The sequence below is a fragment of the Streptomyces antioxidans genome, from assembly GCF_000968685.2.
Lineage (GTDB): Bacteria > Actinomycetota > Actinomycetes > Streptomycetales > Streptomycetaceae > Streptomyces > Streptomyces antioxidans.
Map to the genome: position 1 here is coordinate 1 of NZ_LAKD02000032.1, position 57,147 is coordinate 57,147.

A 57,147-nucleotide genomic window follows, 5' to 3' on the forward strand; every position below is an offset into this window, starting at 1 on the left:
CCCTCGCCCTCCCCCGGCCAACGCCGCTTGACGGCGTAACGAACCCCCAGCCCGCGGACCCCGGCCCGCGGGCGGAACCCCCAGCCGGGCGACCGTTCCCCTCGTGTCGCCGCCCCGACGGCCGGAGCCCTCGGGATGATCTCGCGTACTCCCCGTGTTGACCATCGGCACGGGGAGACACAAGGCGAGTTTCCGCACACGAGACAAGGGGACGGACATCATGCCGTTGCAGGGTAAGTACGAGCCGAGCCCGACGAAGTTCGTACGCGATCAGGTCGAGCTGATCGAGAGCTCCGGTGGCACCGAGGGCACGACCTTGCGGGGCTTTCCCGTGGTCGTCCTGACCACGCTGGGCGCGAAGAGCGGAAGGATCCGCAAGACCCCGCTGATGCGGGTGGAGCACAATGGCACCTATGCCGTCGTCGCCTCGCTCGGCGGCTCCCCCAAGCATCCGGTCTGGTACCACAACATCCTGGCCGACCCGCGGGTCGAGCTGCAGGACGGCCCGCTGCGGCAGGACATGACCGCGCGCGAGGTCACCGGCGAGGAGAAGGCCCGGTGGTGGCAGCGCGCCGTCGAGGCGTACCCGGACTACGCCGACTACCAGACGAAGACCGACCGCCAGATCCCGGTCTTCGTACTGGAGCCGGCGCCCACCGCGCACTGACCCGCGGGTCCCGGTGCGTCGCGGCGCGTCCCCACGCGTTGCGGCGCGCCGGGGACTTGTGGATCATGGGAAGCCCCCGTGTGATCAACGTCAAAGCATGGCTGTTTGATAGATCGGGTAGCCGGGCGCCGACCCGGAATCCGTACCCAAGGAAGTGCACCGCATGACCACGACAAACCCCTCAGACTTCGTACCGATCTACGACAGTCTCGTGGCCGAGCACGGCGACGTCCCCGCGGAGGCCCGGGAGGCGGCCGAGGAGATCCAGCGCGAGGCCGCCGAGGCCCTGGACTGGAGCAGGGTGCGCGGCGGCGGCTGACGCCCTGCGGCCCCGTCGCCGGGGGCCACCGCGACCGACTCCGGGAGCGGCCGTCCGTCATCTGGCCGGAAGGCCGCTCAACACCCCTCACCTTCGATAAGCTGCCGATGACGCACGGTGCTTGATGGCGTCGACACATATCTCACGAGGGGAAACAGTTGACTACAGGGGTCGAGACTTTCGAGTTTCAGGTCGAGGCACGACAGCTTCTGCAGTTGATGATCCATTCGATCTACTCGAACAAGGACGTCTTTCTGCGCGAGCTCATCTCCAACGCGTCCGACGCGCTGGACCGGCTGCGCCTCGAATCACTCCGCGACGAAAACCTCCAGGCGGACACCTCTGATCTCCATATCGCCATCGAGATCGACCAGGAGTCGCGCACGCTGACCGTCCGTGACAATGGCATCGGCATGTCGCATGAGGGGGTCGTGGAGCTCATCGGCACCATCGCGAACTCCGGCACCGCGAAATTCCTCAAGGAACTGCGGGAGTCGAAGGACGCGGCGGCTTCCGCGGATCTCATCGGGCAGTTCGGGGTGGGCTTCTACTCCAGCTTCATGGTGGCCGACGAGGTGACCCTGGAGACCCGTCACGCCGGGGAGAGCCAGGGCACCCGCTGGGTCTCCAGCGGCGCGGGCACCTACACGATCGAGCCGGTCGACGAGGCCCCGCAGGGTACCTCCGTGACGCTGAAGCTCAAGGCGGAGGACACCGAGGACCACCTCTACGACTACGCCTCGCCCTGGAAGATCCGGGAAATCGTCAAGCAGCACTCGGACTTCATCACCTGGCCGATCAGGATGGCCCCCGCCCAGGCCCCGGCCACCGCGGACGAGGCGGAGCAGGCGGAGGAGGGCGAGGAGAAGGCGCCCGAGCTCGAGACCGTCAACTCGATGAAGGCGCTGTGGGCCCGTCCCAAGGACGAGGTCACCGACGAGGAATACCACGAGTTCTACAAGCACATCAGCCACGACTGGGCCGATCCGCTCGAGACCATCCGCATGCAGGCGGAGGGCACCTTCGAATACCAGTCGTTGCTGTTCATTCCGGCCCGGGCACCGCAGGACCTGTATATGCAGGACCGCAAGCGGGGTGTGCAGCTCTATGTGAAGCGCGTCTTCATCATGGACGACTGCGAAGCGCTGATGCCGGAATACCTCCGCTTCGTCAAGGGTGTGGTGGACGCCGCGGACCTCTCGCTGAACGTCTCGCGGGAAACCCTTCAGCAGGACCGCCAGATTCAGCTGATGCGGCGCCGTCTGGTGAAGAAGGTGCTCTCGACGGTGAAGGACATCATGTCCTCCGACGCGGAGCGCTACGCGACCTTCTGGAAGGAATTCGGCCGCGTCCTCAAGGAAGGTCTCCTGGGCGATCTGGAGAACCGCGAGGCGATCCTCGAGGTGTGTTCCTTCGCCTCGACCCATGACGCCGAGCAGCCGACCACGCTGCGCGGTTATGCCGAGCGCATGAAGGACGGGCAGGAGCACATCTACTACATGACCGGCGAGTCCCGGTCGATCGTGGAGAGCTCGCCCCATATGGAGGCGTTCCGGGACAAGGGCTTCGAGGTGCTTCTCCTCACCGACCCCATCGACGAGCTGTGGGTCGACGCCGTGCCGGAGTTCGACGGCAAGCAGCTCCGTTCCATCGCCAAGGGGCAGGTCGACCTCGACTCCCAGGACGAGAAGGACGAGGAGGCGGAGGCCGAGCGGGAGCAGCGGCAGAAGGACTTCGCCGACCTGCTCTCCTGGATGACGTCGACGCTGAGCGAGCAGGTCAAGGAGGTGCGGCTGTCCTCGCGGCTGACCACCTCCCCGGCCTGCATCGTCGGGGACACCTTCGATGTCACCCCGGCCTTGGAGAACATCTACCGCTCGATGGGCCAGAGCCTGCCCCAGATCAAGCGCATCCTGGAGCTGAACCCCACCCATCCGCTGGTCAGCGGGTTGCGCAAGGCCCATGCCGAGCGCCAGGACGACAGCGGTCTCGGCGAGACGGCCGAGCTGCTGTACAGCATGGCGCTGCTCGCCGAGGGCGGTGAGCTGAGCGATCCGTCGCGCTTCATCAAGCTGGTGGCCGAGCGGGTGCAGCAGACGCTGTAGCCACGCCGCGGCGTGAGGGGGCGGGCCCGCTCGGGCCCGCCCCCTTCGCGTCGGTCACCGTCCGGGGCAGGCCGCCGCTGAGGCGTCGATCAGCTGCCGCAGCGCGCCGTGGTAGACCTCGTGGTCGGTCAGCGCGGGCAGGACGGCACCCAGGTTTCCGGTGAGGGCCGGGAAGTCCTCGGGGTCCAGCGCGGCGAGCGCGGTGCGCGCGGCGGTGCGCACCTGTTTGGCGCTGCGGTGGTCGACGAAGGCCACGGCGCCGAGGGTGAGCAGATACAGCCGCCGGTAGACCCGGATCGCCGCCTCGGGGGTCATTCCGGCGGCGATGCTGTGCGCCAACTGCGGCTCCACGAGGCGGCTCAGCAGATGCGGCCCCCACCAGGCGCGGCCCGACCGCAGCGCGACCAGCCCGGGGTGCTCGATCAGCGCCTCGTAGAACGCGGCGAAGCGGGCCTCGGTGGCGGCGGCCCAGTCCTGGTCCTGCCCCACCAGCGGCATCCGCGCGGCCAGTCGGTCCGCGCACGCGTTCACCAGACCGTCGAAGTCGCCGCAGCGACGGAAGACCGTGGCGTGGGAGACCCCCAGCAGTTGCGCCACCCTGCGGAAGCTCAGCGCCTCTGGCCCCTCGTCGTCGACGACGGTCAGGGCGGCCTCGGCGATGGCCTCCAAGGTGGGCTGGTCGACTCGGCCCCGGTTGGTTCGCACGGTCAGAGCGTACCAGTGGTTGTTACACTGTTTCAGTGACTATTTCCCTTGCGGACGTAACTGCCGCGGCCCAGCGGGTCGCGGGACATATCCGGCCCGTGGCGCTCGCGCCGGTGGAGCAGGGGGCGTGGGGTGCGGCCGAGGGGTGGCTGGCCCTGGAATTCCTCCAGTACACGGGCACCTTCAAGGCGCGGGGCGCGTTCAACTTCATCCGGGCCCACCGGGAGGCGGGCACCCTGCCGGACGCGGGCGCCGTCATCGCCTCGGGCGGAAACGCGGGGCTGGCGTGTGCCTGGGCGGCCGCCCAGCACTCCGTGCCCGCCACCGTGTTCGTGCCCGAGACCGCGCCCGCGGTGAAGGTGGACCGGCTGCGGGCGCTCGGCGCCGAGGTCCATCAGATCGGCACCGAGTACGCCGACGCGCGGGACGCCGCCCAGAAGCACGCCGCCGAGACCGGTGCCCTGCTCTCCCACGCGTACGACCACCCGCTGATCGCCGCCGGGGCGGGCACCGTGATGGAGGAGATCCTCCGGGCCCGGCCCGACCTGGACACCGTGGTGGTGGCGGTCGGGGGCGGCGGCCTGTTCACGGGTGTCGCGGTGTCCGCCCTCGAGCACGGCGTGGGGGTCGTCGCGGTGGAGCCGTACGGATGCCGGGCCCTGAACGCCGCGCTGGAGGCCGGGGCGGTGGTCGACGTCGCGGTGGACTCGGTGGCGGCGGACTCGCTCGGGGCCCGCCATGTGTCCTCGGCCGCGCTGGAGTGGGCCCGCAAGGACGGGGTGCGGTCCGTCCTGGTGTCCGACGAGGCGATCGTCTCGGCGCGCCGGGTGCTGTGGGACGACCGCAGGATCGCGGTCGAACACGCGGCGGCCACCGCGCTGTCGGCCCTGACCTCCGGCGGGTACCGGCCGCGGCCCGGGGAGAAGGTCGCCGTACTCCTCTGCGGCGCCAACACCGACCCCGCGGACCTCACCCACGGCCGTTAGCGGTACGACGGGCCGGTACGGCAGCCTGACCGGATGCCGTACGGGCCCGCCGCCCCGGACCGGCTACGCGCCGTCGTGCGCCGCCCGCAGCGCGGCGATGTCGAGCTTGCCCATCGTCATCATCGCCTCGGTGGCCCGCCTGGCCTTCTGCGGATCCGGGTCCGCGACCATGTCGAGCAGGGCGGTCGGGACGATCTGCCAGGACACCCCGAACTTGTCCTTCACCCAGCCGCAGGGGCCTTCCTCGCCGCCCTCGGAGAGCTTGCTCCAGTAGTAGTCCACCTCGTCCTGGTCGGCGCAGTGCACCTGGAAGGAGATGGCCTCGCTGAAGGTGAACTCCGGCCCGCCGTTGAGCCCCACGAACTTCTGTCCGTTGGCTTCGAACTCGACGGTCAGCACGCTCCCCGCCGGGCCGCCGGGCTCGACCCCGGTGTAGTGGGTGATCCGGCCGAGCCGGGAGTTCTTGAAGATCGAGATGTAGTGCTGTGCCGCCTCTTCGGCCCGGCCGTCGAACCACAGACACGTGGTGAATCCGTCGCTGGCCATCGGTACCTCCTGCGCTCGGGAGCGTTTACCCCTACAGACCGCTCCCCCGCCGGGAACTCATCGGTCCTCGGCCGACCCGTTTTCCGTGAGGTAGTGGTGCAGTCGGCAGGAGCCTTCGAGCATGGCCGCGGCGCGCCGGGCGATCCCCTCCTGACGCCGGGCGATGACCGCGCGCAGGGCCTCGCTGCTCCCCGTGCGGCGCAGTCCCTCGAGAACGGGCCGGATCTGGGGCAGCGGATAGCGGACCTGGCGCAGCAGGTCGACCATCCGGGCGTCCCGGACGTCGTGCGGCCCGTAGACCCGGTAGCCGGTGCTCCGGTCGCGCCGGGGGCGCAGCAGCCCGGCCGACTCCCACACCCGCAGGGCCGAGGTGCGCAGCCCCAGACGGGCGGCCACCTCGCCGATGCGCAGCGGCCCGGAGCGGGACGGCGCCGAGGTGTCCGGGGTCTGCTCGGCGACCGCTTCGAGCGCCTTCGCCGCCGCCTCGAGGGAGAGCCGCTGGTCATGGAGCGCGGCGTGTTCGGCGTTGACCAGGGTGAGGGCCAGGGCGACGTCCTCGTCGTGGACGGCCCGCATGACCGCGCGGGCGGTCTCCGCGCCGTAGCCCGGCATCATGGCCCGGTAGGTCACCAGGGCCCTGCGGTGCCGGTCGTCGAGCCGGCGGTATCCGGCGGAGGTGCGGGTGGCCGGGGGCAGGACACCCGCGTCGACGTAATTGCGGATCTGCTGGGTGGAGACACCCGCCATCCTGGCCAGGTCGACGGGGCGCAGCGTGCCGTCCGTACGGCTCACGGTTCGTCACCTTCACGTTGAGGGTTCACCGGGGAGTTGAAGGTTAGCGTCGGCTCCATCACGGCGCATCCGGCAGGGGTTTGGCGGAATGCCGGGAAAAGTCTCAACATGCACTTCAATGAAACACTTGAAGGCATGGATGTCAGTGAAATCAAGGTCCGTGGCGCCAGGGAGAACAACCTCCAGGGCGTGAGTGTGAACATTCCCAAGCAGCGGCTCACGGTCTTCACCGGTGTCTCCGGATCCGGTAAGTCCTCGCTCGTCTTCGACACCATCGCCGCGGAGTCGAGGCGGCTGATCAATGAGACCTATGCGGCGTTCGTCCAGAACTTCATGCCGACGCTCGGCCGTCCTGACGTCGACTCGCTGCGGAATCTGAGCGCGGCGATCATCGTGGACCAGGAGCCGATGGGCGCCAACTCCCGTTCCACCGTGGGCACCGCGACCGATGCCCACACCCTGCTGCGGATCCTGTTCAGCCGGATCGGCAGCCCGTACGTCGGCCCTCCCCTCGCCTTCAGCTTCAACACCGCCGAGGGCATGTGTCCGCGGTGCGAGGGGCTGGGCCGGGTCACCGACATCGACATCGGCCAACTCATCGACAGGGAGAAGTCGTTGAAGGAAGGGGCGATCACCGTCCCCGGATTCGAGGTGGACAGCTGGCACTGGCAGGTTATGGCGGCCTCCGGCCTTTTCGACCCCGATACCAGGCTCCGGGACTACACCCCGGCCCAGTGGGAGGACTTCCTCCACAAACCGGCCACCAAGGTCAAGGTGGGGAAGAACAACCTCACATACGAGGGTCTGGTGACCAAGGTCCGCCGGCAGTACCTGGCGAAGGACCGGGAGACGATGCAGCCGCGCATGCGCGCGTTCGCCGACCGGGCCATGACCCTGGCCGAATGCCCCGAGTGTGAGGGCGCCAGGCTGTGCGAGGCCGTACGGTCCTGCCGGATCGACGGCCGTTCCATCGCGGACTGCTCGGCCCTGCAGATCAGCGATCTGGCGGAGTTCACGCGCGGGATCCGGAACGATTCGGTCGGCCCCGTGCTGGAGAACCTGCGCGCGCTCCTCGACTCACTGGTCGAGATCGGCCTGGGGTATCTGAGCCTGGACCGGGAGTCCGGCACCCTGTCCGGCGGCGAGGCCCAGCGGGTGCGGATGGTCCGGCACCTGGGCTCCAGCCTGACCGATGTCACCTATGTCTTCGACGAGCCCACGGTGGGCCTGCACCCGCATGACATCGAGCGCATGAACCGGCTGCTGCTCCAACTGCGGGACAAGGGCAATACGGTGCTGGTCGTGGAGCACAAACCGGAGACCATCCGGATCGCCGACCATGTGGTGGACCTGGGGCCCGGCGCCGGGGTGGCGGGCGGGCGCGTCTGCTACCAGGGCGATCTGGCGGGCCTGCGCGGGTCCGACACCCTCACCGGGCGCTATCTGGACCACCGGGTGCGGCTGCGGGAGAAGGTACGGCAGCCCACCGGGCAACTGCCGGTCCGGGGCGCCCGGTTGCACAATCTGCGGGATGTGAGCGTGGACATCCCGCTCGGTGTGCTCACCGTCGTCACCGGTGTCGCCGGATCGGGCAAGAGCTCCCTGATCCACGGATCGCTGTCCGGGCGGGAGGAGGTGATCGTCGCGGACCAGTCGGCGATCCGCGGCTCCCGCCGCAGCAACCCGGCCACCTATACGGGGCTCCTCGATCCGATCCGGACGGCCTTCGCCAAGGCCAACCGCGTCAAACCGGGGCTGTTCAGCGCCAATTCGGAGGGCGCCTGCCCGCGGTGCAAGGGCATCGGGCTGATCTACACCGATCTCGCCATGATGGCCGAGGTGGCCTCCGTGTGCGAGGACTGCGAGGGGAAGCGGTTCCGGCCCGAGGTGCTGACGTACCGGCTGCGCGGACGGAACATCAGCGATGTCCTGGGGATGTCGGTGGCCGAGGCCCTGGAGTTCTTCGCCACCGGTCAGGCCCGGGTGATCCTGGACCGGCTGGCCGCGGTGGGGCTGGGCTATCTGGCGCTGGGCCAGCCGCTCACCACGCTCTCCGGGGGTGAGCGCCAGCGGCTGAAGCTGGCCATCAACATGGCGCGCAGCGGTACGACATACGTCCTGGACGAGCCGACCACCGGGCTGCACCTCGCCGATGTGGACCAGTTGCTCGCCCTGCTCGACCGGCTTGTCGACACGGGCAACACGGTCGTCGTCATCGAACACCACCAGGCCGTGATGGCCCATGCGGACTGGATCGTCGACATGGGTCCGGGGGCGGGCCACGACGGCGGTCAAGTGGTGTTCACCGGCACCCCAGCCGACCTCGTGGACGGCGGGGGCTCCCTCACCGCCGTCCATCTGCGCGACTACGTCAAGCGGACATGAGCCCGCGCCCTGGTGGTCCCGTCGGCGGGACCACCAGGGCGGCACGGCGCGGCGGGCGCGTCAGGGCGTGGCGGGCGCGTCGGGCTTGGCGGGCGCGGGCGGGGGTGCCGGGGCGCCCGCGGGCGGCGGGATCTTGGCGTAGGCGGCCGTGGTGGTGCCCGTCCCGTTGGGCGCCGCGGCGCGCTCGCGCGGCATCAGGGCGTCACGGGCCGCGCCCGGGTCCCACCCGGTGTCGACCACCCGCTTCTGCACCAGGATCGCGGCCCCGAGGACCGCGAGGCCGAGCAGCACGATGACCACGAGCCCGGCGGCGCCACCGGCCTTGCCCGCGTTGCCGATGAGCGCGCCGAACCAGCCGAAGTCGGCGTCGCCGAAGGTGGTGTTCTGGTCGCCGAACGCGCCGAGCACCTTGAGCAGCAGGGCGGGGAGGAAGGTGATGAGCAGCCCGTTGAGGAACGCCCCCACCACCGCGCCGCGCCGGCCGCCGGTCGCGTTGCCGTAGACCCCGGCCGCGCCGCCGGTGAAGAAGTGCGGCACCAGACCGGGCAGCACCAGGGCGAGGCCGAAGGCCGGGTTGAAGACCCAGGTGAGCAGGGCCAGGCCGATCAGCCCGCCGGTGAAGCTGGAGATGAAGCCGATCAGCACCGCGTTCTGCGCGTACGGGAAGACGATGGGCGCGTCCAGCGCGGGCAGGGCGCCGGGGACGACTTTCTGCGCGATCCCCTGGAAGGCGGGGACCAGCTCGCCGAGGATCGTACGGACGCCGAAGAGGATCACGGCGACCGCGATGCCGAACTGCAGTCCCTGCATCACGGACTGCATCAGATAGTTGCCGGTGTCGGTGGCCACGGCGCCGCCGGTGCCCGTGGCGAACGCCTTGAAGGCGGCCTTCTGCCCCTCCTTGACGAGCAGGAGGACCGCCATGACCAGGTAGATCAGCAGCATCGACAGGGCGGTGGCCACCATCGAGTCGCGCAGGAAGCGCAGTCCCTCGGGGAGCTTCATCTCCTCGGTGGAGCGGCTGCGCTTGCCGACCGCCCTTCCGGCCGCGCCCGCCACGATGTACCCGGCCGTGCCGAAGTGGCCGATGGCGACGGTGTCGCTGCCGGTCACGCGCTTGGTCCAGGGGTGCGCGAACGCGGGCATCGCGACCAGCATGATGCCCAGCAGCACACCGCCGACGGCCACCACGACGATGGTCGAGCGGCCACCGCTGGCCAGGACCACGGTCAGCAGCGTGGCCATGAAGAGCATGTGGTGCCCGGTCAGGAAGACATAGCGGAGCGGGGTGAACCGGGCCAGCAACAGGCTGACCACGAAACCCAGGATCATCAGCCAGGCGACCCGGGAGCCGAACTGGTCCTGGGCGATGCCGACGATGGCCTCGTTGGTGGGGATGACGCCGTGGGCGCCGGTGACGCCCTGGATCATGGTGCCCAGTGGGGCGAGGGAGTCGGTGACCAGCCCCGCTCCCGCGCCGATCAGCAGAAAGCCGAGGGTCGCCTTGATGGCGCCGCCGATGATCTGCCCGGTGCTCTTCTTCATCGCGATGAGTCCGACGGCGGTGATGATGCCGATCAGATACGCGGGCTCGCTCAGAATCTCATTGACGAGAAACGTGGCGAGCGTGACAAACCAGCCCATGGTGCTTCCTCTGTCCCCGTCGTTCAGACGTCGTACGTGTCCCGTAGCACCGCGTCCACCTCGGCGGTGCTGGTGAAGTCCTGGATGACCTTGACCGGCCGCCCCACATCGCCCAGGGTCCTGGCGATCTCACGGGAGGTGAGCAGGGCCACGGCCTCGGATGCCTTGCCCTTCGCGGAGATGGTGTCGGTGGCCTCCACGGTGATGAACCTCGACCAGCCCCAGCGGTCCAGCACCTGCTCCAGGGTGTTCTTCAGGAACAGGCTGGTGCCGACGCCGTTGCCGCAGACGGTGAGGATCTTGTGCAGCGAGTCCGCCCGGGGCTCGGCGGGTTCGGCAGCGGTGGCGGGTTCGGGGGTGGCGGAGGGTCCGGAGGCGGTAGCGGGTTCCGAGGTGGTGGCGGGTGCGGACTCCTCGGGGCCGTCCTCCGACGGCTCCCCGGCCAGTACGGCGTGCAGCTCCTCCGGGGTGGGCGCGGCGGCGAGGGCCGCCGCCGTGCCGGGGTCGCCCAGGAGCCGGGCCAGGCTCGCCATCGCGGAGGTGTGCGCCGAGGAGTCCTGGGCGGCCAGGGCGACGACGAGGGTGACGGGGTCGTTGGACTCATGCCCGAACTCCACGGGCTCGGCGAGCCGGACCCAGGACATCCCGGTGGACAGCACCGCCGGGGACGGCCGGGCGTGGGCGAAGGCCACACCGGGCGCGATGACGATGTACGGCCCGTTCTCCTCGACGTTGGCGACCATCTCACGGGTGTACTCGTCGGTGGTGGCTCCCGTTTCCACCATCAGACGGCCGGCGGCGGCTATCGCCCCACGCCAGTCGGCCGCCCGTACGTCGAGCCGGACGGCCGCGACGGGGAGCAGGTCTTTGAGGTCTTCCATGCAGGTCATCATGGATGACATTGGCTCCGTCACACAGCCCCCGGGGGCGGAAACGGAGCGACATCCTCCGCAGTGTCCCGCAAGCATACGAAGACGAGAACCGCGAGCGCCTCGCACCCCCCGGCCGCCACCAGGGCGCCGGGCAGCGACCAGGCGGCGAGCGGACCGGCGAGGGCCGCGCCCAGGGCGAAGCCGGTGATCTTCAGGCTGGCGCCGGTGGTGAAGACCTGGCCGCGCAGCCGCTCGGGCGCCTCCCGGTGGCGGACCGCGAACAGGGCCGTGAGCTGGGGCCCCTCGGCGGCGCCGGTGAGCAGCGCGGCGGCAATCAGCGCGGCCGGGTGGCCGGTGGCCGCGAGCAGGGGCGCGAGGACGAGCAGCAGGGCCCCGCCGAGGAGCACGGTGTCCGGACGCGGCGGGCGGGGACGGCGGGCGAGGGGCACGGTGTCCGGACGCGGCGGGCCGGTACTGCGGGCGAGGACCGCGTTGGCCACGAGGGCCGATGCGGCGGCGGCGGACAGCAGCAGCGCGCCACGGTCGGCGCCGCCGAGCACCGCCGCGCCCAGCGGCGGCCAGCAGCTGAGCAGCGCGCCCTGGCCGACACAGGAGACGACGGAGGTGGCGGTGGCCCGGGCCAGGGGCCGGTTACGGACGATGGCGCGCAGCCCGGCGGTGAGGTCGGTGACGACCGACGTACCCGGCGGCCGGGCCGACGGGGCCGACCGCGCGGGCGCGGGGAGCGCCCAGGCGGCGGGCAGCGCGAGGCCGATCAGCGCGATGGACACCGCCACGGCGGCCGGTGCCCCGGCCGCCCCCGCGACGGCCCCGGCGAGCGCGGGCCCCACCAGCGCGGCGAGGCTGAACGTCATGGCGTCGAGCACGGTGGCGCGGGGGAGGCCCGGCGGCGGCGCCACCCGGGGCAGTTGGGAGGTCCACCCCCCGGACAGGGCCGGTCCCGCCAGCCCCGTACCCACGGCGAGGAGAACCGTGAGGGCGAACGGCAGCCGCTCCAGGCCGAGAAGGATCGCGGTCAGCCCCGCCGCGTAGAGGGCGAGCGCCGCGGCCAGCAGCCGGCCCGGCCGGGCCGAGCGGTCGAGCAGCACGCCGAAGAGCGGTCCGCCGACCGCCGCCGCGGCCATGATCCCCGCCAGCAGCACCGGGCCCGAGGCGGGCGAACCGGTGAGCACCGGCCCGGCCAGCAGCAGCGCGGGACCGGAGGACTCGTCCCCCGCACGGGCGGCGGTCGCCCCGCCCAGATAGCACCCCATCGCGTAACGCCCTGGCATGCCCAGCACATTACGGGGCTAACGCAAAACTCCACCAGGTGCGTTACATTGGCCGGATGCCTTCGCCTTCGAACGACGACTGGTCGACCCGGCATTCGGTGCGGGCCACCGCCCGGCGGACCGCCGCCCTCGTCAACGCCCTGACCGCGGAGCCGGAACCGGACCCCGCCGCGATCGCCGTGCTGCTGCTCGACCACGGTGAGTCCGGACCGCTCGAGCTCACCGCCGACGATGTCGCGGGGATGCGCGCCGCCGCGCTGCGGCTGCGCGAGGTGTTCGCCGCCGGTCATGTCGACGAGGCCGCCGGAGCGCTGAACCGGCTGCTGCGGGAGGGCACGGGCCCGCTCCGGCTCAGCTCGCACAACGGCGCCTCGCCCTGGCATCCGCATCTGGACAGCGATGACGAGGCGCCTTGGGGCGAGTGGTTCCTCGCCTCGTCGTGCATGGCACTGACCGTGCTGCTCTGGGAGGGGCAGCGCCCGCCCGGCGGGCTGTGCTCCTCGCCGAGCTGCGGCGATGTCTTCCTCACCGTGGGCAGCGGACCGGAGCGCCGCTACTGCTCACGCCGGTGCGCGACCCGTGAGCGGGTGGCCGCCCACCGGCGCGCCAAGGCCGGGGCCGGGTCCCGGACGCCGTCATCCCGGCTCCGTGAGAACGCCGCAGCCCCGACTCCGTAAGGGGATCCACGCGTCAGCCGGTGCGCATCGCATGGGGCGTGTTCCCCCGCGCCGGGTCCTGGACATGCCTGGCCCGCCGCCCGCGCCCGCCGAACCGGGAGCCGAGCCAGCCGAGCAGAAATCCGGCCGGGATGGTGATCAGGCCCGGATTGCGGAGCGGGAACCAGTGGAAGTCACGCTCGGGGAAGACCGCGAGCGGGTTGCCGGAGATCGCCGGGGAGAAGACTATGGCCACGGCGGTGAGCAGAAGCCCCCCGTACAGCGCCCAGCGCAGTCCGTTCACCGTGAAGCCGCGCCACAGAGTGCCGTAGAGCACGATCGGCAGCAGGGCCGAGGCGGCGGCCGCGAAGGTGAAGGAGATCAGGACCTGCCGGTTCCAGTCCTGGGTCACGATGGCGAGGACGACGGCCACGACGCCGACCACCACGATGGCCGTACGGGCGGCGGCCAGCTCCCGGTTCGCCGAGAGCCCGCCCTTGAAGACGACCTTGGCCAGAACGTCATGGGCGAGGGAGGCCGCGGCGGCCAGGGTGAGTCCGGCGACCGCCGCCAGGGTGGTGGCGACGACCGCGCAGGCCACGACGGAGAAGAGCAGACTCTGGTCGGCCTCCCCCGCCGCCGGGTCCAGGGCGAGGGTCAGCACCAGCAGCGAGTCGCTGCCGGTGGGGTCGGAGGCGCGCAGGGCACGCCCGCCGACCACGGCGGTGGCTCCCGCGCCCACGATCACGATCAGCCCGAGGATGGTGGTGACCGCGCCCACCGCCCAGGTGGTGGCGGCGCGGGCGGCCCGCATGCCGCGGATCGGATGGAGCCGCATGGTGAGGTGGGGCATGCAGGCCGCGCCGAGGGCGAGGGTGAGCTGGACGCTGATGACGTCCAGGCGGCCGCTGAAGGACTCCCCGTACTGACGGCCGGACTGCCAGAAGCCGTCGCCGTAGCCGCTGGCGTCGGCCGCGGCGCCGAAGAGGGTGGCCGGGTTCCAGGAGAAGCGCTTCAGCACCAGACAGGCGAGCAGGACGAACGCGGCGAGCAGCAGCACCGTCTTGAGGATCTGGACGAATCCGGTGCCCTTCATCCCGCCGAGAGCGGCGTAGCAGACCATGAGCGAGCCGATGAAGATGGTGCACCCGGTGACCGCGCCGCTTCCGGGGATGCCGAGCAGCAGGGCCAGCATGGCGCCCGCGCCGTTGAGCTGGACCAGCAGCAGCGGCATGACGACCACCAGCACCACGACGGCGGTGCCGGTCCGGGCGGGGCGTTCGCTCAGCCGCTCGGAGAGGACGTCGCCGAGGGTGAACCGCCCCCGTCCGCACAGCGGTCCGGAGAGGACCAGCATGAACATCAGGATGGAGAGCACGGTGGAGGTGGCGATGAGCACCCCGTCGAACCCGGCCAGGGCGATGGTGCCGGTGGTGCTGAGCACGGTGGCGGCGGAGATGTAGTCGCCCGCGATGGCCAGGCCGTTCTGCATCGGGCTGAGCGCGCCGCTGCCCAGGTAGAACTCGGTGGGGTCGTCGTTGCCGGTGGCCGCGAGGATGCACAGCAGCAACGAGACGGCCATGAAGCCCGCGAAGAGCACGAACGCGAGCGTTCTGGGGTCCAGGAAGCTCACCGCTCCCCCTCCCCCTCGGCGCCGGTCCGGCGGTGGGCCCGGGCCAGGACGGTGAGCAGCACCGCCGTGTCCAGGCCGATCAGCATGGCGCCCACGGTGAACCCGCCGCCCGCACCGAGGTTGACGATGCCCTCGGCGGCGCAGTTGACCACCACGGCGGCCACATGGCAGGTGAGCGCGGTGCAGGCCACCCGCGCCGGCCAGGGCCACGGCCGCTGCCACGGTGAGCGCCGTGTCGGCGGAGGCGGCGCCGCGGAGCGGGACGGGAACGTGGCGGTGCGGGACGGATCGGACGGGAACGGACCCCAGGGGTGGTCGTGGTCGGACATGTCGCGGCTCCTTGTGCGGGTTCCATCCCGGGTCACCGGGCCGGAATCGCCACGACAGCAGGTCAGAAGGGTGGCGTACAGCCCAACCCGCGGACCGTGTGACGGGCGCACATGCTCGGCACGGAGCCGTTGTGCACGCCCACATCGGCTCAGGAGGGCGGGTGGCTCTCAGGGCGTCAGCAGCCGGTGAGCGGACAGCGCGAGCGACAACTCCATGACCTCGCGCGGGTGGTCGAGCGAACGCCCGGTCAACTGCTCGTAGCGGCGCAGCCGGTTGAGCACCGTATTGCGGTGGCAGAACAGCAGCCCGCCCGCGCGGCGCGCCGATCCCCCGGCCTCCAGCCAGGCGGCCAGCGTCGCCAGCAGCATCTCCCGGTCGGCGGACTCCAGGGCCAGGACCGGTCCGAGCATCCGCTCGGCGAGCGCGGTGCCGAGGTCGGGGGAGGACACCACCAGCGCCTCCGGATAGCGCTCCTCCAGCAGCGCCACCGCCCCGGCGGCCGGGCGGGTGCGCAGCGCCGTATCGGCGAGCTGGCGGGCCGTGTTGACCGCGGCGAGGCCGGTCACGGCGGGGCTGACCCCGGCCCGTGCGCCCCGCGGTACCTCCAGCGCGCGCACCAGCCGCTCCGCGCCGGTGTCGCGGTCGCGGTCACCGCCGCCGTCGCGGTCACCACCGCCCTCGCCCTCGCCGAGCAGCACGATGGCGTGGGCGGTGCCCTCCGCCGTGTGCCAGACGGCACGGAGTCCTTCCCCCATCTCGACCGGGTGCGGCGTCCGGCACGGTGCCTCGGCGTCCTCGAGCGCCACGACCGCGTAACGCCCCTGCTCGGGCAGGCCGAGGACCTGCTCCGCCTCGGGGAAGTCGCTCACCCGGGCGGTGCCGTCGAGCAGGGCCGCGACGATGATCCGGGAGCGGTTCTCCCGGTGCCAGGAGAGCTGCCGCTCGACCTCCTGGTACGCCCTGGCGACGAGGGTGCAGTGCTCATCGACGAAGTTCCACACATCGGCGGCGACATGGACCAGCGACTGGGCGCCGAGCGGGTCGTCCTTCGACGCGGCCTCCAGGAGCTGCTCCCAGACGACGGTGCAGCCGATCCGGTACGCGTGCAACAGCGCGTCCAGCGGAAAGCCCTGTGCGGCGCGGTCGGTGCCGATCCGCCACGCGCAGGAGCGGGCCGATTCGCGCGTCTCCTTGGGGCGCACCAGCGAACGCACATTGTGGCTGAGCGAGTCGTGGACCTCCCGCCACACCCCGTGCGGGTCCACGGCGGCGGAACGGTAGACGGGCTCCCGCTCCTTCATCAGCGCGACGATACGGTCCGTCAGCCGTGGCACCTCCTCGATGAGCACCCGGGCGGCGCGGTGCAGCAGCGCCACGGTCTCGGCGTCGGCCCGCGACCGGATCGGCGGACGCGCGGCGGGCATCCGGGGCGGCCGGACCCGGTCGGCGGAAGGGCGTGGGGCGCGGCCCATGGCGGGGACGGAAGCGCGGGAGCCGGTGACGGGGTGCATGGACGTTCCTCCACCTGTGACGGGCAATGCGCAGCTCAACACGGCAGTGAGGCCACGGCCAGGTTTGATACCAGAGCCTCCAGGACTATTGCACCATCGGCATACCGCTGGGTCGGTGCCTTCCGCGAATTCTCCCGAACGCCCGGCGGGCAGCTTCTCCGGAACGCACGGCGGGCAGCGGGCGATGCCGCGACACGAGGGCGGGGTCCCTCCGCCGATCGGAAGCGCATATGCTGTCGATCACTTGATGCCTCGGGGGGAGAGTTCCGCATGCTCGATCGTCTGGCGGTCCATGAGCTGATCCACCGCTGGTGGTTCGCCTTCGACGAGGGGCAGTTCGACGTCTGGCCCGAGCTGCTGACCGAGGACGTCCACATCACCTCCCGCTCGGACACCGGCGACTCCCCGTACGAGGAGTTCATCGCCTCCGACAACCGGGGCCGCGAGCAGGTGATCGCCTGGCAGCGGCAGCACCGCGAGGCGGCCACTTATCCACTGCGCCACAACGCCTCGAACATCCACATCGAGCGGGTCGACGGCGATGACATCTCGGTGGTGTCGTACATGTACGCCACCAACATCACCGACGGTCAGGTGACCCCGATCGCCAGCGGGGTGGTCCGCTGTGTGGTCCGCTCCGACGGCGCCGCCTACCGCCTCGCGGAGTTCCACATCGTGCTGGACACCCACGCGGTGGCCTTCACCGAGCGCCAGGCATAGGCCCGAGTGGCGCGGCTCGCGCCGCACGACGATGGCGGCGGTCACCTCGAAGAGGTGACCGCCGCTCCCCCGTGTGTTCCCTCGTCGGCCCTGCCGACCGCTTGGCCCCGGACTTACCAGCCCTTGGTCACGCGGTAGGCCTTCAGGGATCCGCAGTTCGATCCGTAGGTCCAGGTGGACTGGTTCTCGATGCCCCCGGCCCAGTCCACACACTTGCCGCGCCCGTCGCCGTACACCGGGCCCGCGTACGAGGTGTACGCGCCGCCGTCCTCGGCCGCCTCGTCGGCGCCCTGAACGTACAGGTAGGCGAACATGGGAACCGCCTTGCCCGTGGCGTTCCGGACGGTGACCACGCAGTTCTTGCCCTTGGCGGAGTTGTAGGTGAGGAAGACGGTGCCCTTGGAGCCGATGGGCGCCGAGTTCACCACCTTGTACCCGCTGCCGCACACCCCGTTGTACGAGGCCGTGGCGGCGGCGGACGCCTGGGGCGCCAGGGCTACGGTGCCCGCGATGGCGGTGGCGAGGGCCGCGGTGGCGGCGATACGACGAGAAAGATTCATTTGTCCCCCTTAATGATTCTTCATGGGCGTAGGCGCTGTTTGCGTCTGCCCAGGGAGACATGTGGAGATGACGGATGGTTGTACGCCGTCATGGGACGGGTTCCGGCGGTCCGTTGAACGCACGGACCGGGCTTCCCGTACTCCCCGGGACGGGCGAGCCCGCCCGTCGCCGCACCGCCGCCGGAGGGCCGCACCGGATGATCTCGTACCGCACCGCCGCCGTGGGCGCTCTTCTCGGGGCCCTCCCCTGCCTGTTCACGGCGCTGGCCGCGCCGCCCGCGCAGGCGCACGGGGCGCCGACGGATCCGGTGAGCCGGACGTTCGCCTGCTCCCCCGAGGGCGGGGGCGCGGCGCGGTCGGCCGCGTGCCGGGCGGCGCGGGCCGCGGGCGGCCCGGAGGCGACGGACTGGGACAATCTGCGGATCGCCGGGGTGGCGGGCAGGGACCGGGAGCGGATACCGGACGGAAAGCTGTGCAGCGGCGGCCTGGAGGGGTACCGGGGCCTGGACCTGCCGCGCGCCGACTGGCCTTCGACGCGGCTGTCGGCCGGGGCGGACCTCACACTCACCTACCGGTCGACCATCCCCCACACGGGGACCTTCGAGCTGTATCTCACCAAGGAGGGCTACGATCCGACGCGGCCGCTGAAGTGGTCCGACCTGGAGGAGAAGCCGTTCGCCACGGCCAAGGACCCCGCACTGGCGGACGACGCGTACCACGTCAAGGCCACGCTGCCCGCGGGCCGGACCGGCCGTCAGCTGCTCTACACGATCTGGCGGAACACCAGCACCCCGGACACCTACTACTCCTGCTCCGATGTGGTGTTGAGGGCCCCGGCGAAGGATTCGCCGGACGAGGGCCCGTCGTCCGGGGCCGCCGCCCCGCCGTCCCGGACCGCCACGAAGCCCGCAGAGCCCGCGGAACCCGCGGAACCCGCGGAACCCGCGGAGCCGTCCCGTGCCGCCGCCACACCCGCGCGGTCCGCCTCCTCTGCCGCCACCGCCGATGAGGGTGACGGCAACACCACTCCGGTGCTGCTCGCCGGTGGAGCGTCGGTGCTGGTGCTCGGCGCGGGTGTCGCCGCCACGGTACGAAGGCGACGGCCGCGCCGCTGACCGGCCCGATCAGCCCGATCGCCCCCGCCGGCGGTCCCCGCCCCGCCGTCATCGACACCCACGCGCGGGACGGCCAGTTTCCCAGCGGCCAACTGCCGGTGCGGGCGGTCCTGGAGCGGTAGCGGGGGTCCCTCAGCGGCCGGGCCTCGGCGATCGGCTCCGGTGGTCGGCCTCAGCGGCTGAGCCCCCGCAGCCGCAGCAGGCTGGCTACGGCCAGCAGGGCCACACAGCCCGTGAAGATCAGCCCGGCGCAGCGCAGCCCGACCGCGACCGTGAGCGCGCCCACACCGATCACCGGAATCGAGATCGCCAGGTACATCAGCACGAACAGGGCCGAGGTGACCTCGGCGCGGTGGTCGGCCGGGCTGTGCTCCGTCACCACCCGTACGGCCGCGTGGAACGACAGCCCCTGCCCCGTCCCGGCGATGACGGCGCCGAGCACCAGCAGCACCAGCGAGGCGACCGCCAGCGAGACCGCGATGGCCGCCATACCGGCCACCAGCACCGCACATCCCCCGGGTAGCGAACGCCCGGGGCCCAGCCGCCGCCCCAGCGCCTGCCCGGCGATCGAGGCGGCGAACACCGAGAAGGCCACGCCACCGGCGACCGCGAGGTTGCGCTCCCCCTCCACCTGGCTCAGGAACGTGGGCGACACCGAGGTGAACAGGCCCAGCGTGGCGAAGCCCGCGAACCCCGCCATGGCCGCGGCGGCGAACGTCGCGCGCATCTCCTTGGGCACCCGCAGCCGCTGCGGCCGCAGCGGCGGTCGGCGCCGTGTCCGTACGGTCTCCGGAAGGGCGAGCACCACGGCGGCGCCCACCGCCACCAGCACCAGGTCCACCACGAACACCAGCTTCAGCGGCGCCGGGGCGTACTGCGCCAGCACACCCGCCAGCAGCGGGCCGAGCCCGAGCCCGCCCAGGTTGGCCCCGGTCGCGAGGAGGGTGGCGGCACGGCGCCGGTGCTCGGGCGCGAGCTCGATCACCATCACGGTGGCGGTGCCGGTGGCCAGACCGGCGGACAGCCCCGACAGGGTGCGGCCCGCGAACAGTTCGGGCAGTCCCCGGGCGAGGAGGAACGACACCGCGCTCAGACCCGACAGCACCAGGGCGGCCAGCATGACGGGCCGTCGCCCGACGAAGTCGGACACGCTTCCGAGCAGCAGCAGCGCGACGATGACCCCGGCCGCGTACACGGCGAAGATCACCGTGACCATGAACGAGGAGAAGCCGAACTCCCGCTGGTAGAGCGAGTAGAGCGGAGTGGGCAGCGTCGTACCGCACATCGTGACCACGAAGGCGTAGGCGGCCGCGAGAAACGGCCATCCCCTCTTGGCGTCGTCCCTGTCACCGTGGCGGCTCTCCATACGGCCCGATTCCACCACACCACACCCGTCCGTCCCCCGCGCTGGCGCGCCGCCTCCCGCCTGGCGAATTACGTGCGGTAGCGGGGCATCACGTCATTCGGCCCTCATCGGATGCGGCAGGATGACACCTTACGCCGGAGCCGTACACCTGTACGCCCGGCGCCTCCCGCAGAGCCCAGGCACGAGCAGGTGACATGGTGAACCCCCAGCACTCCAGACCGGAGACCGCACCGCCGACGGCACGCCGTACGGCCGCCTCTGACGCGCCCTCCGGCAGCGCGGACGGTGGCCGGTGAACCGGGATCTCACCCTGCACGATGTCATCGTCGTCGGAGCCGCGCTGATCTGCGGCGCGGCCGGTGGTGTGCTGTTGCGCCTGACCCTGCGCTGGCTGGGTGAGCGGGCCAGGGCCACCCGATGGAGCGGCGACGACATCATCGTCGACACGCTGCGCACGCTGGCGCCGTGGGCGTCGATGGCCGCCGGTGTCGCCGCCGCGGCCGCCGCGCTGCCGCTGAACCGCACGGTCCGCCATGACGTCAATCAGACGCTGGTGGCGATGCTGATCCTGGTCACCACGGTCACGGCGGCGCGGGTGGTGGCCGACCTGGTGCGCTCGCTGGCGCTGTCCCGCTCCGGGGTGGCGGGAACGGCCAGCATCTTCGTCAACATCACCCGGATCGCCGTGCTGGCGATGGGTGTGCTGATCCTGCTGGAGACGCTGGGCGTCTCGATCGCTCCCCTGCTCACCGCCCTGGGCGTGGGCGGTCTGGCGGTCGCCCTGGCCCTGCAGGACACGCTGGCCAACCTCTTCGCGGGGGTGCACATCCTGGCCTCCAAGACGGTGCAGCCCGGCCACTACATCCGGCTCAGCAGCGGGGAGGAGGGGTACGTGGTCGACATCAACTGGCGCAACACCGCGGTGCGGCAGCTATCGGACAACCTCGTCATCATCCCGAACGCCAAGCTGGGCAACACCATCATGACCAACTTTCACCAGCCCGAGCAGCAGATGTCGGTCATGGTCCAGGCGAGGGTCGGCTACGGCAGCGATCTGGACCACGTCGAGCGGGTGACCGTCGAGGTGGCGGGGAAGGTGATGTCCGGCGTCGAGGGCGGCGTCGTCGACCACGAGACGAGTGTGCGCTTCCACACCTTCGGAGAGTCCGGCATCGACTTCTCGGTGTTTCTGCGGGCCCTGGAGTTCAGCGACCAGTACCTCATCAAGCATGAGTTCATGAAGGAGCTGCACCGCCGGTTCCGCGCCGAGGGCATCGAGATCCCGCTGCCCACGCGGACGCTCGTACTGCCCGGCCAGGACCGGGCGCCGCTGCCGGGCCAACCGGTGATCTGACACCCTCAGCCCGAGCCGTCAGGCAGCAACCGCCGCTCGGTGGCCACCGCCACCGCCCCGGCCCGGGTCTCGACCCCCAACTTCCCGTAGATCCGCCCCAGATGGGTCTTGACCGTGGCCTCGCTGATGAACAGGGCCCGGGCGATCTCCCGGTTGCCCAGACCGCGGGCCAGCTGCCGCAGGATGTCGCGCTCCCGCTCGGACAGCCCGGGGTGCGGGCTGCGCATCCGGGCCAGCACCCGGTCGGCGACCGGGGCCGACAGCGCGGTACGGCCGGAGGCGGCGTCCCGGATCGCCGCGAACAGCTCCTCCGGCCGCTCGGCCTTGAGCAGATAGCCGGTGGCCCCGGCCTCGATGGCCCGGGTGATGTCGGCGTCGGTGTCGAACATGGTGAGGACCAGGACGCGGGGCGCGGGCGGATCGCCGGAGGCCAGCCGCCGGGTGGCGGTCACCCCGTCCATCCCCTCCCCGAGCTGCAGATCCATCAGCACCACATCGGGCCGTAGCCGGGCGGCCATGGCCAGGGCCTCCTCGCCGCCGCCCGCCTCGCCGACCACCTCGATGCCGTCGGTGCTGGCCAGCAGCGCCCGCAGCCCGGCCCGCACCACGGAGTGGTCGTCGCAGAGCAGCAGCCGGATGGCGGGGGCGGCCGACGGCGTCGGGGACGGGGACGGGCTCATGGCATGGCCTCCACGGGGCGGTCGGGAACGAGGGCGGGAACGGGTTCGACGGGGATCGCGGCCGAGACGACGGTCCCCTCGCCCGGTGCGGACTCGACGGTGAGCGTGCCGCCCAGCTGCCGCACCCGGGCCCGCATGGCCGGGAGCCCGTGGCCGCGCGAGGGGTCCGCGCCGGGGGCCGGGACGGCGTCGGTGTCGGTGTCGAAGCCGCGGCCGTCGTCGGCGATGTCCAGACAGATCTGGTCGCCCAGACAGGTCAGGGTGAGCGCGGCCCGGCTCGCCCCGGCGTGCTCCCGCACATTGGCCAGTGCGCCCTGGGCGATGCGCAGCAGCGCCGCCGCCACCCGCTCGGGCAGCGGGCCGAGCGGCCCGTCGAGCCGGAAGTCCACCGCGGGACCCGCGGCGCCCTCCCGCTCGGCGAGCGCGCCGAGCGCCCGGGCCAGGGAGCCCTCCGCGAGGTCGGCCGGGGCCAGGTCCTGGACGAACCGGCGGGCCTCGGCGAGGCTGCGGGACGCGATCTCCGCCGCGTTCCGCATATGGCCCCGGGCCGCCCGCGGGTCCGTCTCCCAGGTGCGGTCGGCGGCCTGCAGCAGCATCCGCTGGCTGGACAGGCCCTGGGCGAGGGTGTCATGGATCTCCGACGACAGCCGCTGGCGCTCGGCCAGGATCCCCGCCCGCCGCTCGGTCGCGGCCAGGTCCCTGCGGGTGCGGACCAGGTCGTCGATCAGCGTCCGCTGCCGGGCCGACTGGCGCCGCAGATGGATGAGGACGGCGGCGGCCACGGCGGCGATGGCGGGCGGCGCGATCAGCGCGTTGGGGTCGAAGCCGTCGTGCATGAACCGCAGTTTGGACGCGACGACCAGCGCGGTGAGCACGGCGGCCAGGGGCACCGCGAACCGGGTGGGCAGGGTGTGCAGACCGGTGAAGAACAGCGGCATGGCACACCAGGCGGCGCTCGGCGCCAGGACCAGTAGCGCCACCCATGCGGCGAGCACCGCGGTCAGCCAGACCAGATAGCGGCCGGAGGGGCGACGGCCGGGGATCGGCGCGGGCGCCGGCCAGCGGCCGGGCAGGTAGAGCGCGCCGAAGGCCACGAAGAGGGCGATCACCCAGCCACTGGGCGCGCCACCGGTGTCCCGGATCAGATAGCGGATCAGCGAGGACCCCAACAGCAGGAAGAACGCGATGTGCAGAACCGCCGTCAGCCACCGCTCGTCCGGGTCGTCAGGCCCGTCGGACCCGGACCGCCCGGACCACACTCCCGGCCACCGGGCCCGCCCGGACCGCCCGACCGCCCTGATCGCCGACCGCACCCCGGTACCCTCCCCCGCTCTCCGGTCTCCCGGTTCCGTTTCCTCTTGGGCTCGTTTCGGTTCGCTCCCTCAGCCAGTCCTAACCCGCCGGACCGGGCGCCGCATCATCCGATCGGTTGATACGGCGATCGACCGGACCGCCCTCTGACCGGGGCCGCTCCGCCGATCCCGGCCGTCGCCGCGGCGCCGAGGCTGGTACCGACCACGACGACGCGGGAACGCATGAGCCGCCGGCCCGCCGCGTCCCCACCACCAGCACGAGATGAGTCCCCATGCCCGCCAAGAACCTCAGCGTCAACCGCTCCGCCCTCGGCCACCGGGTCTCCTACGCCCTGCGCCATCCGCAGCGTGTACCGCGCCATCTGGTCCGCGCCACCCGGGACGCCTGGCTGCGCTACCGCTACCCGGACCATGTCGCGTACTACCGCGCGGTGATGCGGTCGGACACCCGGACCAGTCCGGAGGCGGCGGTCGGCAGCCACAGCCATGAGCGGTGGCTGGCGCTGGGCGCGATGCAGTTCGACTACCTCCTCGGCCACGGTCTGCGCCCGGAGCACCGGATGCTGGAGATCGGCTGTGGCAATCTGCGGGCGGGCTGGCGGTTCATCAGCCATCTGGAGCCTGGCCACTACTACGGCATCGACATCTCGCCCGACATCCTGGCCGCCGCGCAGGACACGCTGGTGCGCCAGCGGCTCCAGGACCGCCTGCCCACCCTCACCCCGGTCCGCGATCTGACGCTGCGGTTCCTGCCCGACGCCCACTTCGACGTGGTGCACGCGCACAGCGTGTTCTCGCACTCGCCGCTGCCGGTCATCGAGGAGTGCCTCGCCCACGTAGGCCGCGTCATGGCGCCGGGCGGCTGGTTCGACTTCACCTTCGACCGCACCGAGGGCGTGGAACACCAGGTGCTGCGGGAGGACTTCTACTACCGCACCGAGACGCTCATCGCCCTGGCGGAGAAACACGGCCTGGCGGCGCGCTTCATGGCGGACTGGGAGGAGTTGCCGCACGGCCAGTCGAAGCTCCGTGTCACCCACCGTGAGGGCGGAACGACGGCCTGATCCGACGGGTGGTCAAGCGTGGTGATCCGCCTCGGAACACCGGGGCGGATCCGCTGCTCCCCGGACACAGGCCGACTATTCGAAGACGCAATTCCCGAGGCATATGTTGCCTTCGAAGCCTGTGACACACTTCATATCGGCCCGCCCAGGACAAAATCGTTGCTGGTGAGTGCCGTAGAGTTTTAGTACGTACTGTTGCGTGGTGGATGGACGAATACTTGGAGCACCAAGAGGTCACTCATGCAGCCCTTCGTACTGAAGCACGCAATCCCAGCCGAGCGGTCGTCGGCCAGTGTTCCCTACGCCTATAACGCGGCCCTGCAGTTGAATGTCCTCTCCGACGGCCGCCCGGCCATCGCCGACCGCGCGGTGCTGCTGGCGACCGGCACGACCACGTCCACGGCCGGCTCCAAGACGCACTTCGATGACTGATCCGCGCACGCGTCGATGACGGTACTCATCCTGACCTGTCGCCAGGATGTCACTGCCGACTTGGTGGTGGCGGAGCTGCGCGAACTAGGCGTTCCTCTGGTGCGTTTCGACCCGGCAGACCTTCCCGATCAGGCCGCCCTGTCGGTCGAATTCGACTGTGGTGACTTCACGGGATATCTGTCGACCGAGGGACGCCTCGTGAGCATCCTCGGTGTGCGCTCCATCTGGGTGCGCAGGCCGGGGCGGCCCGCGGCGCACGCGGCGAATCCCTCGGAGTGGCTGACGGCCGAGTGCGGACAGGCCCTGTACGGGATGCTCTACGCGACAACTGCACGCTGGATGAACCATCCCGCGGCCGCCGAACCGGCCCGTCACAAACCCTTCCAGTTGCGGGTCGCCCAGCACAGCGGTTTCGCCGTGCCCTCGACTCTTGTCACCACCTATCCGCGTGCGGCGCGCGATTTCGCCGTCCGGTACTCGGACATCGTGGTGAAATCCGCGTCCGGTCCGCCGACCGTCGATCCGCCGGTCGCACTGCCTACTACCCGTATCGGACCGGACACGGATTTCTCCGATGTCGCGGCCGGCGCGACCCTTCTTCAGCGCTACATTCCCAAAGCGGCGGACATCCGGCTGATCTGCGTCGGCGGCCGGTTATTCGCCGCGCGCAAGACCGCCGCCTCCGACCAGGTGGACGGGCGCTATGGCTGTCATGGACACCACTGGGAGGCCGTGGATGTGCCCGCCAGAATCGTGCGCGCCGTGCATGAGTACATGACGCTCACCGGTCTTGCGTACGGGGCCTTTGACTTCGCCGAGGACGCCGAGGGTGTGTGGTGGTTCCTGGAGTGCAACCAGGGCGGCCAATTCGGTTTTGTCGAGCTCGAGACCGGTCAGCCCATCGCGGCGGCGGTCGCGTCCTGGCTGGCCGCCCCCGGCGCCGCCCTGCGCTGAGGGCCGGGACCCGCGCCCGGGCATCCACCCCTTCCGGGCACACACCGTGATGGCGGGTGACGCGGAGGCAGCGCCCGCGGCCGTCGTGTCCGACCCGGGCGCCGGGGGCGCTCTGGTGGGCCGGGGCCGGGGGCTGCGCCCGACCGGTCCGTCGGTCGTAAGGTGAAGTGAGGGTCCGCTGGTGATGAGAGTCCGCTGTGATGTGGGAGTCCGCACCGCCCAAGGGTTTCCGCCCGTGCGGGAGGTTTCCGATGACCGTCGACGAGAGCGTCCGCCGCCCGACGGACGCGTCGCGCTATGTGCCGATCGCCGAGCACGGTCTGATCGGCGATCTGCGCACCGCGGCGCTCGTGGACACGCGCGGCACCATCGACTGGTACTGCCCGGTGCGGTTTGACGCCCCCAGTGTGTTCGCGTCGATCCTCGACGCCGACCGCGGCGGCTCCTTCCGGCTCACCCCCGAGGTGCCCGCCCGGACGAAGCAGTTCTACTTCCCGGACACCAACATCCTCATCACCCGCTTCTTCGCGGACGACGGGGTCGCCGAGGTCCAGGACTTCATGCCGATCGTGGACGACTCGCGCGAGGCGGACCGGCACCGGCTGATCCGCCGGGTGCTGTGCGTCCGCGGATCGCTGCCCTTCACCGCACGGGTGACGCCCCGGTTCGACTACGGCCGGCAGTCGCACACGGTGGGCACCGAGAAGGGGCTCACCGTCTTCGAGTCCCCCGGGCTGTCGCTGGCGCTGACCTCCGACGTCACCGTGGAGATCGACGGCCCCGCCGCGGTGTCCACGTTCAAGCTGGTCGAGGGCGAGTCCGCGGTGTTCGCGCTGGACCGGATCGGCGGTACGGTGCAGCCGCGGCACTGTCCGCAGTCGGAGGCGGAGGAGCTGTTCGACGCCACCGTGCGCTACTGGCGCCGCTGGCTCGCGCAGTCCCGCTACCGCGGGCGGTGGCGGGAGATGGTGCACCGCTCGGCGCTCACCCTCAAGCTGCTCACCTACGCGCCGACCGGCGCCATCGTGGCGGCCCCGACGACCAGCCTCCCCGAGCAGATCGGCGGCGAGCGCAACTGGGACTACCGGTACCTCTGGGTCCGCGATGCCGCGTTCTGCATCTACGCACTGCTGAGGCTGGGCTTCGCCCAGGAGGCCGAGGCGTTCGTGCGCTTCCTGTCCGAGGGCATCACCCTGGGGGACGGCCCCGGCGGCCCGCTGCAGATCATGTACGGCATCGACGGCCGCAGCGAGATCCCCGAGCAGACGCTCCCCCATCTGGAGGGGCATCTGGGCTCGTCCCCGGTCCGGGTCGGCAACGCCGCGGTCCACCAGCTCCAGCTGGACATCTACGGGGCGCTGGTGGACTCCCTCTACCTCTACGACAAGTGGGGGCAGCCGCTGTCCAGCGACCACTGGGACGCCGTGTGCAAGCTGGTCGGCTGGGTGTGCGACAACTGGGACCGGCCCGATATGAGCGTCTGGGAGACCCGCGCCGGTCCACAGCACTTCCTGTACTCGCAGCTGATGTGCTGGGTCGCGATCGAGCGGGCGATGCGCATCGCCCGCCACCGCGGACTGCCCGCGGACATGTCCCGCTGGTCGTCGGCGCGCGATGACATCTACCGCCGGATCATGAGCTGCGGCTGGTCGCCCCAGCGGCGCGCCTTCGTCCAGCGCGAGGGCGAGGAGGTGCTGGACGCCTCGCTGCTGATGATGCCGCTGTCGAAGTTCATCTCCCCCACCGACCCCAAGTGGCTGTCCACCCTGGACGCGCTGGGCGAGGAGCTGGTGGCCGATTCGCTGGTGTACCGCTACGACCCCACGGTGAGTCCGGACGGGCTGCGCGGTGAGGAGGGCACCTTCTCGATCTGCTCGTTCTGGTACGTCGAGGCGCTGTCCCGGGCCGGACGGGTGGACGAGGCGCGGCTGGCCTTCGAGAAGATGCTCACCTACGCCAACCACGTCGGGCTGTACGCCGAGGAGATCGGCCGCACCGGTGAGCAGATCGGCAACTTCCCGCAGGCGTTCACCCATCTCGCGCTCATCAGCGCCGCGTTCAACCTGGACCGGGCCCTGGGCTGACCGAGGCGTTCTCCGCGGCGGTCGCCGGGGTAGGGCGGGTACGGGTGCGTACCGCACCCCTCCCAGGGAAGGACACCGCGCGTGAAGATCGCTCGTATCGAGACATTCCTTGCCCCGCCGCGCTGGATGTTCGTCCGGGTGGAGACCGACGAGGGGGTGGTCGGCTGGGGCGAGCCGGTGGTCGAGGGGCGGGCCGAGCCGGTCCGCGCCGCGGTCGAGGTGCTCACGGAGTATCTGATCGGCCGGGATCCGATGCGGATCGAGGACCACTGGCAGGTGATGACCAAGGGTGGCTTCTACCGTGGCGGACCGGTGCTCTCCAGCGCCGTCTCCGGGCTCGACCAGGCGCTGTGGGACATCAAGGGCAAGCACTGCGGCGTCCCGGTGTACCAGCTGCTCGGCGGTCCGGTGCGGGAGCGGATCCGCGCGTACGCCTGGATCGGCGGCGATGAGCCGGAGGAGATCCGCGACACGCTCACCGCGCAGGTCGAGGCGGGGTTCACCGCCGTCAAGATGAACGGCTGCGGCCGGATGAGCCCGGTCGCCACCCGCGCGGAGATCCGCGCCACGGTGCGCCGCGCCGAGACCGCCCGTGACATCCTCGGCGACGACCGCGACTTCGGCCTCGACTTCCACGGCCGGGTCTCCCCCGCCAATGCCCGCCGGCTGCTGCCGCTGCTCGCCGAGGCGGCGCCGATGTTCGTCGAGGAGCCGGTGCTCTCCGAGCACATGGACATCGTCCCGGATCTGGTGAACGCCTCCCCCATCCCCATCGCGCTCGGTGAGCGCCTGTACTCGCGGCGCGAGTTCATCGCCCCGCTGCGGGCCGGGGTGGCCGTCCTGCAGCCCGATGTCTCGCATGCGGGCGGCATCTCCGAGCTGCGGCGCATCGCCGCCCTCGCCGAGCCCCACGGCGCCCAGCTCGCCCCGCACTGCCCGCTCGGCCCGGTGGCGCTCGCCGCCAGTCTGCAGCTGGCCTTCACCACCCCGAACTTCCTCATCCAGGAGCAGAGCATCGGCATCCACTACAACCAGGGCGCCGAGCTCCTGGACTACGTGGCCGATCCCGAGCCCTTCCGGTTCAGCGCCGGGGAGCTCTCGCGCACCGACCGCCCGGGGCTCGGGGTCGAGGTGGACGAGGCCGCGGTGCGCGCCGCGGACCGGCGTGGCCACGCCTGGCGGAATCCGGTGTGGCGCCACGCGGACGGCTCGCTCGCCGAGTGGTGAGCCAGCTCCCGTGGAACCGCCCCGTACCGGCCCATATGCCCCACTACCCGGCGCGGCCGGACGGCCACGCTGAGTATTCCCGGCGACCATGGATGGCGAGGACCGTATGCCGCGCCGCCCGCCGTCCACGAGAACTCGATCACACCCCGGGCGACCCGTGTGCTGGGCGGCAGTAGGGTTCGCCGACAAGCGTGTGTTGGTAACGGGCAGGTAGAAGGGATCGGGCATGTTCCGCAAGGTGCTGGTCGCCAATCGTGGTGAGATCGCCATTCGCGCCTTCCGCGCCGGCTATGAGCTGGGCGCGAGAACCGTCGCCGTGTTCCCGCACGAGGACCGCAACTCACTGCACCGGCTGAAGGCCGACGAGGCGTACGAGATCGGTGAGCCGGGCCATCCGGTGCGGGCCTATCTCTCCGTCGAGGAGATCGTCGGCGCGGCGCGCCAGGCGGGCGCGGACGCGGTGTACCCCGGATACGGCTTCCTGTCCGAGAACCCCGAACTCGCGCGCGCGTGCGAGGAGGCGGGGATCACGTTCGTGGGGCCCAGCGCGCAGACCCTGGAGCTCACCGGGAACAAGGCGCGCGCGGTGGCCGCGGCCCGTGCGGCCGGGGTGCCGGTGCTGGGCTCCTCCGAGCCGTCGACCGATGTGGACGAGCTGGTCCGGGCCGCGGACGAGCTCGGCTTCCCGGTGTTCGTCAAGGCCGTCGCCGGTGGTGGCGGGCGCGGGATGCGCAGGGTCGAGAGCCGGGAGACGCTGCGCGAGTCCATCGAGGCGGCGGCGCGGGAGGCCGAGTCCGCCTTCGGCGATGCCACGGTCTTCCTGGAGAAGGCGGTGGTGGAGCCCCGCCATATCGAGGTGCAGATCCTCGCCGACGGGCAGGGCGATGTCATCCACCTCTTCGAGCGCGACTGTTCGGTGCAGCGGCGCCACCAGAAGGTGATCGAGCTGGCTCCCGCGCCCAACCTCGATCCGGAGCTGCGGGCCCGGATCTGCGAGGACGCGGTGAAGTTCGCCCGGGAGATCGGCTATCGCAACGCCGGTACGGTGGAGTTCCTGCTCGACCGGGACGGCCGCCATGTGTTCATCGAGATGAACCCGCGGATCCAGGTCGAGCACACGGTGACCGAAGAGATCACGGATGTGGACCTCGTCCAGTCGCAGCTGCGGATCGCCGCCGGTCAGCGGCTGTCCGACCTGGGCCTCGCCCAGGACACCGTATATCTGCGGGGTGCGGCGCTGCAGTGCCGGATCACCACCGAGGACCCGGCCAACGGATTCCGCCCGGACACCGGGATGATCAGCGCGTACCGCTCCCCCGGCGGCTCCGGCATCCGGCTGGACGGTGGCACCACCCACGCCGGTGCCGAGATCAGCGCCCACTTCGACTCGATGCTGGTCAAGCTGACCTGCCGGGGACGGGACTTCACCACCGCGGTCGGCCGGGCCCGGCGCGCGGTGGCCGAGTTCCGCATCCGCGGTGTGTCCACCAACATCCCCTTCCTCCAGGCGGTGCTGGACGATCCCGACTTCCGCGCCGGGCAGGTCACCACGTCGTTCATCGAGCAGCGGCCACATCTGCTGACGGCGCGTCACTCCGCCGACCGCGGCACCAAGCTGCTCACCTATCTCGCCGACATCACGGTGAACAAGCCGCACGGCGAGCGGCCCCATCTGATCCACGCGGCCACCAAGCTGCCCCCGGTGCCGGACACCGAGCCGCCCGCCGGTTCCAAGCAGCGCCTCACCGAACTGGGCCCGGAGGGCTTCGCGCGCTGGCTGCGCGAGTCGCCCACGATCGGTGTCACCGACACCACCTTCCGGGACGCCCACCAGTCGCTGCTGGCCACCCGGGTCCGCACCAAGGACCTGCTGGCCGTGGCCCCGGCGGTGGCGCGGACCGTACCGCAGCTGCTGTCGCTGGAGTGCTGGGGCGGGGCCACCTACGACGTGGCGCTGCGCTTCCTCGCCGAGGACCCCTGGGAGCGGCTGGCCAAGCTGCGCGAGGCGGTGCCCAACATCTGTCTGCAGATGCTGCTGCGCGGCCGCAACACCGTGGGCTACACGCCGTACCCGACCGAGGTGACCACCGCCTTCGTACGGGAGGCCACGGCCACCGGGATCGACATCTTCCGGATCTTCGACGCGCTGAACGACATCGGGCAGATGCGGCCCGCGATCGACGCGGTGCGGGAGACCGGCTCCGCGATCGCCGAGGTGGCGCTCTGCTACACCTCCGACCTGTCGGATCCCTCGGAGCGGCTTTACACCCTCGACTACTATCTGCGGCTCGCCGAGCAGATCGTGGACGCGGGCGCGCACGTACTGGCCATCAAGGACATGGCGGGGCTGCTGCGCGCCCCCGCCGCGGCGACGCTGGTCTCCGCGCTGCGCCGGGAGTTCGACCTGCCGGTGCACATTCACACCCATGACACCGCGGGCGGTCAGCTCGCCACCTATCTCGCGGCGGTCCAGGCCGGTGCGGACGCGGTGGACGGCGCGGTGGCCTCCATGGCGGGCACCACCTCCCAGCCGTCGCTGTCGGCGATCGTGGCCGCCACCGACCACTCCGACCGGCCGACCGGGCTCGACCTCGAGGCGATCGGCGGTCTGGAGCCGTACTGGGAGGCGGTGCGCAAGATCTACGCACCGTTCGAGGCGGGCCTGGCCTCGCCGACCGGGCGGGTGTACCACCACGAGATCCCCGGCGGTCAGCTGTCCAATCTGCGCACCCAGGCCATCGCGCTCGGTCTGGGCGACCGCTTCGAGGACATCGAGGCGATGTACACCGCGGCCGACCGGATGCTGGGCCATCTGGTGAAGGTCACCCCGTCGTCGAAGGTGGTCGGCGATCTCGCGCTGCACCTGGTGGGGGCGGGGGTGCCGCCGGAGGACTTCGAGGCGGACCCGGGCCGGTACGACATCCCTGACTCGGTCATCGGGTTCCTCCGCGGCGAGCTGGGCAGTCCGCCGGGCGGCTGGCCCGAGCCGTTCCGCAGCAAGGCGCTGGAGGGCCGTGCCGCCGCCAAGCCGGTGGCCGCGGAGCTGTCCGCGGAGGACCGGGAGCAACTGGAGAAGGATCCGCGGGCCACGCTGAACCGGCTGCTGTTCCCCGGCCCGACCAAGGAGTTCGAGGCGCACCGGCAGGCCCACGGCGACACCAGCGTGCTGGACAGCAAGGACTTCTTCTACGGGCTGCGCCCGCGGCACGAGTACACGGTGGACCTCGAGCCCGGTGTCCGGCTGCTGATCGAGCTGGAGGCCGTCGGCGACGCCGATGAGCGCGGTATGCGCACGGTGATGGCGTCACTGAACGGGCAGTTGCGCCCCATCCAGGTGCGGGACACCTCGGCGGCCTCCGATGTGCCCGCCACCGAGAAGGCCGACCGGAGCGACCCCGGCCATGTGGCGGCGCCGTTCGCGGGTGTGGTGACGCTGGCGGTGGCCGAGGGCGACCAGGTGGAGGCCGGTGCCACCATCGGCACGATCGAGGCGATGAAGATGGAGGCCACCATCGCGGCCCCGAAGAGCGGGACGGTGTCGCGCATCGCCATCAATGCGATTCAGCAGGTGGAGGGCGGCGATCTGCTGGTCGCCCTGAGCTGAGCCGAGAACACCTGGCACGCGCCGCCGCCACCGGTCCCCCGGCCCCCGGGTCAGGGGCGACCGGTGGCGGCGGGTTCGTACGTCCGGCCGCGGCCCCGATGGCACGGATGTGAGCTGCCGCCGTGGGGTCAGGCGCTCGGCGCGATCCCGGACTTCGGCGATCCGTCCGGGCACTCCTCCACCGGCTGCCCCTCGGGGTGCCGGGTGGCCGCGCGGCCCGGCAGCCTGGTGGCCAGCAGCGCACCGGCCGCGGCCACCGCCGCGAGGACCGTCAGCGCCGGTCCCATCGCCGACAGGAAGACATCGGCCGCCCAGTGCGGCCCCTCGCCGGGCGGCCGTCCGATGGTGTCGCTCCGCCCGGCCGCGCTCATCAGCGTGGTGGCGGCGGCGACCCCCAGTGCGGGCCCGATGTTCATGGCGGTCTGCTGCAGCCCGCCCGCCACCCCGGCGGTGTCCACGGACGCGTCCCGCACGACGACGGTGGTCGCGGTGACCATCACGGCGGCGAAACCCGCGCCCAGCAGGAGAAAGCAGCCACCGATCGCCTCGGCGCCCGAAGCCTGGCCGAGACGGGACATCAGCAGCACACCGGCCCCCACCAGCGCCATCCCGGCCACCGCCGTCCTGCGGGCGCCCTGACGGCGGGTCAGCGTGGCCGCCAGCGGCGCGCCCAGCACCATCATCGCCGCGAGCGGCAGCGCCCGCGCCCCGCTGTCGAGCGGATCGAGGGCGAGCACGTCCTGGAGGTAGTAGGTGCCGAGGAACAGCGCCCCGAACAGTGCGGCCGACGCGGACACCAGCACACCGAGCGCCGGTCCCGCGGTGCCGTACCGCAGCACCCCCGGCGGCACCAGGGGATCCTCGGTCCGGCGCTCATGCCGTACGAAGACGCCTCCGGCCACCACGGCACATCCGAGCCCGAGCCCGGTCGCCGCCGTCCAGCCGGTTTCGGGGATGCCGACGAGCGTGTGCACCAGCCCGGCCAGCGCCACCGCGAGCAGGCCAGCGCCGGGCAGATCGAGCCGAGTCCGGGCGGCCTCACGGGCCGCCGCCGGAGCGCGTACGGCGAGCGCCGCCAGACCCATGGCGAGGGCGGGCACCACATTGACGAAGAACACCGCCCGCCACCCCAGATGGGTGGTCAGCGCGCCACCGACCAGCGGACCGGCCACGGCCGCCAGCCCGATGGCACCGGTCCGCACCGCGACGGGCCTGCCCAGCCGGTCGGCCGGATACGCGGCCCGCAGCATCCCGAGGGTGGCGGGTTGCAGCAGCGCCCCGAAGACGCCCTGGGCGATCCGCAGCCCGATCACCCAGCCGATGCCGCCCGCGAGCCCGATGCCCGCAGAGGCGGCGCCGAAGCCGAGCATCCCGGCGGCGAAGACGCGCCGGTGGCCGTAGCGGTCGCCGAGGCGGCCCGCGAACACCAGCAGGCTCGCCACGGCGATCAGATATCCGGTACTGGTCCACTGCACCTGGGCGAACGTGGCGTCCAGGTCCCGTTGCAGCCGGGGCTGGGCGACGGTCAGCACGGTGCCGTCCAGCGCGACGATCACGGCTCCGGTGGCGCTCGCGACGAGGGTGAGGCGCCGTCCGCGCGGGGAGCTCATCGGACCTCCGGGCCGAGGTGGGCGTCGAGCGCGGCCCGCAGCAGCGGCCGGGGACCATCGACTCCCACCGCGAGCTGAAGGCTGCCCCAGCCCCACAGTTGGGCGATGCCGTGCAGATTCGCCCAGAGCGCCCCCGCGACGATCCGCGGTTCCGCCCCGGAGTCCGGCCGCGCCCTGGCCACCAGGTCGACGAGGGTGGCGAAGAGCGGCAGGCTCGTCTCCCGCAGGCCCAAGTGGTTGCTCTCCAGCAGATCGTGACGGAACATCAGCTCGAACATGCCGCGGTTGGTCAGTGCGAAGTCGAGCCAGCTGTGCGCCAGCGCCGTCAACTGCTCACGCGGCTCGCCCTCATGGGTGGCGACCGCCGCACCGGCCTGGGCGGCCAGGCCCTCGAAGCCGCGGCGCGCGATGGCGGACAGCAGGGACAGATGCGTCGGGAAGTAGCGCCGCGGCGCCCCGTGCGACACCCCGGCCCGGCGGGCGATCTCCCGCAGCGAAAGGGCCCCGACCCCCTGCTCGTCCACCAGCTCCACTCCGGCGTCCACCAATCGGGACCGGAGGTCCGTGTCCTGCTCACGCTCAGCCATAGACACTGTCTACCAGACGTCCGTAGACACTGTCTACGATGCATGAGGCGATCCATTCCGGGAACGCGGAAGGACATGCAGACGCTGAACCGATGGGAAAGGGCGATAGAGCGCTGGGAGGCATCACTGCTCGCCAAGGTGGTCCGCAGCGAGCCCGTCGAACTCCTGGGCGCGCTGAAACGTGAATGCGACAGCCACACCGTGGTGTGCGGACCGACCCGGGTGGTCGTGCCCAACGTCTATGACGTCGAGCTCGCCGACGAGGTCCACGAGGAGCTGACCCGGCGTGGCTGTCATGTGGGGCAGGAGCTGACGGACCAGCTGATGCGCCATGCGGAGGAAAAGAATTACGAGTGGGCAGGCCCGCTCACCGTCCATGTGTCCCGATCCGACCGGGTGCCCAATGGCAGGTACCGGGTGGCGAGCAGGCCCATGAGCCATATCCGCGCGGACACGTTCGCCGACGCGACCGCCTAGCGGGTCAATACCCCCAGCGCCTCAGCGGGGCAGCCCGCCCCGGGCCGGTGGCCCACTCGGTGTCCGGCCGGTCCGACAGGTCGAAGGAGAGCGAACCGCCCTGGCGCAGTACGGAGCCGTCGAGCCATGAGGTGCCGTGCGGGCGGCCGTTCACCCGCACCCCGTGCACATAGGGGCGGGTGTCGGACGCGTCCGGGGCGTCGATGGTCAGGACGTGCCGCCGCCCCGCCGGGGCGATCACCGCGCGGGGGAAGAGCGGGCCGGTGAGCAGCGCCTCGGCGCGCCCCGGGGCCTGCGGATAGAGGCCGAGCGCCGCGAACACGTACCACGCGGACATGGTGCCCAGGTCGTCATTGCCTGGCAGCCCCTTCGGGCCGGTGCCGTACACGGTGGTGACGATCTGGCGCACCGTCTCCTGGGTCTTCCAGGGCTGCCCGAGCGCGTTGTAGAGCCAGGGGGCGTGGATGCCCGGTTCATTGGTGGGGTCATAGCGGAGCGGGTCTCCGCCGTGGACCGACCAGGAGCCGTCGGGCTCGTGGAAGAAGCCGTCCAGCCGGGCGGCCGCCTTGTCCCGGCCGCCCATGGCCTCCGCGAGCCCCTGGACGTCCTGCGGCACCATCCAGGTGTACGTGGCCGCGCTGCCCTGGGCGAAGCCCCGGTCGGACGCCGGGTCGAAGGGGGTCACCCAGGAGCCGTCCCGGTTCCTGGCCTGGATGTAGCCCGCCGCGCCGGTGGCCCGGGGGTTGAACACATCACGCCAGTAGCCGCCGCGCGCGGCGAGCTCGTCGGCCTCCTTGGTGCGGCCGAGCAGCCGGGCCCAGCGGGCGAGCGCGTCATCGGCGACGGAGTCCTCCAGGGTCTCCGCGGCGCCGCCCCAGCAGTGGCAGGCGTCCTGTGCGGCGTACCGGGACTCCAGGTACTGGGCGAGGCCCGGGCGCTGGCCCTCGCACTGCCCCGGGCAGCCCTTGTCCGAGAGCCCGTCGGGGTGGGGCACGGTGGCCTGGCGGTACAGGGAGTCGAAGGCGCCCTTGGCGTCGAAGTTCCGCACCCCCATGGCGTAGAAGGTGGCGAGCGTGGCGGCGGAGGGGTCGCCGGTCATCACATGGGTGGCGCCGCTGATGTGCACCCAGCGGTCCCACACCCCGCCGTTCCGCCGGGCGAAGTTAAGCAGCGACTGGGCGAAGTCCCCGGCCACCTCGGGCTGGAGCAGGGCGAGCAGCTGCACCTGGGCGCGGTACTGGTCCCAGCCGGAGAAGTTGCTGTACTGCGCCGTCTGCCCGCGCTGGACGCGGTGCGGTGTGCCGTCCATGCCCGGGTAGCGGCCGTCGGTGTCGCTGATCAGGTTGGGCTGCTGGAGCGCGTGGTAGAGGGCGGTGTAGAACGCGGTGCGGCGCGGCTCAGCGCCGCCGCTGACTCGGATGGCGCGCAGCCGGCGGTCCCAGGCGGCCCGTCCCGCGGCGGCCACGTCGGCGACGCTCGCCCGGGGCGCTATCTCGGCGCGCAGGTTGGCCCCGGCGCCCGCGAGGGAGACGTACGAGATGCCGAGCCGCATCCGGACATCGTTGTCGTCCGCGGTGTCGAAGCCCACGTACCCACCGGAGCCGCGCCCGGCCCGGTCGGCGCCGGTGAGATAGCCCTCGCCGCCGTCGGCGGTGGTGGCGCCGGGTGCGAGCCGGTCGTTCTCCCAGGTGCCCACGGTGGAGAAGGCGCGGTCGAACGAGGCGTGGAAGTAGAGGCGGTAGTAGGTCTTGCGGTTGTTCTCGCCGCCGTTGGCGCGCCGTCCGCAGAACGCGCCGGTGAGCACCCAGCCGGTCACCTCGTGCCGCTCGCGGTCGATCTCGATATGCGCGTTCTCGCTGCCGTTGAGCGAGTTGGAGGTGCGGAACAGCAGCCGGGCCGGGGCGTCCCGGGGGAAGGAGAAGTCGGCGACACCGGCCCGCTCGCTCACCGCGAGATCGGCGGACGCGCCCGAGTCGAGCCCCACCCGGTAGCGGCCGGGCTCGGCCCTCTCCTTCTCGTGCGAGAAGGTGGCGGCGTACTTCTGGTCCTTGGTGTCGGCGGTGGGAGAGCTGTCGACCTCCCCCACGAACGGCATGATCGGCACATCGCCCGCGGCTCCGGGGTGGCAGCCCGCGCCGTTGACATGGGTGAGGCTGAAGCCACGGACCCGGGTGGTGTCGTACGAATAGCCGTTGGCCGCCGCGGTGTTGGTCTGGTCACCGGTGGTGCTGGTCGGGGACCAGGCGATCACGCCGAACGGCAGGGTGGCGCCCGGGTAGGTGTTGCCGCCGCCCGCGGAGCCGATCAGCGGGTCCACGTGGTCGACGGGGTGGCGCACCTCGTCGGCCCGTGGCGCCGCGCTCGCCGCGGGGGCCTCGACAAGCGGGGCGAGCAGTGCGCCGATGGCCACCGCCACTCCCCCGCCGGCCAGCGCCGATCGCCACCTGAGTCTCTTCTGCCGCGCTCTGTGCGTCTCCATCGGGGATCACGCCCTTCCGTGTGTCGGAGCGAACCTATGGGCGTACGGTGACGGATGGGTGAACCGGAGGCCAGTGGCGCACGGCTGACGGCGGGACCGGTCCCCGGGATGCCGCCCTACGGTTCCCGCCATGCGGATCACTTGGAGACTCGTCCTCGGCTTTCTCGCCGTATCGGTTCTCGCCCTGCTGGCCGCCCTGGCGCCTCCGCCGTGGCCCCAGGGACGGGCCGCCGGGCCGACGGCGTCGCTCACCGTCGGCGAGGGGGCCGAGCGCTGCACCCTGCGCGCGGCCACTCCGCGGGAGGCGGCGCGCCGGGCGAAGCCGGGGGACACCGTCTGTTTCGACGGCGATCTGTCCGGGCGGCGGCTGGTCATCACCGAGGGCGGGAGCCGGGGGCGCCCGATCACCTACGCCGGTGGCGGGGACGCCGTGGACGGCATCACCATCGAGGCCGACGATGTGATCGTGGACGGGTTCCGGTCCGTCCGGCCCGAGGCACCCGGGATCGAGCTGACCGGCCACCGCGTCACCGTGCGGAACAACACCGTGATCGGTCCGAGGGGCGGGGACGGCGATGGCATCCGGTTCTTCGGGGACGATCTGACCATCGCGCACAACACCGTCCGGGACACCGACAACAGCCATGGCCGACACGCCGACTGCATGCAGACCTTCGCCAGCGACACCCCGCCCAGCCACCGCGTCCGCATCGAGAACAACCGCTGCGAGGACATCGACAACATGTGTCTGATGGCCGAGGGCCCGAACGACGGCGAGGGTGACGGCCACGGCACCACCGGCGACTTCACCATCAGGGGCAATCACTGCGAGACGCTGCGCGCCTCCCAGGCCCTGATGTTCGAGGACGTACGGAACGCCACCATCACCGGCAATGAGTTCGCCGCCCCCACCCACCACGCCATCGGCCTCGCCTACCACTCGACCGGCGCCCGGGTCGACGGCAACGCCCTCCACCCCGGTATCCGCTACGAGGTGGGCATCGACGCCTCGTCCCGGCCGGGTTACCGGGGCCCGGAGCCGGGCGGACTTCCGTAGGAGCCTCTGTCACGCGGCGCCCGCCGCCCCGCGCGCCGCCGCCAGATCCGCCACCAGGCGCTCCTCGACCGGGACGCCGGGATCGGAGTACTGCCCGGACAGACACACCGGGCCGTCATAGCCGAGCGCCGCCAGCTGACCGAGCGCCGCCGACCAGTCGGCCAGTCCCTCGGGCCCGGGTACGAACCAGGGTTTCCAGTGCCCGCCGACGGCCTCACCGGCCGGTTCGGTGCGCACATGGATGGCGTTCTTGAGGTTGACGAGGCCGAGCCGGTCGGCGACCAGTGGCAGGGTGACCCGCGGATCGTCGCCCGCCAGCGCGTCATGGGCGGCGTCCCAGATCACCCGGAAGTGCTCCACCGGCAGGCCGTCGAGGAGGTCCATCACCCCCAGCGCGGAGGACACATAGCGCCCGTGGTGCGGCTGCACCCCGATCTGGACGCCATAGCCCTCGGCGAGCGGCGCCGCGTCCTCCAGCCGTCGCCGTGCCCTGCGGACCGAGGCGGCGTAGCCGTCGGGGCCCAGCTCGGCCATGACCCGGATCATCGGTACGCCCGCGTCCCGGCAGGCCGCGAAGACGGATTCACGGAGCTCGCTCGCGACGCTGATCACCTCGACGCCCTCGGCCCGCAGCCGCGTGGTGAACTGCGGGAGCAGCCGTACGGCTTCGGCCGGGGTGACATACGCGGTGTCCCGGACCGGGATCTCGGCGCCGGTGAAGCCGAGGCCGGACACCAGCCGTCCCAGGGTGTCGCCGGGCAGCGTGGACCACGGTTTGGTGAAGACGGACCAGAGGAATGTCATGGTGTCAGCGGCCTCCGAGTCCGCTCATGGTGATGCCTTTGACGAACCAGCGCTGGGTGAGGAAGAAGAGCACGATGAGCGGCACGGTGGTGATGGCGGCGGCCATCAGCAGCAGATTCCACTGGGTGCCGTTGGTGGACTGGAACACCTGGAGGCCGACCGCCGCGGTCCTGGTGGAGTCGCTGTTGGATATCACCAGTGGCCAGAGCAGGTTGTTCCACTGGCTGATGAACTTGAACACCGCGAGGGTGGCGATGGCCGGGACGGCGAGCGGGACGATCACCCGGATGAACGTCTGCCAGCGGTTCGCCCCGTCGAGGCGGGCGGCCTCCTCGTAGTCGCGCGGCACGCCGAGGAAGAACTGGCGGAGCAGGAACACCCCGAGCGCGGTGAAGGCGTGCGGCAGGATCATCCCCGGCCAGGTGTCCACCCCGTGCGCCTTCGCCACCAGGATGAACTGCGGGATCAGCGTGACCTGCGAGGGGATCATCAAGGTGGTCAGATAGACGCCGAACAGCACGCTGCGGCCCCGGAAGCGCAGCCGGGCGAAGGCGTACGCGGCCAGCGCCGCGGTGACCGTCTCCAGCAGCGCCGTACCCCCGGCGAAGAAGACGGTGTTCAGCAGATAGCGGCCCAGGGGGACGAGGTCGAAGGCGCGGCCGATGTTCTCCGGATGCCAGCTGCCGGGCCAGAACGACGGCCGCGCCGCCATCGACTCGGCGTCGGACTGGAAGGCCACCAGCACCATCATCACGATGGGGGTCAGGGTGACGGCGGTGACCAGGAAGCAGGTGAACACCAGCAGCCGCCGGGCCGCCACGGGCGAGCGGCGGAGGGCCGCGAGGGCGGGCATGTCAGAGGTCATAGTGCACCAGCCTCCGCTGGAGCAGGAACTGTGCCGCGGTGATGACGACGATGAAGGCGAACAGCACCATCGATTGCGCGGCCGCGTAGCCCTGCTCGTAGTTCTGGAATCCGGTCCGGTAGATGTACATCACCAGCGTGGTGGTGCTGGTTCCCGGCCCGCCGTCGGTCATCACCAGCGCCTGGTCGAAGACCTGGAAGGAGCCGATGATCGAGGTGATCACGGTGAAGAACACCGAGGGCGAGAGCAGGGGCAGCGTCACCGCGCGGAAGGTCCGCCAGGGCGAGGCACCGTCCACCCTGGCCGCCTCGTAGAGCTGCTGTGGAATGGCCTGCAGCCCGGCGAGGAAGATCACCATGCCGAAGCCGAAGCTCTTCCAGACGCTCATCAGGATGAGGGCGGGCATGGCCCAGTCGTCCGAGATCAGCCACGCCGGGCCGTCGATCCCGAAGGCGCCGAGCACCGCGTTGATCAGCCCGTCGTGCGGGATGTAGAGCCAGACCCAGACGAAGGCCACGGCCACGGTGATCGTCGCGTAGGGCAGCAGGAGCAGCGACCTGAACACCGCCATGCGCCGCAGACCCTGGTTGAGCAGCACCGCAAGGCCCAGGCTGACCAGCAGCGTCAGCGGCACACTGACGAAGGTGAAGTACGCGGTGTTGCCGAGCGCCGACCAGAAGGTGGTGTCCGGGCCGAGCCGGGCGAAGTTGTCCAGCCCGATGAAGTGGGGCGGGCTGAACAGGTTCCAGTCCAGCAGCGAGATCACCCCGGCCGCGACCACCGGTCCCGCGGTGAAGACCAGGAATCCAACCAGGCTCGGCAGCAGGAACAGCCAGGCGGCGACCGTCTCCGAGCCGTGGCGCCGGAGCCGGGGGCGGCGCAGCGGGCCGCGCGGGCCGCGCCGTGGGGCCTCGGTCGCCGCGGTGGGGGTTTCGACAGCCATCGTGATCCTCCTCAGGCGGCCTGGCGGACGGCGTCCCGGTGCTGGCGCATCAGGGCGTTCAGCCGTGGCATCACACCGTCGATCGCGTCGCGGACGCTCACCTGGCCGAGGAAGGCCCGGGGCAGGTCCTGGCCCAGCAGCAGCCGGACGCGGTTCCAGTTGGTGGTGACGTTGAAGGGATGGCCGCCGGCGACCTCGCCCTTCAGGATCCGCTGGACGATGCCCAGGTTGGCGGGCGGCGGTTCGAAGGCGCTCGCGGCGGAGAGCCGGGCGGGGTTGTTGCGCCCGGCCCGTGCGTAGATGTCCAGCGCGCCCGTGCTGGTGAGGGTCTTCAGCAGCCGCCATGCCAGCTCGAGGTCATCGCCCCGGACGCCCGAGGGAATGGCGAAGCTGGAGCCCGACACCCGTGGTGTGGATCCGGCCGGTCCCGCGGGAAAGGGCACGACGTCCCAGGTGAACGGGGCCTCGCGGACATTGAGCACCTGCCACGGACCGTTCTGCATAAAGGCCACATTGCCCTGGAGGAAGTTGGCCAGGGCGGCGCCGGACGCGCTCTGGGCGAGATTGTCGATCGGCGGGGTGGCCCGGTCCTTGACGAACAGATCGACCACGTAGTGGATCGCCTCCAGGGCCTCGGGGGCGTCCAGGGGGCTGGTGCCACGGTCCCCGTCGACGACATCGCCACCGGCGCAGTAGATCCAGGACACCAGGTCGTCGATGCTCGGGGCGCAGGTGAAGCCGTACTGGTCCTTCGGCTCGCTCAGTTCGACGGCCAGGTCCCGGAAGGTGTCCCAGCTCATGGGCTCGGTCGGGGACGGCGGATCGACACCGTTCCGCTCCAGCAGCGTCCTGTTGTAGTAGAGCACGGTGGGTGCCACATCGAAGCCGATGGCGTAGGTGTGGCCGGCGAACGAGGAGATGGACCGGATGGCGGGGTAGAAGTCGTCGAGGTCGAAGTCGGGGTCCGCGGCGATGAGGTCGTCCAGCGGCCGGTGTGCGCCGCGTGAGGCGTAGGTGGGGATCAGCCAGCCGTTGAGGGCGGTGACCATACCGGCCGTTCCGCTGACGAGCTGCAGGTCGAGCTTGGTGGGATAGCTGTCGGACGGGGTGAGGGTGGAGGCCGATCTGATGTGCATGCGCCGCTCGACATAGCGTCCGAAGTCGGCCCAGACCCGGTTTTCCTCAGGGCTGCTGGACCACATGGACCACGTCGCCGTGCCGGGTGGCGGACCGGAGGCGCAGCCGCTGAGGGCTCCCGTGGTGGCGAGCCCGCCGAGGGCCGCCCCCTTGAGCAGGGCACGCCGGGAAAAGCTGGAAGACATCGTCGTCTCCTCGCTGCTGGGGCTGGGTGCGCGGATGTTCAGGACCAGGCCAGGTCCAGGGATTCGGCGCGGATGCGCTCCTCGTCGACCTCGACGCCGAGGCCGGGACCGGAGGGGACGGTGGCGGTGGCCGCGACGATGTCCAGGTTCGCCACGTAGAGGTCGGCCAGCAGCTCCGGTCCGTTCAGCTCGGCGGGCAGGGCCAGTTCCAGCTGGCTGAAGAGGTGCAGCGCGGCCGCAAAGCCGATACCGCAGTCGGTCAGCCCGCTGGCCAGCACCTCAAGTCCGCCCGCCAGGGCGACCTGGGCGGTCTTCAGGGCGTTGCGCAGCCCGCCGGATTTGCAGATCTTGACGACCACCAGATCGGCGGCGTCCAGGCGGAGGGTGCGGGCCAGGTCCTGGGCGGTGAAGCTGCCCTCGTCGATGGCCACCGGCAGGCCGATCAGGTCCCGCACCCGGCGCAGGGCGAGGATGTCGGTGCCCGGCACGGGCTGCTCCACACACGTCAGGTGCGGCACCTCGCGCACCGCGTCCAGCAGACGGGTGAGGGCGGTCGGCCGGTAGGACTGATTGGCGTCCAGCCAGAGGGGTTTGCCCGCGGCGACCTCCGCGACGGCGGTGATGGCCGCGGTGTCCGCGGCGGGATCGCCGCCGATCTTCACCTTGTAGGCGGTGTAGTCCGAGGACTGCTGGGCGTGTTCCCGGACGGCGGCGGGCTCGCCCACCCCGATGGCCGAGCAGAGCGGCACCGTGTCCCTGAGCTTGCCGCCCAGCAGGGCGTGGACCGGCAGCCCGGCCAGTTTGCCGGCCGCGTCGTGCAGGGCGATGTCCACCGCGGCGCGGGCGAACGGAAAGCCGTTGGAGACCGCGGGGCTCAGCCGGCGGCGGGCCCGGGTGTGGAACAACTCCACGTCGAACGGGGTGAGTTCGAGGAGGATGGGGGCCAGATGGCGCTTGATGACGACGGCCATCGTCTCGGCGGTCTCATAGCTCCAGCTGGGCAGGGCGCGCTGTTCGCCCCAGCCGACCACCCCGTCCTCGGTGGTCAGCTTGACGAAGATGACCGATCCCGCCTGATCGGGGGCGCCTCCCGGCTGACCGGGGGCGCCGACGGCGCCGCTGCCCAGGACGAACCGCCGGGCGAACGGCACGGCCACGGGGAAGACCTCGACCGCCGTGATACGCGACATGGTGAAGGGGCTCCTGTCATGAGGTCGATGGCGTGAACGAGCGGATACCGAGCGCCGGGGGCCGGAGTCGGTCAGGCGGCGATGGGCCAGGAGGCGGGGTCCACGAAGCTCGGACCGCGGACCCCCTTGTCCAGCCAGTCGGCCACATCGGCCAGCACATATCCGGCCAGCGCCAGATGCCCGTCCACGGTGTCCCCGGCGATATGCGGGGTGAGCAGCAGATTCGGGCAGTTCAGCACGGGCTCGCCGAGCCGCGGCGGCTCGGGCTCGAAGACATCCAGCGCGGCGAACAGCCGCCCCGCCAGAGCCTGTTCGAGCAGCGCACCCTGGTCGACGGCCGCTCCCCGGGCGGAGTTGACGACCACGGCGTGGTCGGGGATCCGCTCGATCAGCCGGGCGCTCACCAGCCCATGGGTGTCGGGCAGGTCGGGCACATGGACGGAGACGAACGGGCAGCCAAGGGCCTCCTCGAGCGTGGCGGTCCGCACCCCCAGCGCGGCGGCCGCATCCTGGTCCAGATACGGGTCGTACACCACCACTTCGCAGCGGAACGGCCTGAGCAGGGTGATCAGGGCGCGGGCGGTGGAGCTCGCACCGAGAACGCCCACCCGGCGGCCGCTGAGTTCACCGCCGCGGAAGCCGCTCTGCTTCCAGCCGCCCGCGCGCATCGCGGTGTCGAACAGCGGCAGCCGGCGGGCCAGGGTGAGCATCGCCGCCAGGCAGTACTCCCCGACGGACCAGGCGATCCGCCCGGCGGCCGAGAAGACCGCGACGCCCTGGTCAAGCACCTCGCGGTCGATGAGCCTCTTCACCGTCCCGGCGGCGTGGGCCACCACCCGGGGGCCATCGCCACCGGCCCAGATCGCCGGGTCCAGACGGGGCGTGCCCCAACTGGTCAGCAGCACATCGCTACCGGCGGCGAGCCGGGCCACCACGTCCGCGGTCAGCGGTTCATCGGCCCAGCTCACCTCGTAACGCCGCGCCATCAGCCGCCGTGTCTCGGCGCTGATCACATCGGCAGCACGCTGGGGGGTCATGGCGACGGCGAGTCTGGACAACCTGGCTCCTCGGACGGGCTCGGCGCGGATCTGGCCTGGCGGTCGTCATGACCGTAGGGTCACGACGCCATGCCCGTCCAAGCCCACTTTCGCATCGCCCCATACCGTGAGGGCATGAACCTCTCCCTGCAGCAGCTCCGCGGCTTTGTGGCGGTGGCGGAGGAGCGGCACTTCGGCCGCGCCGCCGCCCGACTCAACATGACCCAGCCCCCGCTGACCCGTCAGATCCAGGCGCTGGAACGCACCCTGGACGTCGTCCTGTTCGAGCGCACCGGACGTGGCGCCCGGATCACCGCGGCGGGCCGGGTCTTCCTCGACCACTGCCACCGGGTGCTGGCCCTGCTGGAGGCCGCGCCGAACGCCACCCGCCGCGCCGCCGAGGGCCGCACCGGCACCCTGCGGCTGGCGTTCACCGCGATCGGCGCGTACGCCATCCTGGCCGATGTGCTGGACCTGGTGAAGCGGCATCTCCCCGATGTCGCGGTCGAGTTGACCGAACTGGTCAGCCCCGATCAGTTCGCCGCCCTCTCGGAGCTGCGCATCGACCTGGGTCTGGTGCGGCCGCCCATCCCCGAGGGGTACGACTCGCTCCTGGTCCACTCCGAGGCCCTTGTCCTCGCGGTGCCCTCCGGCCATCCGCTGGCCCATGACGACGGCGACGCCCCGGTCGCCCTGACCGAGGTGGCCGATGACTACATCGGCTACAGCCCCGAGGGCTCCCGCTATCTGCACGACATCTGCGCCGCGATGATCGGCGTGGACCGCTACGCCGTCAGCCAGTTGACCTCCCAGGTCCCCACCATGCTCGCCCTGGTCCGCGCGGGCCTGGGCTGCGCCCTGATCCCCCGCTCGATCATGACCATGGGCGTCCATGGCGTCCGCTACCGCGAACTGGCCCCGGCCGACGCCCACTCCGTCACCCTCCACGCCTGCTGGAGCCCCGACAGCCCGAACCCGGCCCTCCGGCGGCTGGTGGACGTCCTCGGCAAGGAGCGCCCGGGAGACCGCTGTGAGATAGGCCATATGCGGCGGTAAGTAACGGTCCAAAGATATAGAAACGGCCGCCGGACCATTGAGCAGAGGGCCTTCGTGATCCGTATTCGCCGGTGCACGTACGGGCAGCCACTGCTCCGCTCAACGACCGGCGTCCCCGCCAGGAGGTTCTATGCGATCCCGGTACTTCGTGACAGGTACCTCCCTCCTCATAGGTTCCGTGGTGGTCACCCTCGGTGTCATCATGTCGCCCGTCCTGACGGGTGTGCAGCAGACGAACCAGGCGAACCTGGCGAAGACGAGCTCGACCCAGTACGGACCGCTCACCGGCGCCGACCGGGACTTCGTGGTCAAGGTCAGGCTGGCCGGGCTGTGGGAGTACCCCGTCGGTGAGCTGGCCCTCAAGAGGGGCACCACGGCGGCGGTGCAGACGGCCGGTGAACACCTGATCGTGGGGCATGCGCAACTGGACGACGCCGCACGGGACATCGCGCCCAAACTCGGCATCACCCTCCCCAACAAGCCCACGCCGCAGCAGCAGGGGTTCCTGGACACCCTGACGGCCGCCACGGGCAAGAACTTCGACGGCCAGATGGCCCAGATCCTGCGCATCACCCACGGCCAGATCTTCAGCGCCATCGCCAAGATCCGGGCGACCAGCAAGAACACCCTGGTGCGGCAGCTCGCCACCCAGGCCAACAACACGGTGCTTGACCACATCACCCAGATGGAGAACACCGGGATGGTCGACTACGAGCGGCTTCCCGCCCAGATCACCGCGACCCCGACCCAGGGCCCGGACTTCACCAAGCCGGTGCTGCCCAAGCCCGGTGAGCCCACGGTCGTCCTGAAGAAACCGGCCTCGCTCGAGGGCAAGGGTGAACCGCCCACGCCGTCCCCGCCCGCCCCGGTCGACGACGCGCCGGGCTCCTCGGCCTCCCCGGCCACTCCGGAGGCCACCTCCTCCCCCGCCGCGTCCGCCGTGCGGTAACACGCCGTCAGGGCCGCTCCTCAACGCACCAGGCAGGGCCGCTTGTTGTCGAAGGTCCAGCCCGGGATGAGATAGCGCATCCCGACCGCGTCGTCCCGCGCCCCCAGCGCCTTCTCCTGGTAGAGGGCGTGGGCGGCGAGGAGCCTGTCGCGGTCGAGCCGGATGCCAAGACCGGGGGCGTCGCGGACGGCGATCTCGCCACCGGCGATCCGCGGCGGCTCGACGGTGAGCCGTTCCAGCCCCTCCTGCCAGATCCAGTGGGTGTCCAGGGCGTTGTACGCGCCCGGGGCGGCGGCTCCGCAGTGGGCCACCATCGCCAGGGAGATGTCGAAGTGGTTGTTGGAGTGGCAGCCCCAGGTCAGGCCCATCTCATGGCAGAGCTGGGCCACCCGCACCGACCCCTGCATGGTCCAGAAGTGGGGGTCGGCCAGCGGGATGGAGACGGACTGCAGCGCCAGCGCGTGGGTCAGCTGCCGCCAGTCCGTGGCGATCATGTTGGTGGCGGTGGGCAGTCCGGTGGCGCGCCGGAACTCGGCCAGGACCTCCCGGCCGGAGAAGCCGTCCTCGGCGCCGCACGGATCCTCCGCGTAGGCGAGCGTGGAGAGCAGCGGACGGCACAGCTCGATCGCCTCGCGCAGCGACCAGGCGCCGTTGGGGTCGAGGGTGATACGGGCCTCGGGGAACCGCTCCTTGAGCGCCCGTACCGCCTTGACCTCCTCTTTCCCCTCCAGGACCCCGCCCTTGAGCTTGAAGTCAGCGAAGCCGTAGAGGTCATGGGTGGCCTCGGCCTGGCGGACGATCGCCTCGGGGGTCAGCGCCTCCTCGTGGCGGATGCGGTACCACTCGGCGTCGGCGCCGGGCTCCCGGACGTACTCCAGATCGGTGCGGTCGGGGTCGCCGACGTAGAACAGGTAGCCCAGGACCCGTACCGCGTCGCGCTGCTTGCCGTCGCCCAGGAGCGCCGCGACGGGCACCTCCAGATGCTGTCCGAGGAGGTCCAGCAGGGCGGATTCGACGGCGGTGACGGCGTGCACGGTGGTGCGCAGATCGAAGGTCTGGGTGCCCCGGCCCCCGGCGTCGCGTTCGGCGAACCGCTGCCCGATCTCGCGCAGCACCCGCTTGTAGTCGCCCACCCGCGCCCCGATGACGAGGGACGCGGCGTCCCGCAGCGTCTGGGTGATCTTCTCCCCGCCGGGCACCTCGCCCAGTCCGGTACGGCCCTCGGAGTCCTCGATGACCACCACGTTGCGGGTGAAGTAGGGGCCGTGGGCGCCGGAGAGGTTCAGCTCCATGCTGTCCCGCCCGGCGACCGGATAGACGGAGAAGGAGATGACGGTCGGCTGGCTCATCGTGGCGTCCTTGGGGGTGTCAGACATTGAGCGCTTCGAGGGCGGCCTCTACGGCCAGCACGCCGCCGAGGCCGAGGACCGCGAGCACGGTGGTGTAGGTGGTGCGCGCCTTGATGGCGTCGATGACGGAGAGGTTGAAGTACTCCTTGAACATCCAGAAGCCGGGGTCGTTCACATGACTGAACGCGATCGATCCGCAGGAGACGGCGAGGACCATCAGCTCGGGGTGGACTCCGCCGTTCTCCAGGAGCGGCTGCACCACACCGGCGGCGGTGACCACGGCCACGGTGGCGGATCCGAGCGCCACCCGCAGGACGACGGCGATGAGCCAGGCGAGGACGATCGGCGAGATGGACCAGCCGTCGGTGAGGTCCTTGATGTAGTCGGATATCCCGCCCTCGACCAGGACCTGCTTGAACGCGCCCCCGGCCCCGATGACCAGCAGGATCATCGCCATCGCCTGGGCGGCGGAGTTGCAGGAGGCGCTGACCTCGGACAGGCTGCGGCCGATCCGCGGGCCGAAAGCCCACACCGCCAGCAGCAGGGTCAGCAGCAGGGCGATCGGCGCCGACCCGATGAAGGTGATGACGTGCAGGACCGGACCGGAGCCGGACACGGCCATGTCGGTCACCGCGGCGCCCGCGATCAGCACCACCGGGACCAGGGCCACCGACAGCGACCAGCCGAGGCCCGGCATCTCCTCCTCGGTGAAGGTGCGCTCGGTGACCAGGCCCCTGGGGATCTCGGGGTCCATCCGGCGGACGAACGGCAGGCGCGGCCACACCAGGGCGATCAGCGCACCGGCCGGGACGGCGATGAACAGCCCGTAGAACAGGGTCAGGCCGACGGAGGCGTGGAAGGTCGAGGCCACCGCGATGGGCCCGGGGTGGGGCGGCAGGAAACTGTGCATGGTGGACAGGGCGATGGACATCGGAAGGCCGACCCACAGCAGGTTCTTGCGGGTGACCCGGACGATGGTGAACGCCACCGGCACGATGATGACGAAGGCCACCTCGTAGAACATGGTCACGCCGATGAGCATGGCGGTGACCACCATCGCCACCTGGACCCAGCGCAGTCCGAAGGTGTCGATGAGGGTGTTGGCTATGCGCTGGGCCGCGCCGCAGTCGCCCATGACCCGGCCGACCATGGCGCCCAGACCGACGACGAGCATGGTGTCGCCGATCTGACCCCCGACGCCCTCCGCGAGGACATCGGGGATCTTCTCCGTCTCGACCCCCTGCACCAGCGCGACCCCGACGGCCACGAGGAGCAGGGCGATGAAGCCGTTGAGCTTCAGCCTGGTCATGAGGAACAGCAGGATCGCCACGCTGATTCCGACGACGACTAGAGGCATGTCTTCCGTTCCCCTTTGAACTGCGGCCGGTCGAGCGGGAGGGTCGAACGGCTGCCAGACGGCCAAGGAGCCCACGTACATGCACTCCGTCTATATATGCAGATGGAGGCTAGAGGGGTGAACACCACGGGTCAATGGGTAGGGCCATGGATCCGTGACCGGGGTCGGCGGGAAACGGGGCCTATCGGGCGCCGAACTCCACCTCGGCGCCCGTCCAGGCACGGGCCCGCTCGCTGAGGGTGATGCCGAGACCGGGCCGCGCGGACACCCGCATCCGGCCGTCGCGGATCTCCAGCCGCTCGTTGAACAGCGGCTCCAGCCAGTCGAAGTGCTCCACCCACGGCTCCTGCGGATAGGCGGCCGCCAGATGGAGGTGGATCTCCATCGCGAAGTGCGGGGCGAGTTGCAGATGGTGGTGCTCGGCGAGGGTGGCCAGCTTGAGGAACTGGGTGATGCCGCCGATGCGCGGTGCGTCGGGCTGAATGATGTCCGCCGCGCCGTGGCGTATCAGCTCCCAGTGTTCGGCCACGCTGGCCAGCATCTCCCCGGTGGCCACGGGGGTGTCCAGCGAGGCGGCGAGGGCCGCGTGGCCGGGCGCGTCATAGGCGTCCAGCGGCTCCTCGATCCAGACCAGGCCGAACTCCTCGAAGGCGCGCCCCATGCGCTGTGCGGTGGGGCGGTCCCACTGCTGATTGGCGTCCACCATGAGCGGTACGTCGTCGCCCAGGTGCTCCCGTACGGCGGTCAGCCGGCGCAGGTCCTCCTTGCCGTCCGGCTGGCCCACCTTGATCTTGATACCGCCGATCCCGCTGGCCAGGGAGGCCGTCGCGTTCTCCAGCAGCTGCTCGGTCGGCGTGTGCAGAAAGCCACCGGAGGTGTTGTAGCAGCGGACGGTGTCACGGTGGGCGCCCAGCAGCTTGGCCAGTGGCAGCCCGGCCCGCTTGGCCTTGAGGTCCCACAGGGCGATGTCGAACGCCGCGATCGTCTGGGTGGACAGCCCGCTGCGGCCCACGGAGGCACCGGCCCACACCAGTTTCGTCCAGATCTTGGCGATGTCGCTGGGGTCCTCGCCGAGCAGGGTGGGCGCGATCTCCTGGGCGTGGGCGAACTGGCCGGGCCCTCCGGCGCGCTTGGAGTAGCTGAAGCCGATGCCCTCGTGCCCCTCCTCGGTGGCGAGTTCGACGAAGAGGAAGGCCACCTCCGTCATCGGCCTCTGGCGCCCGGTGAGCACCTTGGCGTCGCTGATGGGAGTGGCCAGGGGAAGGACGACCGAGGACACCCGGATCCAGGAGACCCGGTCGAGGGTTGCCTCACCTGCCTGCTGTGCGGGGTGCGCCGCCCCCGTCGTCTGCGTTGCCTGCGTTACCTGCGTTGCCTGCGTTACCTGCGTTACCTGCGTTGCCTGCGTTGCCGAATGCGATGTGGTCACCACGTGTTGTCCCTGTGTGTGGGCCCGTAGGCGGGGCGAGTAGATGGCGTGGGGAGCGCATCATCGCACCGCGCGGCGACGGCCCGTTGGCACGGGCCCGGTCGCGCGGCCCGCCGCGTCGCCCGGCCCATCGGGCGGGGCTACGCTCGAAAGGGAGGGACACACGCGAAGGGGAGGGACTCGGTTCGCCTTCGAAGGGAGCGTTTCCGTGTCCGTCACATCACGCACATCGGCTCCGGCGCCACTGCCCAGGCACCGTGACTGCCCCTTCGATCCGCCCGGTGCGTACGCGGCGCTGCGGGAGGACGGCGGGGCCAGCAGGCTGGCCTTCCCTGACGGAAAGGCGGGCTGGCTGCTCACCCGGCACGAGGACGTGGCGCGGCTGCTGGCGGACGACCGCTTCAGCTCGGACCGCCGCCGCGCCTCCTCACCGGTGCACGCGTTTCCGGTCCGCCAGGACGACCGCCGCATGCTGGGCTCGTTCATCGGCATGGACCCGCCCGAGCACACCCGCTACCGGCGGCTGCTGAGCAAGTGGTTCACCGCCCGGGGGCTGCGGGGGCTGCAGCCGCGGATCGAGGAGATCGTCGAGGACCACCTGGCCGCGATGGAGCGCGCCGGTCCCCCGGCCGACCTGGTGACCTCCTTCGCCCAGCCGATCCCTTCGCTGGTGATCTGCGAGCTGCTGGGAGTGCCGTACGAGGACCGGGCCGACTTCCAGCGGTGGGCCACCGTGCTGCTCCGGCTCGGCCAGCCCGAGGAGGACGTCTACGCGGCCCGGGACGCGCTGTGGGAGTACATGCGCGGGCTGCTCGACGCCAAACGGCGGCGGCCGGACGAGGCGCTGCTCTCGCGTCTCGTCAACGGCGACCACGGCGCGCCCGGCGGCACCCACGACCGCGGCACCGGCGACGCCACGGCGGCCGGGCTGACCGACGAGGAGCTGACCGGTGTGGGGCTGCTGCTGCTCGTCGCGGGCCATGAGACGACGGCGAACATGCTGGCCCTGGGCACGTACGCGCTGCTGCGCCACCCCGAGCAGGCGCGCGGGGTGCGCGAGCGGCCCGAGGTGATCGACCACGCGGTCGAGGAGCTGCTGCGGTATCTGACCATCGTCCAGTTCGGGATCGTACGGGTCGCCCGGGAGGACCTGGAGATCGCCGGAGCGCGGATCCGGGCCGGGGAGACCGTGGTCGGGTCGCTGGCCTCGGCCAACCGGGACCCGGCGCGGTTGGCCGCCCCGGACACCCTGGACATCACCCGTGACCCGGGCGATCAGATCGCCTTCGGCCACGGCATTCACCAGTGTCTGGGGCAGCATCTGGCGCGGATGGAGATGCGGACGGCCTATCCCGCCCTGCTGCGGCGCTTCCCCACGCTCCGTCTGGCGGTGCCGCCCGAGGAGGTGCCGCTGCGCCACGACATGCTGATCTACGGAGTCCACCGGCTGCCGGTCACCTGGGACCGGTCCGTCGGTTAGGCCGGAAGATCCGCCCACCAGGTGATGCCCTCATGGCAGGTGCGGCTGCCGTGGCGCGAGGACAGCGCGGTGACGATGCCGAGCCCACGGCCGTGCTCATCGGGCTCGATGTCCTCGTCCGCCCGCTGACCGGCGGGGACCGGGCCCCCGTCGGTGACCTCGATGCGCAGACCGGCGCCGCCCTCGCACTCGGTCCAGCTCAGCCGCAGCACGGCCGGGGGCAGGGCGTGCAGGATCGCGTTGGTGACCAGCTCCGAGATCACCATCAGCGCCTCGTCGAGCCGGTCGGCCGGCAGCTCCCATTCGGACAGCAGCGCGTGCGCCCGCCGCCGTACGGTGGCGACCGCCTCGCAGATGTGCGGGACGGGCAGGACATGGTCGCCGACCGGGTCGGACTCGCCGATCTCGTCGATCTCGTCGGCCTCGTCCGCCGAGGGCCGGTCCGCGGCCTCGTCGGGCATCGCCGCCGACGACCGGTCCGGGATTTCGTCGCGGGCCGTCCCCGACGCGATCAGGGAGTCCGCGTCCGGCGCCTGGGAGCCGATGAGACGGACGTCGGTGAGATCGACGGGCCCCGCGGCCTGCCCGGGCACGCTGTGCCTGGTCACGCCGTGCTGCCCGGTGATACCTGGCCCGGTGGTGCCGGGCGTCGGCAGGCTCAGTTGTTCCGCCACGTCTCCTCCTCTCCAAGCCGGGTTGTGTCTCTCCGCCGGGCACCCTTCGGGGCACCTTTCGGCATACTGGTCTTCTTGTCCCGATACGGACGCTATGGGCGCCAACCCCCGGGGTCAACGAATCCGGGTCGGCATTGCCGAACGTTTGGCGTTCTCTCCAACAGGCTGTGCCACTGGCCGACGAGCTACGATCGCGACATGGCCGGCCCGGTGCAGTCCATCGAGCGTGCGGCGGCGATCCTGCGGCTGCTCGCCCAGGGGTCCGGTCGGCTCAGCCTGGGCGAGGTGGCCGCCTCGCTCGGCCTCGCGAAAGGCACCGCGCACGGCATTCTGCGCACACTGCAGAGCGTCGACTTCGTCGAACAGGACAAGGCGACGGGGAAGTACCAGCTCGGCGCGGCGCTGCTGCACCTGGGGACCAGCTATCTCGACATCAACGAGCTGCGGTCCCGCTCCATCAACTGGACCGACGCCCTGGCCGCACGCAGCGGTGAGGCGGTCCGTCTCGGAGTGCCCCTGGAGGGCAAGGTCCTCATCGTCCACCACGTCTTCCGGCCCGATGACACCTTCCAGACCCTGGACGTGGGCTCGCTGCTGCCCCTGCACGCCAGCGCACTGGGCAAGATCTTGCTGGCGTACGGGACGACTCCCCTGGAGCCGCTGATGGAATCCGCACTGGAGAACTACACCCGGTACACCCTCGACTCCCCCCAGCAGCTGAGCCGGGCACTGGCCGAGATCCGCGACACCGGGTGGGCGTTCTCGGCACAGGAAATGATGATGGGCGAGGCGGGCGTCGCCGCGCCGATCCGCGGGCAGGGCGGTCTGGTGGTGGGTGCCGTCGGCATCTCCGGCGCCATGGACCGCCTCTGCGACACCAAGGGACGGCCGCTCGGCTCGCTGGTCGGGCTGACGCGCGACGCCGCCCGGGCGATCTCCCGCGACCTCGGCGCGGCCCGCTGGTGATGTCCCACGCCCTGCTCCAACCCGCCCGAAGGCAGGCCAGGCCATGGTTGAACGCTATGTGATGTCCATCGACCAGGGCACCATGTCCACCCGGTGCATCCTCTTCGACCACCAGGGACGGCTGGTCTCGGTCGGCCAGCGAGAACATGAGCAGTACTTCGCCAGACCCGGCTGGGCCGAGCACGACCCCACCGAGATCTGGTCCCATCTGCGCCGTGTCGTCGTCCCCCGGGCCCTGGAGGGCGCCGGGATCCGGCCGGAGCAGATCGCCGCGATCGGCATCGCCAACCAGCGCGAGACCACGGTGGTCTGGGACCGCCGCACCGGCGTACCCGTGGGCCACGCCATCACCTGGCAGGACACCCGTACCAGCGGCTATGTCGAGGAGCTGCGGCGGACCACCGGTGACGACTTCTTCCTGGAACGCTGCGGTCTGTCGCCCACGACCTACTTCTCCGCGCCCCGGCTGCGCTGGCTGTTCGACCATGTCGACGGCCTGCGCGAGCGGGCGGGACGCGGCGAGGTGCTGTTCGGCACGATGGAGAGCTGGCTGATCTGGAACCTCACCGGAGGGCCAGACGGCGGGCTGCACCTGACCGACGCCACCAACGCCAGCCGCACCATGCTGATGAACATCCGTAGCCTGACCTGGGACGATGAACTGCTGGCCTATTTCGATGTGCCCCGGGCGATGCTGCCGGAGATCCGCTCCTCCGCCGAGCGCTACGGCACGGCCCGCGCCCTGCTGCCGGACGTCCCGATCTGCGCGGCGCTGGGCGATCAGCAGGCGGCGCTGTTCGGGCAGACCTGCTTCGCCCCCGGCGAGGCGAAGTGCACCTATGGCACCGGCAGCTTCCTCCTGGTCAACACCGGCACCGAGCTCGTACGGTCCCGGCACGGGCTGCTGACCACGGTGGGCTACAAGGTCGGCGGGGAGCCGACGGTCTACGCCCTGGAGGGCCCGATCGCCGTCACCGGCTCGCTGGTGCAGTGGTTCCGCGACCGCCTGGGGCTGATCCACAGCGCCCCCGAGATCGAAACCCTCGCCCGCGGGGTCGAGGACAACGGCGGCTGCTACATCGTCCCCGCCTTCTCCGGTCTTTTCGCCCCGCACTGGCGCAGCGACGCGCGCGGGGTGATCGTCGGGCTCACCTCGTACATCACCAAGGGGCATCTGGCCCGGGCCGTCCTGGAGGCCACGGGGTGGCAGACCCGGGAGGTGGTCGACGCCGTGAACGCCGACTCGCCCCGGCCGCTGCGCCAGCTGAAGGTGGACGGCGGGATGACCTCGAACAATCTGCTGATGCAGTTCCTGGCCGACGTCCTGGACATGCCGGTGGTGCGGCCCATGGTCTCCGAGACCGTCTCCCTCGGCGCCGCCTACGCCGCCGGGCTCGCCTCCGGCTACTGGCCGGATCTGGAGGGGCTGCGCCGCAACTGGCACCGCGCGGCGCAGTGGATGCCCACGATGGACCCCGCACGGCGGGAGGCGGAGTACGAGAGCTGGCGGCGGGCGGTCGAGAGGTCGCTGGGCTGGGCCGGGCCATAGCCCGGGGCATATTCCCCCGCGGCCCGCGCGGCCTGCGCGGGAATCGAGGCGGGCTTGGACGTGTGAGTTCCGTGAGGCGGGGTATTCGAGCCAGCCGCGGCTGTTCACCTGAGCCGCTCTGGGACCCAGAAACCCATGAAGACCCAAATCCCGATCCATGGACGGAATCATGACCAGCCCTTCCGATGAAAACGTCTCCGCCACCCAGCAGGCCCTCGGCGAGCTGGCGGCCGACCGGGCGGATGAGTCGGCGCTGACCACCCTTGCCAACAGTGAGGTCCTTCTCCCCTCCGCCGAGACCGGCGAGGAGGCGGACCCGCAGGCCGTGACCCTGCCCGTGTTCCAGCAGGAGGACGGCGCGCAGCTGGTACCGGTCTTCACCACTCCGGCCCGGATGCACCAGGCCCTGCCCCAGATCGAGCGGTACCACCTGGTGCCGCTGGGCGCGCTGGCCCAGGGATGGCCCTCCGAGGAGCTTTCGCTGACCATCGACGCGGGCGCCCCGGAGGCCGTGACCCTCTCGGCCACCGGCGTACGGAGCCTGCTCAGCGGCTCCGGTCCGGCCGCCTGACCCTCCCGCGGCGGCCCGTGCCCCTGCTCGATGCGGGCACGGGCCGCGGCGACGCCCGATCACGGCGAGCCGCTCGCTGATTGGCCACCGTCCCGATTCATCGTCTACCGTCCCGTGGACAACTGATCACGGAAAGACACCGGCGGGACGGATCACGTGAGCGCGATCAACATCGGACAGGCCGTCGTTCTCGGCGTCGTGGAGGGGGTCACCGAATTCCTCCCGGTCTCGTCCACCGGCCATCTCAAGATCACTGAGGGGCTGATGGACATCCCGGTGGACGAGAAGTCCGTCGTGGCCTTCACCGCGGTGATCCAGGTCGGCGCCATCGCCGCCGTCCTGCTGTACTTCTTCCGCGACATCCGCCGCTTCGCCACCGCATGGGCGCGCGGGCTGGTCAACCGCGAGGAGCGGTACCACCACGACTACAAGTTCGCCTGGTGGGTCATCTACGCCACGGTCCCCATCGTGGTCGTGGGC

49 protein-coding genes and 1 pseudogene (1 of these 50 only partly in view) are annotated in these 57,147 nt (G+C 71.2%); 24 read left to right on the top strand and 26 right to left on the bottom strand.

Annotated features, from left to right (window positions below; genetic code table 11):
- Positions 1-220: 220 nt before the first annotated feature.
- The 3 genes from VT50_RS13385 (at position 221) to htpG (ending at position 3,091) form a co-directional block, all read left to right on the top strand.
- Positions 221-667 (top strand): nitroreductase family deazaflavin-dependent oxidoreductase, encoded by a 447-nt coding sequence (locus VT50_RS13385; RefSeq protein WP_079343827.1) that lies wholly within the window; start codon positions 221-223, stop codon positions 665-667.
- A 163-nt stretch (positions 668-830) separates the two neighbouring features.
- Positions 831-986 carry a hypothetical protein gene (locus VT50_RS39595; protein ID WP_167396600.1) on the top strand — a complete coding sequence of 52 codons (156 nt, stop codon included), beginning with the start codon at positions 831-833 and terminating at the stop codon, positions 984-986.
- A 158-nt stretch (positions 987-1,144) separates the two neighbouring features.
- Positions 1,145-3,091: a molecular chaperone HtpG gene (gene htpG / locus VT50_RS13390; RefSeq protein ID WP_046086058.1), complete on the top strand. Its 1,947-nt coding sequence runs from the start codon at positions 1,145-1,147 to the stop codon at positions 3,089-3,091.
- Positions 3,092-3,145: 54 nt separating this feature from the next.
- On the opposite strand, the gene VT50_RS13395 is transcribed toward htpG, so the two are convergent.
- Positions 3,146-3,796 (bottom strand): TetR/AcrR family transcriptional regulator, encoded by a 651-nt coding sequence (locus VT50_RS13395; protein WP_046086057.1) that lies wholly within the window; start codon positions 3,794-3,796, stop codon positions 3,146-3,148.
- Between the two features lie 35 nt (positions 3,797-3,831).
- Here VT50_RS13395 and VT50_RS13400 point away from each other — a divergent pair, with 35 nt between their 5' ends.
- Positions 3,832-4,782, top strand: coding sequence for a serine/threonine dehydratase (locus VT50_RS13400; RefSeq protein WP_046086056.1), 951 nt, complete (start codon positions 3,832-3,834; stop codon positions 4,780-4,782).
- 63 nt (positions 4,783-4,845) lie between these two features.
- On the opposite strand, the gene VT50_RS13405 is transcribed toward VT50_RS13400, so the two are convergent.
- Both VT50_RS13405 and VT50_RS13410 read right to left on the bottom strand, forming a co-directional pair.
- On the bottom strand, positions 4,846-5,328 hold the full coding sequence (locus tag VT50_RS13405; protein ID WP_046086055.1) for a VOC family protein: 483 nt from the start codon (positions 5,326-5,328) through the stop codon (positions 4,846-4,848).
- A 57-nt stretch (positions 5,329-5,385) separates the two neighbouring features.
- Positions 5,386-6,120 (bottom strand): MerR family transcriptional regulator, encoded by a 735-nt coding sequence (locus VT50_RS13410; protein ID WP_053048549.1) that lies wholly within the window; start codon positions 6,118-6,120, stop codon positions 5,386-5,388.
- 135 nt (positions 6,121-6,255) lie between these two features.
- Between VT50_RS13410 and VT50_RS13415 the strand changes: the two genes are divergently transcribed.
- A complete protein-coding gene (locus VT50_RS13415) occupies positions 6,256-8,505 on the top strand; it encodes an ATP-binding cassette domain-containing protein (RefSeq protein WP_046086054.1) in 2,250 nt (749 codons plus the stop codon).
- Positions 8,506-8,565: 60 nt separating this feature from the next.
- Here the strand turns inward: VT50_RS13415 and VT50_RS13420 are convergent, their stop codons facing one another.
- From VT50_RS13420 to VT50_RS13430, 3 genes are read right to left on the bottom strand one after another with little or no spacing between them, the layout of a single operon-like run.
- Positions 8,566-10,149 (bottom strand): PTS ascorbate transporter subunit IIC, encoded by a 1,584-nt coding sequence (locus VT50_RS13420; RefSeq protein WP_046086053.1) that lies wholly within the window; start codon positions 10,147-10,149, stop codon positions 8,566-8,568.
- A 23-nt stretch (positions 10,150-10,172) separates the two neighbouring features.
- Positions 10,173-11,030, bottom strand: coding sequence for a PTS sugar transporter subunit IIAB (locus tag VT50_RS13425; RefSeq protein WP_046086062.1), 858 nt, complete (start codon positions 11,028-11,030; stop codon positions 10,173-10,175).
- A gap of 29 nt (positions 11,031-11,059) precedes the next feature.
- Positions 11,060-12,313, bottom strand: a complete 1,254-nt coding sequence (locus tag VT50_RS13430) for an MFS transporter (protein ID WP_046086052.1) — start codon at positions 12,311-12,313, stop codon at positions 11,060-11,062.
- A gap of 56 nt (positions 12,314-12,369) precedes the next feature.
- On the opposite strand from VT50_RS13430, the gene VT50_RS13435 reads away from it, so the two are divergent.
- Positions 12,370-12,990: a CGNR zinc finger domain-containing protein gene (locus VT50_RS13435; protein ID WP_046086051.1), complete on the top strand. Its 621-nt coding sequence runs from the start codon at positions 12,370-12,372 to the stop codon at positions 12,988-12,990.
- A 13-nt stretch (positions 12,991-13,003) separates the two neighbouring features.
- Here VT50_RS13435 and VT50_RS13440 read toward each other — a convergent pair whose 3' ends face one another.
- The 3 genes from VT50_RS13440 to VT50_RS13450 all read right to left on the bottom strand — a co-directional run bounded on the left by VT50_RS13440 (position 13,004) and on the right by VT50_RS13450 (position 16,443).
- The gene (locus VT50_RS13440; RefSeq protein WP_053048548.1) at positions 13,004-14,602 is read right to left on the bottom strand and encodes a sodium/solute symporter; all 1,599 of its coding nucleotides are present in this window, start codon (positions 14,600-14,602) and stop codon (positions 13,004-13,006) included.
- Positions 14,599-14,931: a hypothetical protein gene (locus VT50_RS13445; RefSeq protein ID WP_046086050.1), complete on the bottom strand. Its 333-nt coding sequence runs from the start codon at positions 14,929-14,931 to the stop codon at positions 14,599-14,601. Before VT50_RS13445 ends, VT50_RS13440 begins: the two co-directional genes overlap by 4 nt.
- 168 nt (positions 14,932-15,099) lie before the next feature.
- Positions 15,100-16,443 (bottom strand): PucR family transcriptional regulator, encoded by a 1,344-nt coding sequence (locus tag VT50_RS13450; protein ID WP_107424793.1) that lies wholly within the window; start codon positions 16,441-16,443, stop codon positions 15,100-15,102.
- Positions 16,444-16,713: 270 nt separating this feature from the next.
- Between VT50_RS13450 and VT50_RS13455 the strand changes: the two genes are divergently transcribed.
- Positions 16,714-17,163, top strand: a complete 450-nt coding sequence (locus VT50_RS13455; RefSeq protein WP_046086049.1) for a nuclear transport factor 2 family protein — start codon at positions 16,714-16,716, stop codon at positions 17,161-17,163.
- 113 nt (positions 17,164-17,276) lie between these two features.
- On the opposite strand, the gene VT50_RS13460 is transcribed toward VT50_RS13455, so the two are convergent.
- Positions 17,277-17,723 carry a hypothetical protein gene (locus VT50_RS13460; protein ID WP_046086048.1) on the bottom strand — a complete coding sequence of 149 codons (447 nt, stop codon included), beginning with the start codon at positions 17,721-17,723 and terminating at the stop codon, positions 17,277-17,279.
- Positions 17,724-17,920: 197 nt separating this feature from the next.
- On the opposite strand from VT50_RS13460, the gene VT50_RS13465 reads away from it, so the two are divergent.
- Entirely contained in the window at positions 17,921-18,838 is a 918-nt protein-coding gene (locus VT50_RS13465; RefSeq protein ID WP_053048547.1) for a lytic polysaccharide monooxygenase auxiliary activity family 9 protein, read from the top strand.
- 172 nt (positions 18,839-19,010) lie between these two features.
- Here the strand turns inward: VT50_RS13465 and VT50_RS13470 are convergent, their stop codons facing one another.
- Entirely contained in the window at positions 19,011-20,204 is a 1,194-nt protein-coding gene (locus tag VT50_RS13470; protein ID WP_046086047.1) for an MFS transporter, read from the bottom strand.
- A 292-nt stretch (positions 20,205-20,496) separates the two neighbouring features.
- Between VT50_RS13470 and VT50_RS13475 the strand changes: the two genes are divergently transcribed.
- The gene (locus VT50_RS13475; RefSeq protein WP_046086046.1) at positions 20,497-21,558 is read left to right on the top strand and encodes a mechanosensitive ion channel family protein; all 1,062 of its coding nucleotides are present in this window, start codon (positions 20,497-20,499) and stop codon (positions 21,556-21,558) included.
- Positions 21,559-21,563: 5 nt separating this feature from the next.
- On the opposite strand, the gene VT50_RS13480 is transcribed toward VT50_RS13475, so the two are convergent.
- Together VT50_RS13480 and VT50_RS13485 are read right to left on the bottom strand one after the other, a co-directional pair.
- On the bottom strand, positions 21,564-22,238 hold the full coding sequence (locus VT50_RS13480) for a response regulator (protein WP_046086045.1): 675 nt from the start codon (positions 22,236-22,238) through the stop codon (positions 21,564-21,566).
- Complete coding sequence (locus VT50_RS13485) at positions 22,235-23,497, bottom strand: sensor histidine kinase (RefSeq protein WP_046086044.1); 1,263 nt, start codon at positions 23,495-23,497, stop codon at positions 22,235-22,237. The genes VT50_RS13480 and VT50_RS13485 overlap by 4 nt, the downstream gene beginning before the upstream one ends.
- A gap of 326 nt (positions 23,498-23,823) precedes the next feature.
- Here VT50_RS13485 and VT50_RS13490 point away from each other — a divergent pair, with 326 nt between their 5' ends.
- The 6 genes from VT50_RS13490 (at position 23,824) to VT50_RS13515 (ending at position 32,916) form a co-directional block, all read left to right on the top strand.
- Complete coding sequence (locus tag VT50_RS13490; RefSeq protein WP_046086043.1) at positions 23,824-24,615, top strand: class I SAM-dependent methyltransferase; 792 nt, start codon at positions 23,824-23,826, stop codon at positions 24,613-24,615.
- A 240-nt stretch (positions 24,616-24,855) separates the two neighbouring features.
- Positions 24,856-25,047, top strand: a complete 192-nt coding sequence (gene tgmA, locus VT50_RS13495; RefSeq protein ID WP_020874241.1) for a putative ATP-grasp-modified RiPP — start codon at positions 24,856-24,858, stop codon at positions 25,045-25,047.
- A gap of 15 nt (positions 25,048-25,062) precedes the next feature.
- Positions 25,063-26,001 carry an ATP-grasp ribosomal peptide maturase gene (tgmB, locus tag VT50_RS13500; protein ID WP_046086042.1) on the top strand — a complete coding sequence of 313 codons (939 nt, stop codon included), beginning with the start codon at positions 25,063-25,065 and terminating at the stop codon, positions 25,999-26,001.
- Positions 26,002-26,252: 251 nt separating this feature from the next.
- A complete protein-coding gene (locus tag VT50_RS13505; RefSeq protein ID WP_046086041.1) occupies positions 26,253-28,085 on the top strand; it encodes a glycoside hydrolase family 15 protein in 1,833 nt (610 codons plus the stop codon).
- An 81-nt stretch (positions 28,086-28,166) separates the two neighbouring features.
- Entirely contained in the window at positions 28,167-29,312 is a 1,146-nt protein-coding gene (gene dgoD / locus VT50_RS13510) for a galactonate dehydratase (RefSeq protein ID WP_046086040.1), read from the top strand.
- Between the two features lie 226 nt (positions 29,313-29,538).
- Entirely contained in the window at positions 29,539-32,916 is a 3,378-nt protein-coding gene (locus VT50_RS13515; RefSeq protein WP_079343828.1) for a pyruvate carboxylase, read from the top strand.
- Positions 32,917-33,044: 128 nt separating this feature from the next.
- Here VT50_RS13515 and VT50_RS13520 read toward each other — a convergent pair whose 3' ends face one another.
- Complete coding sequence (locus VT50_RS13520) at positions 33,045-34,526, bottom strand: MFS transporter (RefSeq protein ID WP_078840992.1); 1,482 nt, start codon at positions 34,524-34,526, stop codon at positions 33,045-33,047.
- Positions 34,523-35,113 (bottom strand): TetR/AcrR family transcriptional regulator, encoded by a 591-nt coding sequence (locus tag VT50_RS13525; RefSeq protein WP_046090175.1) that lies wholly within the window; start codon positions 35,111-35,113, stop codon positions 34,523-34,525. The genes VT50_RS13520 and VT50_RS13525 overlap by 4 nt, the downstream gene beginning before the upstream one ends.
- 75 nt (positions 35,114-35,188) lie before the next feature.
- Between VT50_RS13525 and VT50_RS13530 the strand changes: the two genes are divergently transcribed.
- Complete coding sequence (locus tag VT50_RS13530; protein ID WP_046090174.1) at positions 35,189-35,590, top strand: DUF3662 domain-containing protein; 402 nt, start codon at positions 35,189-35,191, stop codon at positions 35,588-35,590.
- Between the two features lie 4 nt (positions 35,591-35,594).
- Here the strand turns inward: VT50_RS13530 and VT50_RS13535 are convergent, their stop codons facing one another.
- Positions 35,595-38,000, bottom strand: a complete 2,406-nt coding sequence (locus tag VT50_RS13535) for a GH92 family glycosyl hydrolase (RefSeq protein ID WP_240529161.1) — start codon at positions 37,998-38,000, stop codon at positions 35,595-35,597.
- Between the two features lie 199 nt (positions 38,001-38,199).
- On the opposite strand from VT50_RS13535, the gene VT50_RS13540 reads away from it, so the two are divergent.
- A complete protein-coding gene (locus VT50_RS13540; RefSeq protein WP_046090172.1) occupies positions 38,200-39,126 on the top strand; it encodes a right-handed parallel beta-helix repeat-containing protein in 927 nt (308 codons plus the stop codon).
- A gap of 9 nt (positions 39,127-39,135) precedes the next feature.
- Here the strand turns inward: VT50_RS13540 and VT50_RS13545 are convergent, their stop codons facing one another.
- The 6 genes from VT50_RS13545 to VT50_RS13570 all read right to left on the bottom strand — a co-directional run bounded on the left by VT50_RS13545 (position 39,136) and on the right by VT50_RS13570 (position 45,308).
- On the bottom strand, positions 39,136-39,930 hold the full coding sequence (locus VT50_RS13545) for a sugar phosphate isomerase/epimerase family protein (RefSeq protein WP_046090171.1): 795 nt from the start codon (positions 39,928-39,930) through the stop codon (positions 39,136-39,138).
- Positions 39,931-39,934: 4 nt separating this feature from the next.
- Positions 39,935-40,795 (bottom strand): carbohydrate ABC transporter permease, encoded by an 861-nt coding sequence (locus VT50_RS13550; protein WP_046090170.1) that lies wholly within the window; start codon positions 40,793-40,795, stop codon positions 39,935-39,937.
- Positions 40,785-41,738, bottom strand: coding sequence for a carbohydrate ABC transporter permease (locus VT50_RS13555; RefSeq protein WP_053048825.1), 954 nt, complete (start codon positions 41,736-41,738; stop codon positions 40,785-40,787). Before VT50_RS13555 ends, VT50_RS13550 begins: the two co-directional genes overlap by 11 nt.
- Before the next feature lie 11 nt (positions 41,739-41,749).
- On the bottom strand, positions 41,750-43,060 hold the full coding sequence (locus VT50_RS13560) for an ABC transporter substrate-binding protein (protein WP_046090169.1): 1,311 nt from the start codon (positions 43,058-43,060) through the stop codon (positions 41,750-41,752).
- Between the two features lie 38 nt (positions 43,061-43,098).
- On the bottom strand, positions 43,099-44,250 hold the full coding sequence (locus VT50_RS13565) for a mandelate racemase/muconate lactonizing enzyme family protein (RefSeq protein ID WP_046090168.1): 1,152 nt from the start codon (positions 44,248-44,250) through the stop codon (positions 43,099-43,101).
- A 71-nt stretch (positions 44,251-44,321) separates the two neighbouring features.
- Positions 44,322-45,308, bottom strand: a complete 987-nt coding sequence (locus tag VT50_RS13570) for a hydroxyacid dehydrogenase (protein WP_046090167.1) — start codon at positions 45,306-45,308, stop codon at positions 44,322-44,324.
- 114 nt (positions 45,309-45,422) lie between these two features.
- Here VT50_RS13570 and VT50_RS13575 point away from each other — a divergent pair, with 114 nt between their 5' ends.
- A complete protein-coding gene (locus VT50_RS13575; RefSeq protein WP_079343829.1) occupies positions 45,423-46,343 on the top strand; it encodes a LysR substrate-binding domain-containing protein in 921 nt (306 codons plus the stop codon).
- A gap of 130 nt (positions 46,344-46,473) precedes the next feature.
- Positions 46,474-47,292, top strand: a complete 819-nt coding sequence (locus VT50_RS13580) for a DUF4142 domain-containing protein (RefSeq protein ID WP_046089004.1) — start codon at positions 46,474-46,476, stop codon at positions 47,290-47,292.
- 20 nt (positions 47,293-47,312) lie between these two features.
- On the opposite strand, the gene VT50_RS13585 is transcribed toward VT50_RS13580, so the two are convergent.
- The 3 genes and pseudogenes from VT50_RS13585 to VT50_RS13595 form a co-directional block, all read right to left on the bottom strand.
- Entirely contained in the window at positions 47,313-48,641 is a 1,329-nt protein-coding gene (locus VT50_RS13585; protein ID WP_046089005.1) for an enolase C-terminal domain-like protein, read from the bottom strand.
- Positions 48,642-48,660: 19 nt separating this feature from the next.
- Positions 48,661-49,998 carry a gluconate:H+ symporter gene (locus VT50_RS13590; protein ID WP_046089006.1) on the bottom strand — a complete coding sequence of 446 codons (1,338 nt, stop codon included), beginning with the start codon at positions 49,996-49,998 and terminating at the stop codon, positions 48,661-48,663.
- Positions 49,999-50,179: 181 nt separating this feature from the next.
- Positions 50,180-51,334, bottom strand: a pseudogene (locus VT50_RS13595) (L-talarate/galactarate dehydratase); the annotation flags it as partial.
- A gap of 301 nt (positions 51,335-51,635) precedes the next feature.
- Here VT50_RS13595 and VT50_RS13605 point away from each other — a divergent pair.
- Entirely contained in the window at positions 51,636-52,907 is a 1,272-nt protein-coding gene (locus VT50_RS13605; RefSeq protein WP_046089007.1) for a cytochrome P450, read from the top strand.
- On the opposite strand, the gene VT50_RS13610 is transcribed toward VT50_RS13605, so the two are convergent.
- Positions 52,904-53,581, bottom strand: a complete 678-nt coding sequence (locus VT50_RS13610; protein ID WP_240529162.1) for an ATP-binding protein — start codon at positions 53,579-53,581, stop codon at positions 52,904-52,906. The genes VT50_RS13605 and VT50_RS13610 overlap by 4 nt on opposite strands.
- A gap of 198 nt (positions 53,582-53,779) precedes the next feature.
- Between VT50_RS13610 and VT50_RS13615 the strand changes: the two genes are divergently transcribed.
- From VT50_RS13615 to VT50_RS13630, 4 genes are all read left to right on the top strand, one after another.
- The gene (locus VT50_RS13615) at positions 53,780-54,547 is read left to right on the top strand and encodes an IclR family transcriptional regulator (RefSeq protein ID WP_046089008.1); all 768 of its coding nucleotides are present in this window, start codon (positions 53,780-53,782) and stop codon (positions 54,545-54,547) included.
- Positions 54,548-54,590: 43 nt separating this feature from the next.
- Complete coding sequence (glpK, locus tag VT50_RS13620; protein ID WP_046089009.1) at positions 54,591-56,096, top strand: glycerol kinase GlpK; 1,506 nt, start codon at positions 54,591-54,593, stop codon at positions 56,094-56,096.
- A gap of 169 nt (positions 56,097-56,265) precedes the next feature.
- Positions 56,266-56,667, top strand: coding sequence for an SseB family protein (locus tag VT50_RS13625; RefSeq protein ID WP_046089017.1), 402 nt, complete (start codon positions 56,266-56,268; stop codon positions 56,665-56,667).
- A gap of 156 nt (positions 56,668-56,823) precedes the next feature.
- Positions 56,824-57,147: the 5' end (the start) of an undecaprenyl-diphosphate phosphatase gene (locus VT50_RS13630; protein WP_046089010.1), read on the top strand. It continues 513 nt past the right edge of the window; 324 of the gene's 837 nt are visible here — the first part of the coding sequence; it begins with the start codon at positions 56,824-56,826; its stop codon lies beyond the right edge, outside the window.

What these genes read in the sequence shown, in the direction of transcription:
- VT50_RS13385 (WP_079343827.1), top strand. Translation starts at nt 221, where the DNA reads ATGCCGTTGCAGGGTAAGTACGAGCCGAGCCCGACGAAGTTCGTACGC.
- VT50_RS39595 (WP_167396600.1), top strand. Translation starts at nt 831, where the DNA reads ATGACCACGACAAACCCCTCAGACTTCGTACCGATCTACGACAGTCTC.
- VT50_RS13405 (WP_046086055.1), bottom strand. Translation starts at nt 5,328, where the DNA reads ATGGCCAGCGACGGATTCACCACGTGTCTGTGGTTCGACGGCCGGGCC.
- VT50_RS13415 (WP_046086054.1), top strand. Translation starts at nt 6,256, where the DNA reads ATGGATGTCAGTGAAATCAAGGTCCGTGGCGCCAGGGAGAACAACCTC.
- VT50_RS13420 (WP_046086053.1), bottom strand. Translation starts at nt 10,149, where the DNA reads ATGGGCTGGTTTGTCACGCTCGCCACGTTTCTCGTCAATGAGATTCTG.
- VT50_RS13425 (WP_046086062.1), bottom strand. Translation starts at nt 11,030, where the DNA reads ATGGAAGACCTCAAAGACCTGCTCCCCGTCGCGGCCGTCCGGCTCGAC.
- VT50_RS13430 (WP_046086052.1), bottom strand. Translation starts at nt 12,313, where the DNA reads ATGCCAGGGCGTTACGCGATGGGGTGCTATCTGGGCGGGGCGACCGCC.
- VT50_RS13435 (WP_046086051.1), top strand. Translation starts at nt 12,370, where the DNA reads ATGCCTTCGCCTTCGAACGACGACTGGTCGACCCGGCATTCGGTGCGG.
- VT50_RS13445 (WP_046086050.1), bottom strand. Translation starts at nt 14,931, where the DNA reads ATGTCCGACCACGACCACCCCTGGGGTCCGTTCCCGTCCGATCCGTCC.
- VT50_RS13450 (WP_107424793.1), bottom strand. Translation starts at nt 16,443, where the DNA reads ATGCACCCCGTCACCGGCTCCCGCGCTTCCGTCCCCGCCATGGGCCGC.
- VT50_RS13455 (WP_046086049.1), top strand. Translation starts at nt 16,714, where the DNA reads ATGCTCGATCGTCTGGCGGTCCATGAGCTGATCCACCGCTGGTGGTTC.
- VT50_RS13460 (WP_046086048.1), bottom strand. Translation starts at nt 17,723, where the DNA reads ATGAATCTTTCTCGTCGTATCGCCGCCACCGCGGCCCTCGCCACCGCC.
- VT50_RS13465 (WP_053048547.1), top strand. Translation starts at nt 17,921, where the DNA reads ATGATCTCGTACCGCACCGCCGCCGTGGGCGCTCTTCTCGGGGCCCTC.
- VT50_RS13470 (WP_046086047.1), bottom strand. Translation starts at nt 20,204, where the DNA reads ATGGAGAGCCGCCACGGTGACAGGGACGACGCCAAGAGGGGATGGCCG.
- VT50_RS13480 (WP_046086045.1), bottom strand. Translation starts at nt 22,238, where the DNA reads ATGAGCCCGTCCCCGTCCCCGACGCCGTCGGCCGCCCCCGCCATCCGG.
- VT50_RS13490 (WP_046086043.1), top strand. Translation starts at nt 23,824, where the DNA reads ATGCCCGCCAAGAACCTCAGCGTCAACCGCTCCGCCCTCGGCCACCGG.
- tgmA (WP_020874241.1), top strand. Translation starts at nt 24,856, where the DNA reads ATGCAGCCCTTCGTACTGAAGCACGCAATCCCAGCCGAGCGGTCGTCG.
- tgmB (WP_046086042.1), top strand. Translation starts at nt 25,063, where the DNA reads ATGACGGTACTCATCCTGACCTGTCGCCAGGATGTCACTGCCGACTTG.
- VT50_RS13505 (WP_046086041.1), top strand. Translation starts at nt 26,253, where the DNA reads ATGACCGTCGACGAGAGCGTCCGCCGCCCGACGGACGCGTCGCGCTAT.
- VT50_RS13515 (WP_079343828.1), top strand. Translation starts at nt 29,539, where the DNA reads ATGTTCCGCAAGGTGCTGGTCGCCAATCGTGGTGAGATCGCCATTCGC.
- VT50_RS13520 (WP_078840992.1), bottom strand. Translation starts at nt 34,526, where the DNA reads ATGAGCTCCCCGCGCGGACGGCGCCTCACCCTCGTCGCGAGCGCCACC.
- VT50_RS13525 (WP_046090175.1), bottom strand. Translation starts at nt 35,113, where the DNA reads ATGGCTGAGCGTGAGCAGGACACGGACCTCCGGTCCCGATTGGTGGAC.
- VT50_RS13530 (WP_046090174.1), top strand. Translation starts at nt 35,189, where the DNA reads ATGCAGACGCTGAACCGATGGGAAAGGGCGATAGAGCGCTGGGAGGCA.
- VT50_RS13540 (WP_046090172.1), top strand. Translation starts at nt 38,200, where the DNA reads ATGCGGATCACTTGGAGACTCGTCCTCGGCTTTCTCGCCGTATCGGTT.
- VT50_RS13545 (WP_046090171.1), bottom strand. Translation starts at nt 39,930, where the DNA reads ATGACATTCCTCTGGTCCGTCTTCACCAAACCGTGGTCCACGCTGCCC.
- VT50_RS13550 (WP_046090170.1), bottom strand. Translation starts at nt 40,795, where the DNA reads ATGACCTCTGACATGCCCGCCCTCGCGGCCCTCCGCCGCTCGCCCGTG.
- VT50_RS13555 (WP_053048825.1), bottom strand. Translation starts at nt 41,738, where the DNA reads ATGGCTGTCGAAACCCCCACCGCGGCGACCGAGGCCCCACGGCGCGGC.
- VT50_RS13560 (WP_046090169.1), bottom strand. Translation starts at nt 43,060, where the DNA reads ATGTCTTCCAGCTTTTCCCGGCGTGCCCTGCTCAAGGGGGCGGCCCTC.
- VT50_RS13565 (WP_046090168.1), bottom strand. Translation starts at nt 44,250, where the DNA reads ATGTCGCGTATCACGGCGGTCGAGGTCTTCCCCGTGGCCGTGCCGTTC.
- VT50_RS13575 (WP_079343829.1), top strand. Translation starts at nt 45,423, where the DNA reads ATGAACCTCTCCCTGCAGCAGCTCCGCGGCTTTGTGGCGGTGGCGGAG.
- VT50_RS13580 (WP_046089004.1), top strand. Translation starts at nt 46,474, where the DNA reads ATGCGATCCCGGTACTTCGTGACAGGTACCTCCCTCCTCATAGGTTCC.
- VT50_RS13585 (WP_046089005.1), bottom strand. Translation starts at nt 48,641, where the DNA reads ATGAGCCAGCCGACCGTCATCTCCTTCTCCGTCTATCCGGTCGCCGGG.
- VT50_RS13590 (WP_046089006.1), bottom strand. Translation starts at nt 49,998, where the DNA reads ATGCCTCTAGTCGTCGTCGGAATCAGCGTGGCGATCCTGCTGTTCCTC.
- VT50_RS13615 (WP_046089008.1), top strand. Translation starts at nt 53,780, where the DNA reads ATGGCCGGCCCGGTGCAGTCCATCGAGCGTGCGGCGGCGATCCTGCGG.
- glpK (WP_046089009.1), top strand. Translation starts at nt 54,591, where the DNA reads ATGGTTGAACGCTATGTGATGTCCATCGACCAGGGCACCATGTCCACC.
- VT50_RS13625 (WP_046089017.1), top strand. Translation starts at nt 56,266, where the DNA reads ATGACCAGCCCTTCCGATGAAAACGTCTCCGCCACCCAGCAGGCCCTC.